This window comes from Lamprocystis purpurea DSM 4197 (assembly GCF_000379525.1).
GTDB classification, from domain to species: Bacteria; Pseudomonadota; Gammaproteobacteria; order Chromatiales; family Chromatiaceae; genus Thiodictyon; species Thiodictyon purpureum.
Genome location: NZ_KB902503.1, coordinates 1 through 57,671 on the forward strand (window position 1 = coordinate 1; position 57,671 = coordinate 57,671).

46 protein-coding genes and 1 tRNA gene (1 of these 47 running past the window's edge) are annotated in these 57,671 nt (G+C 63.2%); 22 read left to right on the forward strand and 25 right to left on the reverse strand.

The window, feature by feature from the left end:
* Positions 1–3: 3 nt before the first annotated feature.
* Positions 4–222, reverse strand: coding sequence for a gas vesicle structural protein GvpA (gene gvpA / locus A39O_RS0116495; protein ID WP_020503491.1), 219 nt, complete (start codon positions 220–222; stop codon positions 4–6).
* 514 nt (positions 223–736) lie between these two features.
* Here gvpA and A39O_RS0116500 point away from each other — a divergent pair.
* A complete protein-coding gene (locus A39O_RS0116500; protein ID WP_020505773.1) occupies positions 737–2,116 on the forward strand; it encodes an NAD(P)/FAD-dependent oxidoreductase in 1,380 nt (459 codons plus the stop codon).
* 86 nt (positions 2,117–2,202) lie between these two features.
* Here A39O_RS0116500 and A39O_RS0116505 read toward each other — a convergent pair whose 3' ends face one another.
* Positions 2,203–3,267 carry a L,D-transpeptidase family protein gene (locus A39O_RS0116505; RefSeq protein WP_020505774.1) on the reverse strand — a complete coding sequence of 355 codons (1,065 nt, stop codon included), beginning with the start codon at positions 3,265–3,267 and terminating at the stop codon, positions 2,203–2,205.
* 561 nt (positions 3,268–3,828) lie between these two features.
* Here A39O_RS0116505 and A39O_RS0116510 point away from each other — a divergent pair.
* From A39O_RS0116510 to A39O_RS0116560, 11 genes are all read left to right on the forward strand, one after another.
* Positions 3,829–5,733 (forward strand): molybdopterin oxidoreductase family protein, encoded by a 1,905-nt coding sequence (locus A39O_RS0116510; RefSeq protein WP_040528005.1) that lies wholly within the window; start codon positions 3,829–3,831, stop codon positions 5,731–5,733.
* Between the two features lie 23 nt (positions 5,734–5,756).
* Positions 5,757–6,812, forward strand: a complete 1,056-nt coding sequence (locus tag A39O_RS0116515) for a 4Fe-4S dicluster domain-containing protein (protein WP_020505776.1) — start codon at positions 5,757–5,759, stop codon at positions 6,810–6,812.
* A 9-nt stretch (positions 6,813–6,821) separates the two neighbouring features.
* Positions 6,822–7,694 carry an FAD/NAD(P)-binding protein gene (locus A39O_RS0116520; RefSeq protein ID WP_020505777.1) on the forward strand — a complete coding sequence of 291 codons (873 nt, stop codon included), beginning with the start codon at positions 6,822–6,824 and terminating at the stop codon, positions 7,692–7,694.
* A gap of 17 nt (positions 7,695–7,711) precedes the next feature.
* Complete coding sequence (locus A39O_RS0116525; RefSeq protein WP_211211612.1) at positions 7,712–8,320, forward strand: hydrogenase maturation protease; 609 nt, start codon at positions 7,712–7,714, stop codon at positions 8,318–8,320.
* A gap of 3 nt (positions 8,321–8,323) precedes the next feature.
* Complete coding sequence (locus A39O_RS0116530; protein WP_020505779.1) at positions 8,324–10,207, forward strand: proton-conducting transporter transmembrane domain-containing protein; 1,884 nt, start codon at positions 8,324–8,326, stop codon at positions 10,205–10,207.
* A 6-nt stretch (positions 10,208–10,213) separates the two neighbouring features.
* On the forward strand, positions 10,214–11,887 hold the full coding sequence (locus A39O_RS0116535; RefSeq protein ID WP_020505780.1) for a hydrogenase large subunit: 1,674 nt from the start codon (positions 10,214–10,216) through the stop codon (positions 11,885–11,887).
* Between the two features lie 2 nt (positions 11,888–11,889).
* Positions 11,890–12,807: a respiratory chain complex I subunit 1 family protein gene (locus A39O_RS0116540; RefSeq protein WP_020505781.1), complete on the forward strand. Its 918-nt coding sequence runs from the start codon at positions 11,890–11,892 to the stop codon at positions 12,805–12,807.
* Positions 12,808–13,017: 210 nt separating this feature from the next.
* Positions 13,018–13,554 (forward strand): 4Fe-4S binding protein, encoded by a 537-nt coding sequence (locus tag A39O_RS33825; protein WP_020505782.1) that lies wholly within the window; start codon positions 13,018–13,020, stop codon positions 13,552–13,554.
* A 199-nt stretch (positions 13,555–13,753) separates the two neighbouring features.
* Entirely contained in the window at positions 13,754–14,281 is a 528-nt protein-coding gene (locus tag A39O_RS33830) for an NADH-quinone oxidoreductase subunit B family protein (RefSeq protein WP_040528007.1), read from the forward strand.
* A gap of 30 nt (positions 14,282–14,311) precedes the next feature.
* On the forward strand, positions 14,312–14,713 hold the full coding sequence (locus tag A39O_RS0116555) for a response regulator (RefSeq protein ID WP_020505784.1): 402 nt from the start codon (positions 14,312–14,314) through the stop codon (positions 14,711–14,713).
* A 3-nt stretch (positions 14,714–14,716) separates the two neighbouring features.
* Positions 14,717–15,778, forward strand: coding sequence for a hybrid sensor histidine kinase/response regulator (locus tag A39O_RS0116560; RefSeq protein ID WP_020505785.1), 1,062 nt, complete (start codon positions 14,717–14,719; stop codon positions 15,776–15,778).
* Between the two features lie 146 nt (positions 15,779–15,924).
* On the opposite strand, the gene A39O_RS33835 is transcribed toward A39O_RS0116560, so the two are convergent.
* The 3 genes from A39O_RS33835 to A39O_RS0116575 form a co-directional block, all read right to left on the reverse strand.
* A complete protein-coding gene (locus tag A39O_RS33835; protein WP_020505786.1) occupies positions 15,925–16,875 on the reverse strand; it encodes an ATP-binding protein in 951 nt (316 codons plus the stop codon).
* A 140-nt stretch (positions 16,876–17,015) separates the two neighbouring features.
* A tRNA-Leu gene (locus tag A39O_RS0116570) sits at positions 17,016–17,102 on the reverse strand.
* A gap of 82 nt (positions 17,103–17,184) precedes the next feature.
* Positions 17,185–17,961 carry a Uma2 family endonuclease gene (locus A39O_RS0116575; RefSeq protein ID WP_026199473.1) on the reverse strand — a complete coding sequence of 259 codons (777 nt, stop codon included), beginning with the start codon at positions 17,959–17,961 and terminating at the stop codon, positions 17,185–17,187.
* 263 nt (positions 17,962–18,224) lie between these two features.
* Between A39O_RS0116575 and A39O_RS0116585 the strand changes: the two genes are divergently transcribed.
* Positions 18,225–18,794 (forward strand): plasmid pRiA4b ORF-3 family protein, encoded by a 570-nt coding sequence (locus tag A39O_RS0116585; protein WP_026199474.1) that lies wholly within the window; start codon positions 18,225–18,227, stop codon positions 18,792–18,794.
* Between the two features lie 123 nt (positions 18,795–18,917).
* Here A39O_RS0116585 and apbC read toward each other — a convergent pair whose 3' ends face one another.
* The gene (gene apbC / locus A39O_RS0116590) at positions 18,918–20,009 is read right to left on the reverse strand and encodes an iron-sulfur cluster carrier protein ApbC (RefSeq protein ID WP_020505789.1); all 1,092 of its coding nucleotides are present in this window, start codon (positions 20,007–20,009) and stop codon (positions 18,918–18,920) included.
* 454 nt (positions 20,010–20,463) lie between these two features.
* Between apbC and metG the strand changes: the two genes are divergently transcribed.
* The gene (gene metG / locus A39O_RS0116595; RefSeq protein WP_020505790.1) at positions 20,464–22,527 is read left to right on the forward strand and encodes a methionine--tRNA ligase; all 2,064 of its coding nucleotides are present in this window, start codon (positions 20,464–20,466) and stop codon (positions 22,525–22,527) included.
* Between the two features lie 211 nt (positions 22,528–22,738).
* Here metG and A39O_RS0116600 read toward each other — a convergent pair whose 3' ends face one another.
* From A39O_RS0116600 to ovoA, 9 genes are all read right to left on the reverse strand, one after another.
* Complete coding sequence (locus A39O_RS0116600) at positions 22,739–23,341, reverse strand: CARDB domain-containing protein (RefSeq protein WP_407635645.1); 603 nt, start codon at positions 23,339–23,341, stop codon at positions 22,739–22,741.
* The gene (locus A39O_RS42700; protein WP_020505792.1) at positions 23,230–23,787 is read right to left on the reverse strand and encodes a hypothetical protein; all 558 of its coding nucleotides are present in this window, start codon (positions 23,785–23,787) and stop codon (positions 23,230–23,232) included. Before A39O_RS42700 ends, A39O_RS0116600 begins: the two co-directional genes overlap by 112 nt.
* A gap of 197 nt (positions 23,788–23,984) precedes the next feature.
* The gene (locus A39O_RS0116610; RefSeq protein WP_020505793.1) at positions 23,985–25,541 is read right to left on the reverse strand and encodes an ATP-binding protein; all 1,557 of its coding nucleotides are present in this window, start codon (positions 25,539–25,541) and stop codon (positions 23,985–23,987) included.
* Positions 25,542–25,905: 364 nt separating this feature from the next.
* Positions 25,906–28,062, reverse strand: a complete 2,157-nt coding sequence (locus tag A39O_RS36715; RefSeq protein WP_020505794.1) for an RCC1 domain-containing protein — start codon at positions 28,060–28,062, stop codon at positions 25,906–25,908.
* Between the two features lie 131 nt (positions 28,063–28,193).
* Positions 28,194–29,636: an FtsW/RodA/SpoVE family cell cycle protein gene (locus A39O_RS0116620; protein WP_020505795.1), complete on the reverse strand. Its 1,443-nt coding sequence runs from the start codon at positions 29,634–29,636 to the stop codon at positions 28,194–28,196.
* Positions 29,633–31,240 (reverse strand): peptidoglycan D,D-transpeptidase FtsI family protein, encoded by a 1,608-nt coding sequence (locus A39O_RS0116625; protein ID WP_020505796.1) that lies wholly within the window; start codon positions 31,238–31,240, stop codon positions 29,633–29,635. The genes A39O_RS0116620 and A39O_RS0116625 overlap by 4 nt, the downstream gene beginning before the upstream one ends.
* Positions 31,241–31,625: 385 nt before the next feature.
* Positions 31,626–34,445 carry an ATP-binding protein gene (locus tag A39O_RS36720; protein ID WP_051088831.1) on the reverse strand — a complete coding sequence of 940 codons (2,820 nt, stop codon included), beginning with the start codon at positions 34,443–34,445 and terminating at the stop codon, positions 31,626–31,628.
* 4 nt (positions 34,446–34,449) lie between these two features.
* Complete coding sequence (locus A39O_RS0116635; protein WP_020505797.1) at positions 34,450–35,622, reverse strand: MalY/PatB family protein; 1,173 nt, start codon at positions 35,620–35,622, stop codon at positions 34,450–34,452.
* Positions 35,609–37,756: a 5-histidylcysteine sulfoxide synthase gene (gene ovoA / locus A39O_RS0116640; RefSeq protein ID WP_020505798.1), complete on the reverse strand. Its 2,148-nt coding sequence runs from the start codon at positions 37,754–37,756 to the stop codon at positions 35,609–35,611. The genes A39O_RS0116635 and ovoA overlap by 14 nt, the downstream gene beginning before the upstream one ends.
* Before the next feature lie 689 nt (positions 37,757–38,445).
* On the opposite strand from ovoA, the gene cysD reads away from it, so the two are divergent.
* The 4 genes from cysD (at position 38,446) to A39O_RS33855 (ending at position 43,916) form a co-directional block, all read left to right on the forward strand.
* The gene (cysD, locus tag A39O_RS0116645) at positions 38,446–39,330 is read left to right on the forward strand and encodes a sulfate adenylyltransferase subunit CysD (protein WP_020505799.1); all 885 of its coding nucleotides are present in this window, start codon (positions 38,446–38,448) and stop codon (positions 39,328–39,330) included.
* Complete coding sequence (gene cysN, locus A39O_RS0116650; RefSeq protein ID WP_020505800.1) at positions 39,330–41,204, forward strand: sulfate adenylyltransferase subunit CysN; 1,875 nt, start codon at positions 39,330–39,332, stop codon at positions 41,202–41,204. Before cysD ends, cysN begins: the two co-directional genes overlap by 1 nt.
* 745 nt (positions 41,205–41,949) lie before the next feature.
* Entirely contained in the window at positions 41,950–43,536 is a 1,587-nt protein-coding gene (locus A39O_RS33850; protein WP_020505802.1) for a flavin monoamine oxidase family protein, read from the forward strand.
* Positions 43,533–43,916: a c-type cytochrome gene (locus tag A39O_RS33855; RefSeq protein WP_020505803.1), complete on the forward strand. Its 384-nt coding sequence runs from the start codon at positions 43,533–43,535 to the stop codon at positions 43,914–43,916. Before A39O_RS33850 ends, A39O_RS33855 begins: the two co-directional genes overlap by 4 nt.
* Before the next feature lie 53 nt (positions 43,917–43,969).
* Here the strand turns inward: A39O_RS33855 and A39O_RS0116670 are convergent, their stop codons facing one another.
* Complete coding sequence (locus tag A39O_RS0116670) at positions 43,970–44,377, reverse strand: PIN domain-containing protein (protein WP_020505804.1); 408 nt, start codon at positions 44,375–44,377, stop codon at positions 43,970–43,972.
* A 2-nt stretch (positions 44,378–44,379) separates the two neighbouring features.
* Positions 44,380–44,610, reverse strand: a complete 231-nt coding sequence (locus tag A39O_RS0116675; RefSeq protein ID WP_020505805.1) for a type II toxin-antitoxin system Phd/YefM family antitoxin — start codon at positions 44,608–44,610, stop codon at positions 44,380–44,382.
* 561 nt (positions 44,611–45,171) lie between these two features.
* Between A39O_RS0116675 and A39O_RS33860 the strand changes: the two genes are divergently transcribed.
* Complete coding sequence (locus tag A39O_RS33860) at positions 45,172–45,813, forward strand: ATP-binding protein (protein WP_020505806.1); 642 nt, start codon at positions 45,172–45,174, stop codon at positions 45,811–45,813.
* Positions 45,814–46,453: 640 nt separating this feature from the next.
* On the opposite strand, the gene A39O_RS0116685 is transcribed toward A39O_RS33860, so the two are convergent.
* The 5 genes from A39O_RS0116685 to A39O_RS0116700 all read right to left on the reverse strand — a co-directional run bounded on the left by A39O_RS0116685 (position 46,454) and on the right by A39O_RS0116700 (position 51,520).
* On the reverse strand, positions 46,454–46,807 hold the full coding sequence (locus A39O_RS0116685; protein ID WP_020505807.1) for a DUF5615 family PIN-like protein: 354 nt from the start codon (positions 46,805–46,807) through the stop codon (positions 46,454–46,456).
* Positions 46,791–47,288 (reverse strand): hypothetical protein, encoded by a 498-nt coding sequence (locus A39O_RS42215; RefSeq protein WP_020505808.1) that lies wholly within the window; start codon positions 47,286–47,288, stop codon positions 46,791–46,793. The genes A39O_RS0116685 and A39O_RS42215 overlap by 17 nt, the downstream gene beginning before the upstream one ends.
* Positions 47,289–47,383: 95 nt before the next feature.
* Complete coding sequence (locus tag A39O_RS43600; RefSeq protein ID WP_407635646.1) at positions 47,384–47,470, reverse strand: hypothetical protein; 87 nt, start codon at positions 47,468–47,470, stop codon at positions 47,384–47,386.
* A gap of 671 nt (positions 47,471–48,141) precedes the next feature.
* Positions 48,142–49,269 (reverse strand): Rpn family recombination-promoting nuclease/putative transposase, encoded by a 1,128-nt coding sequence (locus A39O_RS0116695; RefSeq protein WP_083924722.1) that lies wholly within the window; start codon positions 49,267–49,269, stop codon positions 48,142–48,144.
* 301 nt (positions 49,270–49,570) lie between these two features.
* Positions 49,571–51,520: a tetratricopeptide repeat protein gene (locus A39O_RS0116700; protein ID WP_157640203.1), complete on the reverse strand. Its 1,950-nt coding sequence runs from the start codon at positions 51,518–51,520 to the stop codon at positions 49,571–49,573.
* 399 nt (positions 51,521–51,919) lie between these two features.
* On the opposite strand from A39O_RS0116700, the gene A39O_RS0116705 reads away from it, so the two are divergent.
* The 3 genes from A39O_RS0116705 to A39O_RS0116715 are packed head-to-tail and all read left to right on the forward strand — an operon-like array spanning position 51,920 to position 54,933.
* Positions 51,920–52,834: a glycosyltransferase family 2 protein gene (locus A39O_RS0116705; protein ID WP_040528026.1), complete on the forward strand. Its 915-nt coding sequence runs from the start codon at positions 51,920–51,922 to the stop codon at positions 52,832–52,834.
* On the forward strand, positions 52,812–54,098 hold the full coding sequence (locus A39O_RS0116710; protein WP_157640205.1) for a lipopolysaccharide biosynthesis protein: 1,287 nt from the start codon (positions 52,812–52,814) through the stop codon (positions 54,096–54,098). Before A39O_RS0116705 ends, A39O_RS0116710 begins: the two co-directional genes overlap by 23 nt.
* On the forward strand, positions 54,088–54,933 hold the full coding sequence (locus A39O_RS0116715; RefSeq protein WP_169338454.1) for a hypothetical protein: 846 nt from the start codon (positions 54,088–54,090) through the stop codon (positions 54,931–54,933). Before A39O_RS0116710 ends, A39O_RS0116715 begins: the two co-directional genes overlap by 11 nt.
* Positions 54,934–54,956: 23 nt before the next feature.
* On the opposite strand, the gene A39O_RS38635 is transcribed toward A39O_RS0116715, so the two are convergent.
* From A39O_RS38635 to A39O_RS38640, 3 genes are all read right to left on the reverse strand, one after another.
* Positions 54,957–55,832 carry a GDP-mannose 4,6-dehydratase gene (locus A39O_RS38635; protein WP_083924723.1) on the reverse strand — a complete coding sequence of 292 codons (876 nt, stop codon included), beginning with the start codon at positions 55,830–55,832 and terminating at the stop codon, positions 54,957–54,959.
* Positions 55,833–55,907: 75 nt separating this feature from the next.
* On the reverse strand, positions 55,908–57,179 hold the full coding sequence (locus A39O_RS0116725) for a class I SAM-dependent methyltransferase (protein ID WP_026199478.1): 1,272 nt from the start codon (positions 57,177–57,179) through the stop codon (positions 55,908–55,910).
* 113 nt (positions 57,180–57,292) lie between these two features.
* Positions 57,293–57,671 carry the 3' portion of a glycosyltransferase family 2 protein gene (locus A39O_RS38640; RefSeq protein ID WP_083924724.1) on the reverse strand. 647 nt of this gene lie beyond the right edge of the window, so only the last 379 of its 1,026 coding nucleotides appear in the window; its start codon lies beyond the right edge, outside the window — the gene reads right to left on this strand; the stop codon is at positions 57,293–57,295.

Here is a 57,671-nt window from a genome sequence, read left to right on the forward strand (position 1 = left end):
CGATCAGGCCGGAGCGGCTGCCGGAGCGGTGAGGCCGATGGCCTCGGCATACTTCAGGTAGGTCTCGACCGACGCGATGACCACACGGGCTTCAACGGCGAGCAGCTCGATACCGACCAGGGAGACCTTCAACCACGCATCGATCACGATGCCCTTGTCGAGGATGCGGTCAACAACTTCGGCCAGGCTGGATGAATCAGTGGAGTTGGCGACTTTTGCCATGTTCGTAGACCTCTGAACGTCGAAAAATTTGCACTAAACGTGCGCTGTTAGCGACCGTGGTGGATCCGGCGGTACTACGCGCGTCCATTCGCACCGGACCTTGCCGCTCAAGTCGACCCTGGCCCGCGGATACTGCTGACGGGTCTCCGGCGCTTTGGTTTGGCATCCTGCCAGTGTGGTCGCTTGTGACTTATAAAGCATCGATCGTGCCAAGCTCGGCGCAAGCCGGGCGCGATCGATGGCATATAAATAAAACAGAGGGTTGAGCAAAATTCTCTGGATCCGGGCGCCAGCGCCTGACCGCGTTGGCGGGTCATACCATGGAGTGTTTTCCATAGCCATGGTCGCCGTTCCTGCTTTATTCCCTAGACCTCGGTCTTTTCTCAGAGGGATCCCGCACGCGACTTGCCGGCGGACCTTGTCAAATGGTCGCGACCTGGATGGCTCGGTCGTACTTACCAAGGGCGCTGTTGAGGTCTATGCTGCGCCTTAAGCAATAACCCGGTTCCCGCCCATGACCCACAGTGTGCAGCAGGTCGACGTCGTCATCATCGGGGCCGGACCGGCGGGACTGTTCGCCGGCCTGACGCTTGCCCCCCATCTTCAAGTCCTGATGATCGACCGCAAAGATCGGCCCGGCGGCGCCGGCGGGGCCACCGACGGCAAGCTCAATCTCTCACCGCACATCGGGCTGGATCTCGCGGAACTGCGGCTCACGGAGGCCGCCGTGCAGGAGCGAATCGAGGTGGTGGACCGGGTCTTCCTGGATCATGGCGCAGACCCGACACTCTATGGTGTAGACCAGGCCCGCATCCAGTGGTGGCTGGACCGGGTGTCCTGGGTGCGTCGACGCACCCCCAAGGGCGAGTGGGATATCACCCTGGTTCCAGTGCGCCAGCGCCACATGGGCACCGACTTCGCCCATCGGGTGACGGCGGCCCTGGCCGAGACGATCCGCAGCCGCGGCGGCACCCTGCTGCTGGAGACCGAGGTTCTCAGTCTGGAACAGGCCCCGGACGGGGGCTTCCTGATCGAGACCTCCCGCGGGAGGGTGCGCTCGAACGTCCTGCTGGCCGCCCCGGGGCGTGAAGGCGCCCATTGGTTCCGCGAGAAAGCCCGGGCGCTGGGGGTCAACACCGGCTATGGAGCCATCGACATCGGCTGCCGGGTGGAGGTGGCCGCGGCCGTCTATGATGAGATCACCGCGGTCCTCTACGACCCCAAGTTCGTTTTCGTCACGCCCACCCACCAGGATCGTACCCGCACCTTCTGCACCAACCCCGGCGGGCGGGTGCGGGTCGAGAAGCATCGGGAGTTCCGCCTGGTCAACGGCGATGCACTGCGGGCCAGCAAGACCGCCACCACCAACTTCGCCCTGCTCAACACGGTCACCATGACCGAACCCCTCCAGGACACCGCCGCCATGGGCCAACAGGTGGCCCGCTTCGCCAACTTCTGGGGCGGCGGCGACAGCCTCATCTGCCAGCGCTGGGGCGACCTGATGGCCGGGCGCCGCTCCACGCGGGACACCTTCGACGCACCCGAGCGCGGGTTCGACAAGCTGCTCCCGACCCTGCCGCCTGGTCCCGGGGTGACCCCGGGCGACATCTCCTTCGCCTACCCTGGGCGGATCGTGCGCAATCTCCAGGAAAGCCTGGAACTGCTCGCGCGTGTCATCCCCGGGGTCGCCCATCCTTCCACCGTGATCTATGTGCCCGAGATCAAGTTCTATGATGTCCGCTACCCCACCAGCTTGGCGCTGGAGACCAGTGTCCCCGGGCTCTTCGTTGCGGGCGACGGTGCCGGCAAGTCGCGCGGCATCGTCGGAGCCGCGGTGAACGGCCTGATGGCGGCGGAGGGCATCCTGGCCCGCGTCGGCAAGGGCGCAGCTTAAGGTGCAGTCCGGATCACTTCGTACCCGCACAACATACCGGAGGCCGAGGCTTTAGCCGGACGGGGCGCCGCCGCCCGCTAAAGCGTCTAGCCTGCACCCCCTTGCACGTCAGCCCAGGGAGGGATGCGTGGTACACGCGGTGCTCGGGCCAGCGTCTCGTCGATGTTGGGGCTGTCAGGGCTAATGGCGACCGGAAGCCCCCGGGCCGCCCGCGCGACCTCCTGTGCCTTCTGCCAGTCGACCACGTCGGGTGACTCCTTGATCTTGGTCTGAACGGCCTTCTCCATCGGTTTGAGACTTCCCTTCCAGCGCTGCGACTCTTCGGCCAGCGGCGGGTGGGCCTCAAGGTACAAGGTGCCGTCGCGCCACCCCGCCAGATAGGGTTGATTCACGATGCGAACCGGGGTACCCACCGGCACGTCGGGAAACAACCGGGCGATATCTTCGGGGTAGAGCTGAATGCAGCCGTGGCTGACGCGCATGCCAATTCCGAACGGCTTATTGGTGCCGTGAATCAGGTAGCTCGGGCGACTCAGGCGCATTGCATAGGCGCCCAGCGGATTGTCAGGTCCGGCTCGCACCACGGCTGGAAGACGATCGCCGCGGGCCGCGTGCTCCTTGTGGATCGAGGCCGGTACGCGCCACACCGGGTTCTCAATTTTCTGCGCGACCCGCAAAGACCCTTGGGGGGTCCGCCAGCCTTCGCGACCGATACCGATCGGATGCGTAATCACGACCTGTGGTTCTCCCTCCTTACGTGGCGGATAGTAGAAGAGCCGTTGCGAGGCGAGATTCACGACCAACCCTTGGCGCGGCGCATCGGGAAGCACAAATTTGGTTGGCAGGACGACCCGCGTACCCTGGCCGGGCAACCAAGGATCGACATCAGGATTTGCGGCGACGATTTCGTTGTGTCCCAGACCGTAACGGCGGGCGAAGTCGGGCAAGGTATCTTCCTTGTGCGCGAAGACGACTTGGACGGCTCCGACGAGTTCAGTGTCCTCTGATGGAAGAACAAAGCGGTCGGTGCGCAGCGGCGCTTGTGCCCAAAAGTCCGAGCCGATCAGGCTGGCGCATCCGGACAGGATGCTCGTCGCGCACAGGATCAGGACGCCGAGCAGTGGGGTGAGGGGGCGGTGCGCAGATTTCATGGCATCAAGACGTCTCGTCGCATACCCGTGCCGCAGAGTTCCATTCAGGACAGGGGGATAAGGGGATCGGAATCACCGAAACGCGGTCCAGCCGCGTTAACTTAACGGACGGATCAGGTCAGCCGGCTAGGGCATGGCAGCCCAAGCATATGCGAGAGGATGGTAAATGAATCAAGCAAAATTTGGATTCCTAGCAGCCTGTCGGGTTTTATGCAGTCATCGATTGAAGTAAACTGATAGTTAAGTTTTCGTAAACGGTAATACTACCAATAGGTTACGTGTTAAGTCCGACAAGCTGCCAGGTAGCTGCCGCCACGGATCGGTTGGCGCGACCCCTCGATCATCTGCCGGCCGAAGCGCCTTCGACCATGCCAAGCGCGTCCAGCGCTGTTGCCCGGCCGCCGCTCCGTTTCCCGATCGCACCTTGGGGTTGCAAACACGGCCGTCCACCATCCCGCTTGAGCTGATCCACTATCCGAATCAACCTGGAGGGCGGGGTCGCGAGTCCCCGCCGTCCTTCCCGAACTCTTGCCCCATGAAACGAAAGGCTCGTGGCCCTCTATGAATTACCAGGCGTGCGTGTGCAATCTCTGTGGTACCGGGTGTGGACAATTTCTCAAGACCGACGGCAAGCGGGTCCTGGGCGTCGCCCCGATCGTCAGCCACCCGGTCAGCAAGGGCAAGCTGTGTGTCCGCGGCTGGCATGCCAACGAGCTGCTCAACACCAATGAGCGGATCACCACACCCCTCATCCGCGAGAACGGCCGGTTGCGCGAGGCGAGCCTGGACGAGGCGTTGTCGCTGGTGGTGCGGCGCCTGGGCGAATGCAACGGCGCGGCCGACGAGATTGGCCTGCTGGCCTCCGCGCGCTCGTCCAACGAGGACGGCTTCGCCCTGCGCAGGCTGGCCCGCGAGGTCTTCAAGACGCACCTCCTCGGCGTCGGGGCGGAGGCCGGGCACCGCAACAGCATGGACAGTCTGAGCCACGCCTTCGGCTACCCTGGTGCGGTGGGCGACCTCACCCGGATCGACAAGGCCGATTACATCCTCATCGTCGGCACCGACATCGCGCGCCAGAACCCGATCATCGGCGGCAACCTCCATGCCGCACAACGACGCGGCGCGCGGCTGGTGAGTCTGAGTAGCTCCAGGACGCAGATGGCCAAGCTGTCGACCAAGCACTTCCAGCAACAGCCGGGCACCAAGGCCCTGGTGCTGAACGCGCTGGCCAAGGCCCTGCACGCCCTGCGCACGGTCAACCATGCGCGCCATGCCGACATCGACCGCTTGGCCGGCTACACTCAGTATGTCAATGCGCTGCGTACCATCTCATCGGTGGCGCTGGAAAAGGCCAGCGGCATTCGCTACGAGGAGATCGAGGAGGAGGCGCAGATTCTCGACGCCGCGCGCTCGGTGGTCATCCTGTTCCCGTCCGGGATTTCCGGACTCGACAAGCGGACCATCGAGGCCATCTGCAACCTGGCCGTGCTCACCGACCGGATGGACGACGCGCAGTCCGCCCTGATCCCGGTGGCCGGCATCAGCAACCTGCAAGGCAGCTTCGACATGGGCCTTTCGGGCGAATCCGGCCACAGCGTGTTCGGCAGCCTGGCCGATCCCGACTCCCCGCTGCGCGCCCTGTTCGTCGTCGATCACGACGACGGCATCATCCGCAACCGCGAACGCATCGCGGCGCTGGAGTTGGTTGTCTATTGCGGGGCCTTCCGGAATCCATTCATGGATCTGGCCGACGTGGTCTTCCCGCTGACCGCCTACAACGAGTCCGACGGCACCTACACCTGTGCCGACCGCCGCGTGCAGCTGACCCGCAAGAACACCGACACCCCCGGCGCCGGCCTGCCGGGCTGGCGTCTCTATCAGGCCATCGCCGAACAGGCCGGGCACACCTGGGGCTGGCGCGACGCGGCCGAGGTCTTTCTGGCGATCGCCGACACCATCCCCTCTTACCACGACCTCACCCACCATCGACTGGCGAAGGGGTTCGGCATCCACTGGGACATCACCGCTTTCGCGGCGGCGGGCCAGATGAAGTTCCACGAGGTCCAGATCGACTACCCGAAGTCGCCGACCTGCGAGGAGTTCCCCTTCGCGCTCATGGTCGGCAAGGGCCGGCACTTCTGGCACCAGAACAACCTGATGCGTAAAACCCTGATTCCACGCCGTGAGTACGACCAGACCCTGCTGCTCTATCCGCAGGGCTATGTGGAGATTTGCCCGGACGACGCGCAAAAGCTCAAGGTCAAGGACAAGTGGCTGGTGCATTTGACCTCGAGCACCGGAACCAGCATGAAGATCGCGGTCAAGGTCTCCCCGGATGTGCAGCCCGGGACGGCCTACATCCCCTATTTCATCAAGAACATGATCTCGGATTTCCTGATCCGGTACGACAACGCCTTTGCCGCGGGTGAGGAAAGCATCATCCCGGTGCGGATCGAAGAGAAGTAAGCGCAGAGGTCGAGGCCATTGCCATGTATTTCCTGACGACGCAAGACATCAACGACCTCGCGCGGGAATTGCAGAAAACGCACGCGGTCTATGGACCGCAAGTGAACGCCCAGACCGGACAGGTCTTTTTCGATCTGCTGGCGGAGTCCGACCTCCCCGATCTCGAGGCGGCGATTCCGTCCATGCCGGTCAAGGAGATTCTGTTTCCGCAGATGGAGCGCATCCTCAAGTACAGCTACGACACCCAGGCGCAAAGCGTCACCCTGGAAAAGCAGTATGGTGAAAAGCTCAAGGTGCTCTTTGGTCTGCGTCCGTGCGACCTCGCCGGCATCCAATGTCTCGACCGCTTTTTCCTTGGGCAGGAGTTCGTCGATGACGTCTATCTCGCGCATCGCCGCCAGAGCATCCTGATCACCAACACCTGTACGCGCCCCTGGGACCAATGTTTCTGCGTGTGCACCCACACGGGTCCGGCGGCCGACGAGGGTTTCGACCTCGATTTGACCCGGCTGGACGACGGTTATCTGGTGCAGGTAGGGAGCGAAAAGGGTCAGGCGTTGGCCGACACCCACGGCTGGGCGACGGCCGAGCGCCGGCGCCTGGCCGAGAAAGCGGCCGTGGTCGACCGCTGCGTCGAACGCTTCCCGGACCAGGCCAAGGACAACAAGGCCTGGATCTCGCGCGCCATGAACCGCATCACCACCGGCTTCGTGAAACACGAAATCTGGGAATACATCGGCCAGCAGTGCTTCGAATGCGGCGCCTGCTCCTTCGTCTGCCCCTCCTGCAGTTGCTTCAACATCGAGGACGTCACGCTCTGCGGCGACAGTTGCGAGCGTCTGCGCACCCGCGATTCCTGCTCCTTCTCAGGCTATACCCGCATGGCCGGCGACCACAATCCGCGCGCTCCGGTGGAAGATCGTCGCAATAAGCGCTTCTTCTGCAAGCTCTCCTACACCCAATCGAAGAAATACCTGCGCCCCGGCTGCGTCGGCTGCGGCCGTTGTCAGTTGGTCTGTCCAGGCGATATCGGCCTGCCCAATGTCGTCCAGTATATCCGTCGCGAAACCACTGAATAGGTTTCACCCATGACCCACTCACAGCATCATTCCGAGGCGTGCCGGGACACCGGCCGCTGCCCAATCGTCACTTTTCCTGAAGTCGTCAACATCGATGAGATCAAGGACGAGGCGCCGGAGGTCAAGACCTTCTATCTGTCCTTTCTCAACCCGGAGGTCGCGCCGTATTTCCGCATCAAGTCGGGCCAGTTCATCATGTGCACGGTCTTCGGCGCCGGGGAATTCGCCGTCTCGCTGCCGCCCAGCCCGGAGCACGACCGGCTCCACATCACCGTGCGCTCGGTCGGCAAGGTGACCGATGCCCTGCACGCGCTGCGCCCCGGCGATAAGCTTGGCGTGCGCGGCCCATTCGGCAACGGGTTTCCCTTCGCGACCATCAAGGGAAAGAATATCGTCTATGTGGCCGGCGGCATCGGCCTGATTCCGCTGCGCAGTTCCATCGTGCATGCCTTGCAGCATCGCCAGGACTTCGGGCGGATCATCCTGCTCTACGGCGCCCGCAGCGCGGGCGATCTGCTTTACCAGGCCGACATCGAGGAATGGAAGAAAATCGACGGTTTTGAATCATTCATCACCATCGACCGTCCCGAACCCGGCTGGCAAGGCCAGGTCGGCTATGTCCCCAATCTCATCGAAAAGGCCAAGGTGCCGGTCGAGGACACCGTCGCCTTCGTGTGCGGTCCGCCGGTCATGTTCAACGCCGTCATTGCCCAACTGCTCAAGCGCGGCATGAGCGAGGACGACATCATCTCCACCCTGGAGCGGCAGATGAAATGCGGTATCGGCAAATGCCAGCACTGCGCTATCGGCCGGACCCTGGTGTGCACCGACGGACCGGTCTACACCTATCACCAGATCAAGACCCTGGGCGAGGTCATATGACCCAATTCGCACAGGTATTGCGGCAAATCCTCGCGCAGCCGACGTGCATCGTCGGTGTCGGCAACCCGTTGCGCAATGACGACGCCGTCGGTGCCCTGATCGCCGAGCGTCTCGCGCCGGTGATGTCCGCCGCCGGACGCCACACGGTGATCAATGCCGAGGACGTCATCGAGAACTACTGCTTCAGCATCGCCGACAGCGCCGTGCGCAACGTCCTGGTCATCGACGCCATCGTGGGCGGCGGCGCCGAACCCGGCTCAGTGGTGTTGGGCCGGTTGGAGGACCTGGAAGCGGCCGACGGCGGCTATTCGACGCATAAACTTGCCTTAGCCGCCACCGGCGGCGTGCTCCGACACCACGGCAAGGACGTCTGGCTGCTCGGTATCGCCGCCGCTAATACGGATTACGGAACAGCCGTCAGCCAGGACGTTATGGCCGCCGCTGAAGCGGTCATCGACCTGATCCGGCGCACGTACCCTCGCGACACCGCTGGGTACCCTCGTGACACCGCTGGGTACCCTCGTGACACCGCTCCTGCGGTGTCACGCCAGTGTCTGGCGCTCCGCGCCCCGCGTTCCGCCGTGATCACGGCCGATCGGGTCGGCGCGCACAGCAAGGAGTTTTAAATAATGGCTTTGACAATCTACCAAGGTTTGTTTGCAGGACTCCTGCTGCTCCTGGCCGCGGCGGTCATCACCCCGCTGTTCGCCGGCCGGCGGAAGCTCGCCGGAGCGCTGAATTTCGCTTTCTGTCTGGCGGCCGGTGTTGTGTTCGCACTGGTCAGTGTCGAGGTATTGAGCGGCGGCGGGCCAAGCGACCCCTTTGTCCTGCAACTGGGGGGGCTCTCCATTCCCTTCCTGATCGACGGATTCTCGGCACTCTTTCTCGGGCTCATCGCCCTGATGTCGACCCTGACCGCCTTCTACTGCATCGGCTATATGGAGATGGAACACTACCGCCACTATGGCCTGCGCGGTTTTCTGTTCAATTACCAGATCTTCGTTGCCGGCATGGTCGGCATCGTCACGGTGGACGATCTGACCATCGGCTTCACCATCGCCTGGCAGATGATGACAGTGGCGTCGTATTTTCTGATCCGTTTCGATCATCAGGATCAGGCCATCACGCGCAGCGCCACCAAGTACCTGCTGCTGATGGAGCTGGCCTGGCTCGCCGTCATTGCCGCCGCGGTCCTGATCCCGCACGCCGGACTGGGCACGCCGCTGCACGCCCTCACCGAGGGTCTGGGCAGCGCCGAACCCGGCCTGCGCGCCCTGATCTACGGCCTGCTGCTGTTTGGTTTCGGCATGAAGGTCGGGATGTTTCCGCTTGGTCAGCTTTGGCTGCCGGACGCGCACTCTTCGGCGCCGTCGCCGATCAGCGCCATGCTGTCCGGGGTGATGATCAAGACCGGCGTTTACGGCATCGTCCGCACCCTGTTTTGGATGGTGCCGCCCGAGATGCCGGGCGCGCAGGCCCGCCAGCTCGGCTTGATCCTCGCCTGCTTCGGTGTGGTGACACTCTTCATCGGCACGGTGCAGGCGCTCAAGCAGAACGACGCCAAGCGCCTGCTCGCCTACTCGTCGATCGGCCAGATGGGCTATATCCTGCTGGGGATCGGCACCGCGCATTGGTTTATGCTGAGCGGCAATCCGCTGCTCCAGTCGCTGGCGGTGCTGGCGCTGATCGGTGTGCTGTACCACACGACCAACCATGCGCTGTTCAAAGGCCTGCTGTTCCTGAGCACCGGCAGTGTCCAGTACGCCACCGGCACCAAGGACCTCGACCAGTTGGGTGGTCTGCTCAAGCTGATGCCGATCACCGCCCTGGTCGCCGCGATTGCCTGCGTCTCCATTGCCGGCATTCCCGCTTTCAGCGGCTTCGCGAGCAAGTGGGCCATCATCGCCAGTGGGTTGCTCGGCGGTAAGACCGCCGGCATCATCGTGCTGTTCGGCGTCATCGCCTTGATGACCAGCACCATCACGCTGGCGCTGACCGTGAAGTTTTACGGCATGATCTTCACCGCCTCCGGTATTGAATGGAGCCGCAAGGGCGGGGTGCGCGAGGTCGGTGTGCTCATGCTGTTGCCCATGTCCCTGATCGGGGCGCTCTGTCTGGTCCAGGGCTTCTTCCCCGGCTTTTTCATTGAACTCTTCATTCGGATCTTCGCGATGTCCGAGGGTTCCCTGGTTCAGGCGCTCTTTGCCGATCCGGCGACGGCGGTGTCGCTCACGCAGTCCTGGGCCGGTGTCGGCTTCAGGCTCGCCCCGGATGGCCTCCCCGTCGCCGTCGTCATGCCGCTGGCGCTGCTCGCCATGCTTGGTGTCGCCGGCCTGTTCGCCGCCTGGCTGAGGCGGGCCGGTGGTGCCGAACAGCGGCAGGCGCCGGTCTGGCTCTGCGGTTACCAGACCAGCAACAGCGCTAACAGCTACACCAGCAGTCACATCTTCGCCGCCTTCAAGAAATTCATGTGGTGGACCGGCGGCAATGTGCCACGCGCCACCAAGGTTTAATTTAAGATGAGAAAAGAGCTTGAAGCGCAATTTGCCGTGCAACTGCACGACGCGGTGGTCTGCGTCGAAAAGACCGACCAGCGCACCATCTTCATCGATGTGAAGCGCGAGGCGATCCGCCGGGCGGCGCGCATCGTCACCGACGCCGGCGGCCGTTACATGTGCGGCGTCGGCTACGACAACATCGCGCGGGATGGCACGCTCGGCATGGTCCATACGTTCTCGATGGACCAGAATGACTATTTCATCTGTATCCGCACCAAGGTGTCTGCCATCGACCCGGTGATGGAGTCGATCACGCCCGACCTGCCGTCTGCCGGCTGGTCCGAGCGCGAATTCATGGACATGCTGGGCATGCAGTTCACCAATCACCCCAAGCCCAAGCGGCTGGTGCTGGCCGACGACTGGCCCGCGGGCATCTACCCGCTGCGCAAGGAGGTTCCTTACGATCTGGTGCCGCCCGGTGCCGAGGACGTCGCCTATCAGCTCGACGAGGCGCCGCCCGGCACCCGGGTCGTCCCCATCGGCCCTTTCCATCCCAGCCTGCACGAGCCCGAGCACTTCGCTGTCTATGTCGATGGCGAGACCATCAAGGGCTGCGACTATCGCGGCTTCATGACCCATCGCGGCATCGAAAAGCTTTGCCAGACCCAGGTCAGTTACAACGAGGTGCCCTTCATCGCCGAGCGCATCTGCGGCATCTGCGGTTCGGTGCATGCCACGGCCTTCTCGCAGGCGGTCGAATCGGCCGGCGGCATCAAGATCCCCCGGCGCGCCGAATACATCCGCACCCTGATGCTGGAGATCGAGCGGATTCACTCGCACCTGCTGTGGCTGGGAGTCGCCGGCCACCTGATCGGCTTCGATACGGTCTTCATGCAGGCCTGGCGGGTGCGTGAACAACTGATGTGGCTGTGCGAGCGCCTCACCGGCAACCGCAAGACCTACGGCATGGTGCTGATCGGCGGCGTGCGCCGTGACATCACCTCGGCGATCGCCGACGACATCCGCGCGGTGGTCAAGAAGATCGAGGAGGAGTTACGGGTGATTCACCGGGCGATCGAAAAGGACAGCTCGATCCACAAGCGCACCAAGGGCGTGGGCACCATTACCAAGGAAGAGGCCATCGCCTGGGGGCTGATCGGACCGGTTGCGCGCGCGCGCGGGGTCGATGTGGATGCCCGTCGCGACCATCCCTACGCCGCCTATAACGACATGAAGTTCGACGTTCCGGTGCTCACCGACTGCGACGTCTGGTCGACCCTGGTTGTACGGGTACTGGAGACTTATGAGGCGATCCGCATCATCCACCAGGTGCTGGATAAGATGCCGTCCGGGGAGATTTTTGTCGAACTGAAGGACAAGATCCCGGCGCTGCGGCACGCCATTACCACGGTGGAGGCGCCGCGCGGCGAATCGACGCACTATGTCATCACCGGCGAGGACAACCGTCCGGACCGCTGGCGCGTGCGGGCGCCGACCTATACGAACCTACAGGCCGTACCGCTGATGCTGCTCAATGAGCAGTTCGGTGACTTCCCCATCATCATGGGCAGTATCGACCCCTGTTTCTCCTGCACCGACCGGGTGGCCGTGATCGATCTACAATCAGGCAAGGCCCGTTCCATGACCCGGCGCGAACTCGAATTTCTGTCGCGCGAACAACTGCACAGGCCCTGACCATGAATCCGACGACCCAAACCGCCTGGCTGCTGGTCGGGACCAACCTGCTGCTGTTCCTGGCGCTGGCGCCGCTCTTCGACGGGATCGTCCGGCGCGTCGCGGCAAGGGTGCAGAACCGTCAGGGGCCGCCCCTGTGGCAACCCCTCTATGATCTCCTGAAACTGCTCGGCAAGGAGAATATTGATGCGGTCGGCATCCTGCCGTTCCGTCTGGCGCCGCTGGTCGCGTTTGCCTCCATCCTGTGCGTGGTGATGATTCTGCCGGTTGCCGGGCGCGCGACCGCGCTGACGCCCTACGCCGATACCCTGTCACTGATCTACCTGCTCACCCTGGGCGGCGTCGCCGTGCTGGTCGGCGCCTTTGCGGGCAAGAACATCTTTGCGCTGATCGGCGCGAGCCGGGAAATGACGACCATGATCATGGTCGAGCCCATCCTCTTCATGATCCTGCTGCTGGGCGTCATCAAGACCGGCAGCCTGGAGCTGACGACAGTGCTCTACGGCACTCCGGCGGGCGATTACGGGTGGTCCGGCCTGATCATGATCGTCATTGCGCTCTTCGCCCTGCAGGCCTTCGTCGGGCGGCAACCGTTCGATATCGCCGAGGCCGAGCAGGAGTTGCTCGGCGGTCCTTTCATTGAATACAGCGGCCCCAATTACGCCCTGTTCAAGTACTACATGATGATCAAGCAGATGTTCTATGCCTATCTGCCGATCGCCGTGTTCGTGCCGCTCCTGCATTCGGGGCTGTTGGTGGTCGACCTGATCGCGCAGATGCTCCTGACCGCGTTGGTATTCCTGCTCATCGGACTGCTCGCCGCCACCCATCCGCGCTATCGGATCGATCAGGCGCTCAACTATTTTGCCGGGCTCTTCGTGCTCGCGCTGGGCGCGGTCGCCGGCGCCCTCTTTGGCTGATGCTCCGGTAAATCACGAGTCAAGAACAGGTTAAACACAAACACAGTCGTTGTCGTTGTCGTAATCGTAATCGTAATCGGAGAGGCGATGCAATTTGGGGTGCGAGAGAATCCGGATAACCTCGATTACGACAACGACAACGGTGCGAAAAATATTCCCTAATGGACTTGTTTAACTTATTAAAGAACCGTGCCTGACGAGACCAAACCTATGTGGATTACCAGTAAAATCAAACAAATCCTGATGGTCATGAAGCCCGGGATCGTCACCCTGGATTACCCGCGGCAGCCGGCCCCGGCGCCCACGACTTTCCGTGGTCAGCCCGTCTGGGACCATCACAAATGTCTCGGCTGCGGCGGCTGCGCCAATCACTGTCCGGCCCGTTGCATCCTGACCCGCGACGTCTGCCAGGAGTTGCGTGTCATGCTCTATGACGGGTCGCGCTGCACCTACTGCGGCCGCTGCGCGGACGTCTGTCCGGAAGACGCGATCACGATGAGCAACAACTTCCAGACCGCGTGCGATGACAAGAACGACATCACCACCCGGCTGGAGTTATTTATGCTGACCTGTCAGCGCTGCGGCCGCTGCTACGAGATGGAAAAGACCAATGTGATCGATCGAATGGAGTTGCGAGGTTTCCGTTATGACAATCTGGAGCGCCGCGCCCTGATCCGCCGGACGACGGACACCTTCTCGCCGGAGACGCTGGCCGCCACCGAGCAGTATCAAAGGCCCAGCCGCTAAACCGCGCCCAGCGCGGTATGCGATGTTCTCGGATTGGCTCGGCCCCGGCAGACTCGACAATTGATGGAGTTGGCGCGGTTTATCGTTTTGAAGAGCATCAATTTTAAACCGCGTCTCCACCGAGGTTGGTTAAATCCCCAAGGCTGAACACACAATGAAAATTACGCATTTCGCACCGGACGCGGTTTAGGAGCCAACCATGCTAAGAAACCTGTGCAAACGGATGTTCAAGCGGTCGGTCTGGGTTTATCACTGCAACACCGGCGCCTGCAACGGCTGTGATATCGAGATCCTCAACATCCTGACGCCCTATTACGATGTCGAACGGTTCGGGATCAAGCTGGTCGCCTCCCCGCGTCATGCCGACGCCATGCTGATCTCAGGCGCCGTCACCCGGCCGACGCTGCCGCTCGTGAAGCGCGCCTACGAGGCCATTCCGTCGCCTAAGCTGGTCTTTGCCATCGGCTCCTGCGCCAGCGGCGGCGGTGCCTGGTTCGACAGCTACAACGTCACCGGCGGCGTGGACAAGGTACTGCCGGTCAATTACTACATCCCCGGCTGTCCCTCGCGCCCCGAGGCGATCCTGTTCGGGGTCGCACTCGCGCTGGGCCTGGTCGAGAAGGAGGCCGCCCCGATCGAGCTCAAGCAGGTGGAGTTTCCGATCGACATGTATGAGCGCAACGAGGCCTGGAAAAAGCGCAATGACATTTACGAACTGCTGAAGTAGCGGCCAAGCGTGACCCGGAGTCCCCATCCAATGGAAAAAAAGATACTGCTGGTTGACGATGACAAAGACCTCCTGCGCGATCTGGAGGTAGTCCTCACCGCACATGGTTATCAGGTGCAGCAGGCCCATTCCGCGACCGCGGGCCTGCGGGCCGCGCTCGCTTACCGCCCGGACGTCATCATTCTCGATGTGATGATGGAAAAAGACACCGCCGGATTCGAATTCGTGTACCAGTTGCGCAGCGAGCGCGAAGCCTCACGCTATAAAGAGATCCGGGATACGCCGGTCATCTTCCTGACCGCGATCCATCAGGTCACCAACTTTCGCTTCTCGCTCAACGAGCAGGCGAGCTTCCTGCCGCCGACGCATGCGATGCTGACCAAGCCGGTACAGATCGAGGTGCTGCTGGCCAAATTGAATGAATTGTACTGATGCATGGCCGACCCGATTCACCTCCTGCTGCTCGATCACGATCTCAGCATCCGCCGGCGTTACGCGTCGATCCTGGAGGAGGAGGGCTGCGTGTGCGAGTTCGCGCTTAGCGGTCAGGAGGCGCTGTGGCGTCTGGGCCAGCCGGGCATCGATGGTGTCATCGCCGATTCCACGGCCCCCGGAATGGCGGCCCTGGACCTGGCCGGCGCGCCCGGCCAGTCCCCCTGCCTGCTGCTCTTCTCCCTGACGCCGGAAAACGAGAGGCACCGGGAGCCGTGTCGCCCCGCCAGTTGTCTGTGGCTGCGTCAGCCGGTCATCGACAAGCAATTGCGCATCGCCTTGGGCATGATCTTCGACACCGCGGATAAGATCACGGATCGGCCGCATCTCGACGAGGCGGCGATTCTGGCGCATGAGTTCAGAAGCCCGCTGGCCAGCCTGCGGACGACGGCGGAAACGCTGCGCAAGGGCTATTACGGCGAACTGTCGGCGTCCCAGCAAACCGCGGTGGAAAGCATCGAACGTAACAGCGGCTATCTGCAGGACACCATCAACTGCGTCGGCCACATGTACCAGCTTGAAAACAAGCCCATCACCGGTGTGAAAGAGGTCGTCGACCTGCTGTCCGAGGTGGTCGAGCCGATCATCGCCCGGCCCGAATATCGCGACAACCGCAAAGGCATGCGCCTGACCCTGCACGCCCCCGAACCCTTGCGGGTCGTCGGGAATTGGGGGCTCTTGCGCATCGTGCTCAAGAACCTGATCAACAATGCCATCAAGTACGGCCACCGGGACACGGACATTCAGATCAGGGTCGAGCAGTCCGGCCGCCAGGCCATGATGTGTGTCCGCAACGAGGGCATCGGCATTCCCGCCGCCGACCTGGGACGGCTGTTCCAGCGCTTCGGCCGGCTGCGGCTGCCGGGCAGCGAGGGCATCAAGGGCTCCGGTCTCGGCCTCTATCTGTGCCGCCGGATCGTCGAATTGTTTGGCGGATCGATCGTCGTGCAGTCGGAGCCAGGGCAGTACGCCGAGTTTAGGGTGTTCCTGGATCGGGCGCGATAAGAGGGCGCTTCCGTTAACCCAAGTTTAACTCCTCGGATTTTCGGAAATCGCCCGAGCCGGTCGACCTCGCGTCTGCGCGGCCCTGGTCCGGTTAAAGCCTCGACCTCCAGTGTGGGAATGCCGTCCGGTCGCGCTCAGAGGACGGCTTACGTGCGGTTCGCCCCGTCCTTCCACAGGCGAACGATGAAGCGTTCGCCGTCTTCGATCAGGTCGGCTTCGGTGCCGTTGTGCTCGCGCATGCCGCGGATGATTTTGCGTGGGACGCCGAGTCCGGTAGCCTCGATCAGACGATAGTCGCGCAGGATTTCTTTGATGAGTTCATTGCGCGAGGCACGGTACCCGGCGCGCATCTTGTCGATGGTCACGGTGTTCGGCAACCGGCCGGGGGAGATGACTTCCAGGCGGTCGGCATAGAGCGCCAGTTCGATGTCGATGACGGTGATGCTGTAGTCGCGGTGGGCGACGGCATTGACCAGCGCCTCGCGGACGGCGTCCAGCGGATAGTCCCAGCGTTCGCGGCGGGTGCCGCCCGGGTCGATCCAGGCACAGACGTCGGTGTTGCGGCGGACGAAATCGAGCGCTTCGGCGATGAGGCCGGTCTCGACCGCGCCGTCGGCCGCGGAGAAATCGCGCGGCATCCGCAGATGACCAGCGCCGGCCGCGTCCGTGGTCGCGGGGAACAGGGAGACGATGGGTCCGCGCAGGGTGCGTGGTCCGGCTTTGGTGTCGTAGTCCCGGTCGGTGCTGTTGTAGGCGACGGCGGTGATGCCGGATTGCGGCAGGTAGCGCTTGGGCTGGGCGCCGAACAACAGCAGTCCGCCCACGCTCGGTATCACCCGGCCGCGGTCTTCGACCATCAATTCGGTATTGATCAGCAAGCGCAGCCAACCGTCGCGATCCTTCGGCTCGGGGTAGTCCTGTTGCCGTACGTCACGGAAATAGTTGATCAGGCGCCGCTGGTCCAGGGCCTCGAAGTCGGCGCCGGGGATCGGTTTGCGATCGTATTGCAGGCGCCCCGACTGCATGTACAGCCTGGCTTCTTCGTCGTCAGAGTTCTCGCCGTTGCGGATGAGTTCGGTCAGTTCGCTGCGGTTCATGCTGTCGTTCAACGCTGCGTTGGGGGACGCGTCGCGGCACCTAACGGGTTTTTTAGCGGCGGTGTCCCATGAGTGTCCCGCGGGGTGCGTCAGCAACAAAAAAGGGGTTAGGCATCTGCGCCTAACCCCTTGTCTTTTCTTGGTACCGAGGGCCGGAATCGAACCGGCATGGGGTCACCCCCGTCAGATTTTGAGTCTGATGCGTCTACCAGTTTCGCCACCCCGGCAGAACCGCGAATTATACGCGCCGACCGGCGGGTCTGCCAGCGGCTTTTCAAACGACGTCTCGGCGCCGGATGGTTTCTCGGCCTAGGGCTCCAGGTCGGCTTGCCGCGCCTGCTGTTGCTCTTGCTCCGGGGGCCAATCGGCGAGCACGAATCCGGCATAGACCGGGTCGTCGTGCAGCGCCTCGGGGGCGGGCCGGGCGATCAGGTCGCGCAGCCGAAATTGCAGCCCCGGCAGCACGCGCGAGCGGATTACCCCGTCTTGCGGTGCGATCGGGACATAGACCCCGGCAGTCGTGCGGGTGAAAAAGGCCTGGCGCTCGGGTTCGCGGTGCAGGATGTAATACTCGGACACGCCCGCGGCGGCGTATTCGGCCTGCTTGGTCACCGTTTCGTGCGTAATCCCGCTGCGCTCTTGGTCGGACAGGGCCTCGACGCAGAGGTCGTAGACGCCATGATAGGAGGTATCCAGTGGCAACAAGGGTTGGGGGTTGTCGTTGCGCACCACCCCGATCTGCGGTCTGCGGATGACGGTGCCGTCCGGTAGCGGCAGGCGGAAGCCCATCCCCGGGGCGGCCATCCAGCCGATCGGCTGCGTCCGCAGGAAGAGCCGCAGCAGATCCCTGAGCCAGTTGCAGACCAGAAAGGTCTTGTCGTCGGACGCCGGTTCTTCTTCCAGTCGGCCGTTATGCCACTCGTAACGGAGGTCCGGCTTTCGGTAATACTGGATCCAATAGGTGTGTTCCGAGACCATCAGGGCGTCGGCGGATCGCGGTTCGCCCCACAATTCAGGCCGGTCGGCGAGCGACTGCGCGGTTGGCGGGCAGGGCGAGGCCTCGAGGGGCGTGGTGATTGGGCTCATGGCGATGGGGTCCCCCAAGGTGTGGTGGCTTGCTGGAAGATGAGGCGATTTCGGTCAGGTCCGGTACCACTTGTTTCGTCTTTTCGCCCGCCTTCCTCGTCGCGTCGACAGTCACATTGGTCGGGTGCAGTTCATCGTGCCGGCGGCCGGCGACCACCCCGCGGCAATCGACATCGGTAAGGACCGTTCCGTCCACCCGGCCTTGTAGGGTAAACTAGAGACTGATGAGGAGCTAAGTCTACATGGTGGAGCGGGTAAGAATCATGACGAAGAAAATCCGAAAAATCTATCAACTAAAGATCACCCTCAACGGTGCAAAGCCGCCGATTTGGCGACGAATACTGATCGCTGATTCGGTGTCGCTGCCGCGCTGTCATGACGTAATACAAATCGTCATGGGATGGTCGGACTGTCACTTGCATCAGTTTGTATCCGATGGGAAATGCTACGGAGCGCCCCTCCCTGATTTGGATTTGGATTCTATGGAGATGCTGAACGAGCAACGCTATCAGCTCAATCAACTCCTGAAGAGCGAGAAGGAATCGATTCTCTATGAATATGATTTCGGAGATTCCTGGGAGCATAAAATCACCCTTGAGAAAATTCTGCCTTTTGACCCCGAGATATTCTTGCCAACATGCATCAAAGGGAAGGGGGCCTGTCCGCCGGAAGATGTTGGGGGGATTTGGGGTTACTACAATTTTCTCGAAGCCATCGCCGATCCAGCGCATGAGGAACATGAAGAATACAACGAATGGATCGGTGGCGAATTCGATCCTGTCGCTTTTGACATTGATGAAATCAACGCCATGCTGGCTGAGCATTTTCGATAAGACAGATTAAACCGAGTGCCAAGATAGCCCGGTACGCTGGAGCCGGTCTTCCCGCTCGGCGGGTTCGGCGGCCCGGCCCGAACCCATCGGCCAATGCGGGCGGCCGGCGCCGCCCGCAGGGGATCAGTTGTTTTGAATGACGATCCGCGGGAACTTGGCCGCATAGTCCTTGGCCTGGAGCGACAGTTTGGCTGCGGTCTTGCGGGCGATCTCGCGGTAGATCTGGGTGGCGCGGCACTCGGGCTGGGCGACGACGGTCGGCTTGCCGCTGTCGGTTTCCACGCGGATGTGGATGTCGAGTGGCAGGGAGCCCAGCAAGTCGATGCCGTATTGCTCGGACATGTTCTGACCGCCGCCGGAGCCGAAGATATGCTCCTCGTGGCCGCACTTGGAGCAGATGTGGATGCTCATGTTCTCGACGATGCCCAGCACCGGCACCTCGACTTTCTGGAACATCTTGAGCCCCTTGCGGGCGTCCAGCAGGGCGATGTCCTGGGGCGTGGTGACGATGATCGCGCCCGAGACCGGTACTTTTTGCGCCAGGGTCAACTGAGTGTCGCCGGTGCCCGGCGGCAGGTCGATGACGAGATAATCCAGATCGGACCAGTTGGTGTCGTTCAGGAGTTGCTCCAGGGCCTGGGTGACCATGGGGCCGCGCCAGATCATCGGTGTTTCCTCGTCGATCAGGAAGCCGATGGACATGGCCTGGAGGTGGTAGCTGTTCATCGGCTCCAGGCTCTTGCCGTCCTTGGACTCGGGCTTGCCGGTGATGCCGAGCATGCGCGGCTGGGACGGGCCGTAGATGTCGGCATCGAGGATGCCGACTTTGGCGCCCTCGGCGGAGAGGGCGAGCGCCAGGTTGACCGCGGTGGTGGACTTGCCCACACCGCCCTTGCCGGAGGCGACGGCGATGATGTTCTTGACGTTGTCGATCGGCTTGAGCGATTTCTGGACCGAGTGGGCCTTGATCTCCCAACTGACATCCACCGTGGCCGCGGTGACGCCGGGGACGGCCATGATCCGTTCCTCGATCCCGTCGGCCAAAGACCGCTGGATGCCCTTGGCGGGGAAGCCCAGAACGACCTTGACCTTGACCTGACCACCCTCGATCTCGATCGCCTTGACCGTGCCGGCCGCGATCAGATCGCGCTTCAGGTGGGGCTCGACATAGCCCTTGATTGCCGTCTCGATCAGTTCTTTCGTGACTTCAGCCATTGATTCTGCTCCGCTGTACTGCTTCGTGTCGGCGCGGGCCGACACCTTAGGTATTCGTTTGGGGATGGTTCGGGGTGTGGGCGGGTGGGGCACCGGAACGCCGGTCGCCGCTCAGACTTGTTGGCGGAAGTCTGTCCACCGCCGGTGGTTATCAAGGGTAGCACGGTTGGTCGCCCGGCCCCGGCTCGTGAGATACTTGCCGGCAGTTGCAAATTTGGGTGGCCGCGAGGCTGATGGTGGATGCGCTACGCTTATCCACCCTACGAAACCGGCCCTGCCGTAGGGTGGATAAGGCGCGCTGCTCGGTGTCCGGGACCCGGCACGGCGGTCGCGCGCGCCGCATCCACCTGATGTCGGCGCAGGCGGCTACTACTGGTTTCCCCGTGCGTTTATTTGCGACTCAATTTCCTATCTTGATTGATGCATGTCGCTTGCGACTTACCCCTGGACTCCCATGACTGATCCCCGTCACATCCTGATCACCAGCGCGCTGCCCTACGCCAACGGCCCGATCCATATCGGCCACCTGGTGGAGTACATCCAGACCGACATTTGGGCGCGCTTCCAGCGGATGCGCGGTCACCAGTGCTGGTACTGCTGCGCCGACGATGCCCACGGCACCCCCATCATGCTCAAGGCGCGGGAGGAGGGGATCACCCCCGAGGCGCTGATCGAGCGGGTGGCGCGGGAGCATCAGGCGGACTTCGCCGCCTTCCGCATCGCCTTCGACAACTACCACTCCACCCATTCCGACGAGAACCGGCACTACGCCACGCTGATCTACGAGCGCAATCGCGATGCCGGCCATATCGCGCGGCGCACCATCACCCAGGCCTTCGACCCGGTGGAGCAGATGTTCCTGCCCGACCGCTTCATCAAAGGCGAGTGTCCCAAGTGCGGTGCCCCCGATCAGTACGGCGACAACTGCGAGGCCTGTGGGGCCAGCTATTCGCCCAACGAGCTGAAGAACCCGCGCTCGGCCGTCTCAGGCGCGGTGCCGGAGCAGCGCGAGTCCGAGCATTTCTTCTTCAAGCTCGGCGATTTCGAGGCGATGCTCAAGGCCTGGACCAGCAGCGGCAGCGTCCAGAAGGAGGTGGCCAACAAGCTCGGCGAGTGGTTCGAGGCCGGCCTGCAGGAGTGGGACATCTCGCGTGATGCGCCTTATTTCGGCTTCGCCATCCCCGACCATCCGGACAAATTCTTCTATGTCTGGCTGGATGCGCCCATCGGCTACATGGCGAGTTTCCGCAACCTCTGCGACCGCACGCCGGGACTGGAATTCGACGATTACTGGGCCAAGGATTCGACCGCCGAGCTCTATCACTTCATCGGCAAGGACATCATTTATTTCCATGCCCTGTTCTGGCCGGCGATGCTCCATGGGGCCGGGTTCCGCACGCCGAGTGCCGTCTTCGCCCACGGATTCCTCACCGTCGACGGCGCCAAGATGTCCAAATCGCGCGGCACCTTCATCAAGGCGCGCACCTATCTGGACCATCTCAATCCGGAGTATCTGCGCTATTACTTCGCCGCCAAACTGGGCCCCGGAGTCGACGACATCGATCTCAACCTGGAGGACTTCCAGTTCCGGGTGAACGCCGACCTGGTGGGCAAGGTGGTCAACATCGCCAGCCGCTCGGCCGGGTTCATCGCCAAGGGATTCGGCGGACGCCTGTCCGCGGCGCTGCCGGACCCGGCGCTGTTCGCCGCCTTCACCGCCGCCGGGGAGTCGATCGCGAGCGCCTACGAGGCCCGCGAATACAGCCGCGCGGTGCGTGAGATTATGGCCCTGGCCGACCGCGCCAACCAGTACATCGACGAACAGGCGCCCTGGGTGGTGGCCAAGCAGCCCGGTCGGGAGGCCGAGCTGCAGGGCATCTGTACCATGGGGCTCAACCTGTTCCGCCTGCTGATCGGCTGGCTCAAGCCCATCCTGCCCGGCACCGCCGCGGATTCAGAGGCCTTCCTGCAGGTGGCGCCCCTCACCTGGGCGGACCTGCAGGCGCCCCTGCTCGACCATGAGATCGCCCAGTTCAAGCCATTGATGACACGGGTCGATCCGGTGCAGATCGCGGCCCTGCTGGCAGCCTCCAAGGAAGACCTGACACACAAGGCGGTGGCCGCCGCCGACCAGGGCGAGATCCTGGTGCGCACCGATACCAGTCCGCACCTGCTCCGCGACCCCATCGCCGCGACAATCGACTTCGACACCTTTGCCAAGGTGGACCTGCGCGTGGCCCGCATCGTCGCCGCCGACTTGGTGGAGGGCGCGGACAAGCTGCTGGCGCTCACGCTCGATCTGGACGGCGAGACCCGACAGGTCTTCGCCGGCATCCGCGCCGCCTATGACCCGGCCGATCTGGTCGGTCGGCTGACCGTCATGGTCGCCAACCTGGCCCCGCGCAAGATGCGCTTCGGCGTCTCGGAGGGCATGGTGCTGGCGGCCGGCTCCGGCGGGGCGGACATTTTCATTCTGAGTCCGGATGAGGGTGCCGCGCCGGGGATGAAGGTCAAGTAGGGACTGATCTGTGGGTGTGATCAGAACTGATGCGGCCGGGCTTCTCGGTAGGATGGGCAGAGCGAGAGCGATGCCCATCCTCAAGCGTTGCGGTGGCCGGATGGGCATCGCTCTCGCTTTGCCCATCCTACGCGCTAAAAGTCGCGCAGCGACCCTGTGGGAGCGGCGTCCCGCCGCGATTGGGCCGGGCGCGTTGCCGTGGCCTCAGCATTCACCGCGGTGCCGCATCGCGGCTGGCCGGAGACGCGCCATCCCCAGGCCCAGAGGCGGCAGTCGGTCTGGCGGCCGACGGTGCGTACCGCCAACTGTCGGTGCGACTGAAGTCGCACCGACATTTCAGGTTGCCCGAGTTGGTCTCATCGGGTTCCGTGGTCCGACACTGGCTGTCGATGAAGGTCCGCAGGGTCTTGTACCCGGCGATGCCGGCCGGCAGGCGGATCGACACCGTCTGTTTGGCGCTGGCCGCCAGGTTCGCCAGGTTGATCTCAGCGTCCCCTGGGGCATCGCAGCTTTGGGTCTGGGGCTGGTTGGTCCAGACGCGCAGCAGCCCAGGGTTGCCGGCCTGGGTGCCCCGATTCTTGACGGTGATCGCGGCATTGAAGGTTCCGCCGGTGAGCGGGGCGCTCGGGTTCAGGGTGACGTTGGTAACGGTGAAGTCGGCGTCGGAGGGCAGACCTCCGAACCCGATAACCGGCACTGGACTCAGGTGATGCGTGGTGGTGCCGTCGCCGAGCTGGCCGTGGCCGTTGGATCCCCAGGCCCAGAGGCTGCCGTCGGTCTTGATAGCCAGGCTATGCCAGAAGCCAGCAGCCAGCCGCCAGCCGCCAGCCGCTGCATCTCCGGAGTGTCGGCCGCGGCAAGGCTCACCGTCCAGGGCGAGCCGAGCAGGGCATCCAACCCGGCGGCATCGACCCGCAGCGTCAGGCTGTCTGAACCGGCGGCTCGCTCGACCGTGTCATAGGAACCGGCGGGCAGCGCGAACAGCAGGTCCTGCGCCGTCTGCTCCAGGTCATCCTCCACGACGGGCGCCGCCGCTGTCTGCTCCGATGCGTGCAGGTCGACCCGCACGGTCACCCAGCCCGCGGCGGCCACCTGCGCGCGCAGGGCAGCGGCATGGGTCGCCGCCGCGTCGCCGGCCGCCGTCAGCCCGGCCGCGGCCTGGCCCAGGGCCAGGCTCAGGGTCAGTAGCAAACACGATAGAACCAGCACCGCGCGTTGGCCGCGCGGCCCCGGATGGCGTTGAAGTAATTCGAAAATCATGTGGATTTCTTTTTCGTGAGAATGGTTTAACCGGTGCAGGCGGACGGTAGCATGGACCCGCATTCGTGTTCAATCGCCACTGGACAGAAAGGGCCGGACCAACGAACGGGGTGCCGTCGGTCATGCGGCCGTGCCGTCGGGTGCGGTAGATACGAACCGCACCAATCCGATGGTGGGTGGGAACAGGTTTCCGGACCTCACCGAAAACCCGACAACGTCTCGACCTCGAACCCGACCACCCCGCGCTCTTCGCGGCTGAATTCGATGCCGATCAGATGGATCGGTTGGCCAAGCGCGCGGTATTGCGCTGCATAGTCCCGGTCCTTGAGCTGTTGCAGCGCCCGCCCCGCGGGTTCGAGTTCGACCACCTTGAACTCGAACAGCCAAATCCGGTCATTGAACTTCAGCGTCAGATCGACCCGCCCCTGGCGGCTGGCGTCCTCCGCCGTCAAGTCCAGGCCCAGCGCGGCCAGATGGCTGTAGAACACGCTGGCGTAATAGCCCTCGTAACGCGCGATGGGATTGCCGGTATGCCAGTGATAGGGGATCGCGGCGAACAGGCTGTCGAGGTGGGTGTGCAAGCCGGGGAAATCCGCCGCCGCCAGCAGATCGTAGAGCCGACTCGTCAGCTCGCTGGCGCGTCCCGGCTGGCCGATCAGTGCTTTGATCAGGCTATCGTTCAGCGCGCTCTCGACTTCCAGATTGGGATAACCCAGGGTGTATTCGAGTCGGGCACCGATCCGCCGCGCGCCGGTGAAGGTGAGATAACCGGTCTGCCACAGCAGCGCCTCGGTGGCCAGATGATCCACGTCGAAGGCCGACAGCAGCGCTTCGTCCGCGCGCAGGCGCGCGAGGCCTGGGGTAAAAAATCCGCGCTGCAGAAGGAGATCCACCAGAAAAGTCGGCGTGCCGGTCTCGAACCACCAGGTGCGAAACGCGCGCTTCTGGAACAGCAGCAAGAGATCGAAGGGGTTGTAGACCGCCTCCCCGGTCCAGTTGTAGCCGTTGTACCAGCGTCGGATGTCATCCCGGTCCAGGCCCTCCAGTTCAGGCGCGAAGACGGTGTCGACATCCTGCTCGGTATAGCCGCAGAGTGCCGAATAGGCGGCGTCCACGGTGAGATCGTTCAGGTTATTCAGCCCCGAGAAGATGCTCACCTTGCTGAACTTGCTCACCCCGGTGATGAACACAAAGCGGACATGCGCGTCGTTATCCTTGATGACGGAATACAGATCGCGCAGCCCGTCGCGCGCGGCGCGCGCGGTGGCGGGATCGGTGAGATTGTCGAGGATCGGCTTGTCGTATTCGTCGACCAGCACCACCGCCCGCCGGCCGGTCGCGGCATGGGCCAGCCGCAGCAGCTCCGCGAAGCAGGCGCCGCTCCCGGTTTCGGTGCAGCGCACCCCCAGCGCCTCCTGATTGATGCGCAGTTGTTCCCCGATCTTATGGTCCAGCTCCGCGCGGCTGCGCACGAGACCGCCGCCGAAGCTGATCCGGATGACCGGATAGCGGGTGGCCCAGTCCCAGTGCGGATGGATCAGCAGTCCCCGGAACAGCGCTTCGTTACCGGCGAAGAGTTCCCCCAGGGTATCGAGCAGCAGCGACTTGCCGAAGCGGCGTGGGCGTGACAGGAAGTAGTGCGTGCCCTCGTTGGTCAACTGCCGGATGAAGCCGGTCTTATCGACATAGTAATGATCATCCGCGCGGATCTTGGCGAACGTCTGGATGCCGATCGGCAGTCTGCGGCGGTGCATGGCGGGCCTCGGAAGCGGGGACGCGAGTCGTCGGGATTCAGGGTAATGGGTTTGCGGCAGCCTGTCATGACCGCACTGGAGGTCGAGGCTTTAGCCGGACGAGGGCTGCCGAGACGCGAGGTCGACCGGCTAAAGCCTCGACCTCCGGTCTTGTTGTGGTCGGAACGATGATCAAGGGCTTCGTGGGGATCATCAACCGAACTCGATTACGACAACGACAACGATCGAGACACGAAAAGCGTTCAATGATAGGCTTGTTTAACTTATTAGTGCGCTATTCCTAAGCCGACCTACAGGGCGGGTGTCGGTGCGACTTAAGTCGCACCGACATCCAAGGTTGCCCGAGCGACCGTCGGATGGCGATTCAGGGCACAACGGTATAGGGCTTCACCCGTTGGTTGTTGGCGTCGTAAGCCTCTGTGCTGACGCAGGTGTGATCGATGAAGGCGCGCAGTGACTTGGCGGCGGCGGTCCCGGCGGGGAGGCCGTCCAGCGTCAGGGTGCGGGTGGCCCCGGCGGCGAGGGGGCCGACGGCGACCGCGGCGTCGCCCACGGCGCCGCAGGCGGGGACGTCCGGCTGATCGACCCAGAGGGCGAGCGTGCCGGCGTCGCCGGGCGCGGTGCCGCGGTTCTTCACCGTCACGGCCGCGCTGAAGGTCCTGCCGGCGGCGGGGCGGTTGGGCGTCAGGTCGATGGCGGTGACCGCGAAGTCGGCGATCGGCTGGTCGAAGACCCGGTAGCCCTTGCCGGACTGGTTGTTGGCCTCATCGGGTTCTGCGGTCAGGCACTCGCTGTCGATGAAGGTCCGCAGGGTCTTGTACCCGGCGGTGCCGGCCGGCAGGCTGATCCGTACCGTCTGATTGGCGCCCGCGGGCAGGTCCGCCAGGTTGATTTCAGTGTCCCCTGGGGCATTGCAGCTTTGGGTCTGGGGTTGGTTGGTCCAGACGCGCAGCCGTCCTGGGTTTCCCGCCTGGGTGCCCCGATTCTTGACGGTGATCGAGGCATTGAAGGTCCCGCCGGCGAGTGGGGCGCTCGGGTTCAGGCTGACGTTGGTGACGGTGAAGTCGGCGTCGGAGGTCGTGGGCGGCCCCTCGAACCCGACAACCGGCACCGGAGTCGGGCTGTCCGTGGTGCTGCCGTCGCCGAGTTCGCCGTAGATGTTCCATCCCCAGGCCCAGAGGCTGCCGGTGGTCTTGATGGCCAGAGTGTCATAATTGCCCGCGGACACGGCCGCGACTCCGGTCAAGACCTGGACCGGTGTATAGCGCCAGGTGGTGGTGCCGTCGCCGATTTCACCGAAAAAGTTAGACCCCCAGGCCCAGAGGCTGCCGTCGGTCTTGAGGGCCAGGGCGTGAGAACTGCCGGCGGACACGGCCGCGACCCCGGTCATGACCTGGACCGGCGTCAAGCGATTGGCGGTGGTACCGTCGCCGAGCCAGCCTTGGTCCAACCCCCAGGCCCAGAGGCTGCCATCGGTCTTGAGGGCCAGAGAGAATCCATCTCCGGCGGACATGGCCGCGACACCGGTCAGAACCTGGACCGGCGTATAACGGTTAGTGGTGGTGTCGTCGCCGAGCGCACCGGTGCTGTTGTCTCCCCAGGCCCAGAGACTGCCGTCGGTCTTGATGACCAGGGTGTGCCAACCGCCGGCGGACACGGCCGCGACCCCGGTCATGACCTGGATCGGCGTATGACGATCCGTAGTGGTGCCGTCGCCGAGTTGGCCGTAGATGTTCCATCCCCAGGCCCAGAGACTGCCGTCGGTCTTGACGGCCAGGGTGTGCCAACCGCCGGCTGACATGGCAGTGACCCCGGTCAGGATTTGGATCGGCGTGTGACGACTGGCAGTGGTGCCGTCGCCGAGCTGTCCAAGAAAGTTCCAACCCCAGGCGGCGAGGCTGCCGTCGGTCTTGAGGGCCAGGGTGTGAAAAGCGCCGGCCGCCACGGCCGCGACCCCGGTCAGGACCTGGATCGGCGTCACGCGATCAGCGGTGGTGCCGTCGCCGAGCTGGCCGCTGTTGTTGAGTCCCCAGGCCCAGAGGCTGTCGTCGGTCTTGATGACCAGACTGTGATACCAGCCGGCGGCCAGCCGCTGCATCTCCGCAGTGTCGGCCGCGGCAACGGTCGCCGCCCAGGGCGAGCCCAGCAGCGCATCCAGCCCGGCGGGATCCACCCGCAGCGTCAGGCGGGCTGAACCGGCGGTTCGCTGCACCCCATCATAAGACCCGGCCGGCAAGGCGAACAGCAGGTCCTGGACCGTCTGCTCCAGGTCATCCTCCACGACGGGCGCCGCCGCGGCTTGCTCCGATGCGCGCAGGTCGACCCGCACGGTCACCCACCCCGCGGCGGCCACCTGCGCGCGTAGCGCTGCGGCATTGGTCGCCGCCGCGTCGTCGGGCGCCGTGAGCCCGGCCGCGGCCTGGCCCAGGACCAGACTCAGGGTCAGAAGCAAACCGACGAGAACCAGCGGCGCGCGTTGGCCGCGCGGCCCCGAATGGCGTCGAAACAGGTCAGTAAGCATTTGTATTTCCATCTATTAGGGAGGATTGAAGCAGGAGCGCGCGAACCCTAGCATGGTTGCGCGTTCGTGTTCAACCGCCACCGGACGGATGGTGCTTAGGTTCAGGGCGTTGCCGCCCGGCCAGTGTGTCATCACGGCGTCTTGGCCGCAGCGGGCCGCCGCCGCGGTCGCGCGGGTCGATCGACCGGCCGCGGTGCCGGGACGGGCGCCGACGGCGTTGCGTCGGCCGCCGGGGCGCGCTTGACCGTCCGTGCCGGCCGCCGGCCGGCGCCCGGTGGTCCGTCGGAGATCGCGAGTAGGAGGCCGACCGCGGTGAAGGTGGTCAGCAGACTGGCGCCGCCGTGGCTGATGAAGGGCAGGGTGATGCCGGTCAGCGGGATGGCCTTGGTGACGCCGCCGAGATTGAGCAGGGTCTGCACGGCCAGCACCGTGGTCAACCCGGCGGCGAGCAGTCGGCCGAAATCGGTCCGCGCCTGGCCGGCGATCATGATGCCGCGTTGCACCAGAATCAGAAAGAACAGGGCGACCAGCACGCAGCCCAGAAAACCCAGTTCTTCACCGATCACCGCGTAGATGAAGTCCGAACGGGCGATGGGCGTGTATTCGGGGCTGCCGTTGCCGAAGCCCTCGCCCCACAGACCGCCCGCGTACATGCCCGAGAGTCCCTGCAGGATCTGCCAGCCGTCGCCGGTCGGGTCCTGGAAGGGGTCCAGCCAGGCCTCGACCCGGCGCTGACCATGGGCGAAGAACGTCAGCAGCAGGGCACCCGATCCGACGGCGGCCAGCAGACCGTAGCCGAAATAGCCGACACGCCCGGTGGCCCGCACCAGCACGACGAGCAGGGTGACGCTCAGGATCACGATCATTCCCAAGTCCCGCTGCAGCGCCAGGAGTCCCACGAGCAGCACCCAGAAGACGAGCAGCGGCCACAGAGCGCGCAGGGGCGGAAGCAGCGGGAAACGGGGATGCCAACGGGCGAGGGCGCGCGCGTGCCGTTCCAAATAGGCGGCCAGACCCAGGATCACCGTGACCTTGAGGACCTCGGTCGGGGTGGTGAAGCCCAGGGCGTAGACGGCGCCGCGAAAGCGGGTGCCGGTCACGAGCAGTACCACCAGCAGGACCAGCGACACACCGGCCCACAGCCACAGACCCTTGGCCAGCCACCGGTAGCGTCCGTTGGCGCCGGCCGCGGCGGTGATCAGCAGGGCGGCGAACCCGGCGGGAATCAGATAGAGCTCAGGATCGCCCGCACCCAGGGTGCCGGCGAAGGCGCCCATGCGGTACTGCGCGAGCAGACCAAAGCCGGCGAGACAGGCGACCACGGCAGTCAATACCTGATCGCCGCGGAACTGCAGCAGCACCAGGGCAAGGTGCAGTCCGATCAGGCTCAAACCATAGATCAGGAGCGGCAGCACGGCCGACGCGGTCAACTGCCGGCCGGCCGCGTGCTCCGAACCCAGTACCAGCACGAAGCCCAGGGCGATGCATCCCAGGCAGGAGAGCAAGAGTTCGCGCTCGCCCTGGCGCAGGTCCCAGGTCGCGGCGAGCCCGGCGGGCGAAGCGGCAGCGTTCATCGGGCGTTCTCCAGTTCCATCGCCTTCAGGAGCAGGTCGCGGGCGATGGGTGCCGCCGCGCTCGAACCATAGCCGCCGTGTTCCACCAGCACCGCCACCGCCAGGGTGGGCGCCGCGGCCGGCGCGAAGCCGATGAACCAGCTATGGGCCGCGCCGCGGGGGTTCTGGGCGGTGCCGGTCTTGCCGGCGATAGCCAGTTGCGGTCCGTCGATGCCGCGACCGGTCCCCGTGGTGACCACCTTGCGCAGTATCTGGGCCAGCCGCGCCGCGGTCTCTTCCGTCATGTATTGGCCCAAAGGCGCGGGCGGCTCCTGGGCCAGCAGGCGCGGACGCATCGCCAGGCCCCGGTTGGCGACCGCCGCGGCGATGGTCGCCAGATGACCGGGCGTGGCGAGCACCCGGCCCTGACCGATGGAGGCCTGCGCCAGGCCGTACAGATCGTTGCGGGCAAAGCGCGGCAGGCGGCCGGTGCTCAGATTGCCGTAGCGGTCGGTTCCCGGATAGAGCCGCACCTGCCGGTCGAACTGAAAGCGCTCACCGGCGCCGGCGAAACTGTCATGCCCCAGGCGCACCCCGAGCTGGGCGAAAAAGACGTTGGATGACTCCACCAGCGCCGTCGTCAGGTTCAGATTGCCGTGCCCGGCCCAGGTCCGTCCGGCCTTGGCCGCGGTGTAATAGTCATGGTCGCGGATCGGCGGGTAGCGGCTCGAGGTGGTGTAACCGCCCGCCGGGCAATGCAGGGTGCCGTTGAAGCCGGACTCGATGGCAGCGGCGGCCAGCACGACTTTGAACACCGACCCCGGCGGATAGAGCCCCTGGGTTGCGCGGTTCAGCAAGGGCGTCCCGGCCGCCGGTCCGGAGAATAAGCCGGGCGACAAGCGGTTGGGATCGAAGGCCGGATTGTTCGCCAACACCAGCAGCGCGCCGTCCGCGGGGCGCAGCAGCACGACCGCGCCGTGCCGACTGCCCAACTGTTGCAGCGCCAGGAGTTGCAGTTCGGCATCCAGGGTCAGTTCCAGGTCCTGACCGCGCGGGCGTTTGTCCTTGGTCAGCAACTGGCGCCCCAGTTCGCCCCAGGAGGCCAGGATCTCCGGTGTGGCCCCGTTGAGCTGCGCATTGGCCGCGGCCTCGGCGCCGATCGCCCCGAACCGGGGGTCGCTGTAGCCGACCGTGTGGGCGAAGGCCCGGCCAAAAGGATAGACCCGGTAGACCCGGCCGTCGCGTTCCTGGCTTTCGGCCAGCACCTGACCGTGGCGGTCGAGGATGCGTCCGCGCTGGATCCGGTGGGCCGGATTGAACTCGCGGCGGTCATGAGACTGCATGAAGGCGACGAACGCGGGCCGAAAGAGCCCGGTGAGATGCCAGCTCGCCTGATAGAGCAGCACCCCCAGAAAGGCCGCGGCCACGCCCGCCATCGGCAGCGCGCCGAACAGTTGCAGCGTCTGGCCTGGTCGCGACTTGGCACCGGCGAGCCGCGTCCAGATCCGCCACAGGATGATCACGGCAGCGGCGAAGAACGCCAGGTGCAGGATGATCCGTAGCGCCGGCCAGGCGGCGGAATCGACGAGCGCGCCGAACAGTTGCAGAGGGGTCGAGACAGTCACCCTGGAAGGTTCGATCCTAAACGTGGAAGGTGGCAAGGCCGCGCATTATAGCCTTCGTACCTGATGTCCAGACAGACGCTTGGTGTAGGGGGGGTTGAAACCCGCCCCTAGCAGCCTGTCGGACTTTAGGCGATTTCCGAATAAGACGCTATCAAGAATCAAGCTCCGTAGGAGCCCGCTTGCGGGCGACGTGACCTGCCGGAATCGCGTCATTGTGCCCCCNCCCGNCNCCCNCAAGCGGGCTCCTACGGGTTGGATTTTTCGCGGAAATCACCTTAACGTTAGATTGTGGTGCAACAAAAAGCCTTTATGTTGACTCATGCCCTTATCCTAGGGGCTAAGTCCGACAGGCTGCTAGGTCCGGTGATCACGTCCGAATGCGATATCACCCAGGCGTCTGCGGCCCGGTAGCGGCAGGCGGTCCGGAGCGCACAGGGTCCAGCAAATCCAGCAGGGTAGCGGCCTCGACCGGTTTGACCAGGTGGCCGTCGAACCCGGCCGCCCGGGAGTCATTGCGGTCCTGTTCCTGCCCCCGGCCGGTCACGGCGTAGATAGCGATGTGACGGCCCCAGGGGGACGCGCGGATGCGTCGGCAGGCGTCGTGGCCGTCGAGCTTGGGCATTCCCAGGTCGAGCAGGATGACGTCCGGATGGTAGTGCTGCGCCGCCGCGACGGCTTCCACACCATCATAGGCGGTCTCGACCGCATGGCCGGCGAGCCGCAGCAGCATGGCAAGCGAGTCGGCGCTGTCACGATTGTCGTCCACGACGAGGATGCGGCGCGCCTGGTCCCCGTGGTCGTAGCCACGCCCGGTTGGCGCCGTCGGGTCGGCGGTTGCCTCGGCGATGACGGGTAGCCGTACGCTGAACGTGCTCCCCATGTCACGTCCCTCGCTCTGGACTTCGAGCTGACCGCCGTGCAGTTCCACCAGGCTGCGGGCCAGCGCCAAACCGATACCAAGCCCGCCCTGGGACCGATCCGGGAAGGCCCCGACCTGGGAGAACATATCGAACAAACCCGGCAGGTTCTCGGGCGGGATACCGATGCCGGTGTCCGTCACCCTGACGATGACCTGGGCGCCTTCGCGCGCGGCCGTCACCGTGATGGTGCCCGCGGGCGCGGTATACTTGGCCGCGTTGTTGAGCAGGTTGGAGAAGACCTGCGCGAGGCGTACCGGGTCGGCGTCGAGCAGGATCGGGAACGGGGGCAACGACAGCACGAGGCGGTGGCGGGCGGACTCGATGTGTGGTCGTGACGTATCGACGGCTTGCTCCATCACCGCCGCCAGGGCGACGCGCTCCCGGCGCAGTTCCAGTTTGCCGCGGCTGATCCGACTGACGTCCATGAGGTCGTCGATGAGCCGCACCATATGACCGACCTGGCGCGCGATCATGTCGCGCGCGGCCTGGAGATCCGCCGCGGGCGCGTGCGTGAAGCTCAGGATCTCGACTGCATTGCGGATCGGTGCCAGGGGGTTGCGCAGCTCGTGTGCCAGGGTCGCCAGGAACTCGTCCTTGCGCCGATCGGCCTCGCGCAGGGCCAGTTCGGCAAATTTGCGCTCGGTGATGCTCAGGTGCGTGACCACGGCCCCGCCGTCCGGTCCGAGCGGTACCGCGGTGAGCACGAACCAGCGTTGCTGCGATGGGCTGTGACAGGGATACTCCATCACGCACCGCGGCAGCGTGCCGTTCAGCACGCCCTCGATCTCCACCAGTGTCCGCGCGATATCGGGGTCATCCGCCACGCCCGGGCGCCGGTAGACGGCCAGATAATCGGCGCCGACGGCCACCGTCGGGGAGCCCTCGGCACCGTTGGCCGTCGCGAAGTCCATCCAGGCCTGGTTGACGGCGACGATGCGGCCCTGGCGGTCCAGAACGGCGATGTGCGCGGGCAGGGCCTGCAGGGTCTTGCGGTTCAGCTCCTCGGCAAGTTTGCGGTCGTGGATGTCGATCGCGGTGCCGATCCACTGCAGGATTTGTCCGCGGTCGTCGCGCAGCGCGACGGCGCGGCTCAGGTGCCAGCGGTAGTGTCCGTCGGCCGCCCGTCGGAAGGGGATTTCCTCGTTCCAGGTGCCGCTCGCGGCGGCCTGCCGCCAGGCCTGCGTGATCGCCGGACGGTGGTCGGGGTCGATCGCCTGGGTCCAGCCCAGCCCCCCGGACTGCTCCGCGGTCAGTCCGGTATAGTCGACCCAACACTGGTTGACATAGGTGCAAGTGCCGACGGCGTCGCTGATCCACACGAATTGAGGGGACACTTCGGTCAGCACGCGGTAATGGCGCTCGCCCTCCGCGCGCGCTGCTTCCGCCCGCTGCCGCCGGCATTCCGCCGAGTCCAGCGAGTGGGCGCTGCGCCACACGACGACCGTGAGCACGAGCCCGCTGGCTAGGACCACCAAGGCCAGACCGAACGGGCCGCTATACCAGCCCGCGTGTTCGCCGGCGCGCCCCAACCATCCCAGTACCGGCATGATCAGCAGGACCGTCGGCAACAGCCGGCGGATCAGGACACCGCCCGCCGTATCCCCGGCGACCAGCGCCATCCATCCCCGGTCCGGCCGCGCACAAAGGATGCCAACGCCAAGGACGAGGAATCCCGCGGCAGTATGCACGGCAACAAACGCATAAGGTGCGACTTCGTGCAAGCTCCCGACGCCGTACAGATAGCCGAGCAGCGCGACATACGCGACGGCCAGCACCGGGAGGACCAACACCTCGGTGGGCCGGCGGCCGGGGCGCCCGCCGCTGTTCAGGGTCGACAAGGCCAATCCCGCCAAGAGGAAACAGAACGCGGTCGCGGGCGACATGCGCAGCGCAGACGGCTCACTGTCCGTCCCCGGTGCTGCGCTGAACAGGAGGTTGTCGAACCCGAAGTCCCACCCGCCCAACCACTGCGTCAGGTTGAGCAGGCCGAGCAGTGCGACGCCGCCGGCACACGCCAGGCCGGCGCCGTGTCGGCGCCCGCCGGGCGGGGCGGTCCGCAACCACCAAAGCGCCAGGCCCGCGAACAGAAACCCCAAGGCGGTATTGGGCTTCATGGGGGCCCAGTGGGGCAGCACGTTCGTGAGTGCAAGGATCCGCAGTTGCCACCCGAGCAGGACGGACGCGCCCAAAGCGGCCGTGACCGCCGCGGCGACGGCCGATCCCGCCCTCAGCGATGACATCCGCCCCGCATTGGCCGACACGAGGCCGGCAAGGGTGACGTTCATAGCGTTACCCCAAGGCCGCGGCAAGCTGCTCCAACGCCTGCTGGATGACCGCCCGCGGGGCGCCCAGGTTGAGCCGCATGTGTCCGCTGCCGCCGGTGCCGAACAGGGTTCCCGGACTCAGGCCCAGGCCGGCGCGCTGGATGAAGAAAGCGTGCAGCGCGGCATCGTCCAGGCTCAGGCCCCGGCAGTCGAGCCACAGGAGATAGGTGCCCTCGGGTCGGATTGCGGTGATGCCGGGCAGTCGGGCGGCGATGAAGTCCAGCGCCAGATCGCGATTGCCCGCGAGATAGCCGAGCAGGGCGTCGAGCCAGGGGCCGCCTTCACGGTAGGCGGCGGTGAAGCCGGCGACGCTGAACGGGTTGCTGGCGCTGACATGAAAGGTGTCGAACACGTGGCGCAGGGTGCGGCGCTGGATCGGGTCGGGGCAGATGAGCACGGAGAGTCCGAGACCAGGGATGTTGAAGGTCTTGCTCGGCGCCGCGGCGGTGATGACGGAGGCGGGATCCTCCGCGAGTCGCGCCAGGGGGTGATGGACCTCGCCCGGAAAGCACAGGTCGTGATGGATCTCATCCGACAGGACCACCATGCGGTGGCGGCGGGTGATCTCCAGCAGGGCGGTCAGCTCGTCCGTGCGCCAGACCCGTCCGACCGGGTTGTGCGGCGAGCACAGGATCAGCAGGCGCGCGCCCGTGGCGGCGCAGTGTTCCAGATGATCGAGGTCAAAGGCGTAGCCCGCGGGCGTGGGACGCAGCGGGTTCTCCACCACGCGCCGGCCGTTGGCCCGGACCACCGAGAAGAAGGGCGCATAGACCGGGGGCTGGACGATCACCGCCTCGCCGGGCTCGGTCAGGGCCTGGACGACCGCGGCGAGCGAGGGCACCACCCCCGGCGCCATGATGACCCAGTCGCGCTCGATGACCCAGTGGTGCCGCTCGCGCATCCAGTCGGCCAGGGCGCTGAAGAGCGCATCCGGAAACAGCGTGTAGCCGTAGACCGGGTGCGCCGCCCGCGCGGCCAGGGCGCGGGTGACCGCCGCCGGCGCGGGCAGATCCATATCGGCAACCCACAGGGGCAGCACGCCGGGGTCACCGAACTGCGCCAGGCGCGCGTCCCACTTGACCGCGGCCGTGCCCTCCCGATCGATCGGCCGGTCGAAATCCAGTTCAGTCTTGTCCATGTGCGGGGGCATCCTCTCGCTCCGGAAGACGCTCCCAAACCGTCACCTCGGAGAGGCTGTGCTGGAATTTACGGCGGGTTTCGCGGATCACGAAGGGGACCTCCAGCGGCCCCTCGATCAACCGGAAGTGCGCGCCCAGCACCGTCTTGAGCCCGTCCAGTGTGGTCACGTTCTCCCCGTCGCGCTTGAAGCCGCCCAGCCATTCCTCTCGCGGGGTGTGCTCGGTGAGCCAGGTGTAGGGCGAGGCGATGAGCAGCAAGCCGCCGGGATTGATGCGCGCGTGACACTGGGCGAGGAAGCGAGTCGGGCTGTAGAGCCGGTCGATCAGATTGGCGGCCACGAGCAAATCATAGCCGGTAAACTGGGCCTTGAGGTTACAGGCGTCGCCCTGAACGAAGGTGACCCGATCCCGCGCCTCGGTGAGATCCAGATCCTTCAGCCAGACCTCCCGCCAGGAGACCAGTTCGCCCTCATCCACCAGCGTGTAGCGCAGTACGCCCTGATCCGCCAGTTGCGCGCCCAGGCCGATGAAGCGGGCGGAGAAATCCATGCCGGTCACCTCCTCGAAGCGGCGCGCCAGTTCGAAGGTGGTGCGGCCCGTCGCACAGCCGAGATCCAGCGCGCGGCGGGCCGGACGGTCGCCGAGACAGCGCAGCGCGATGTCGGCGAGCGCCCGCGGGAAGTTGGGTACGCCGTGATACTCGGCGCCATAGTGGAACTCGGCGTATTCGGACAGCAAGCGGTCGGTCTCGTAGTGCGAGGCCGGCGGCAGTCCGGGTGCCGCGCCGACCACAGTGCGGAAGCCGGCGTGCTGGAAAAAATGGCGGCGGAACGCATAGCGGGCCGAGTGCAGCGACTCGTTACCGCAGGAGATCCAGGACCCGCCTTTGATCAGATTGTGGCGTTCGTCGAAGGTTGGTGTGGTGAAGTCATCGTAGAGCGGATGCACCCGGAATCCGGCGAACGGGTAGATCGGGGTCTCGGTCCACTGCCATACATTGCCCGTCACGTCGCAGAACGCCCCCTGCGCAAAGCGGTCCACCGGGCAGGAGGAGGCCCAGTGATCCAGATGCAGGTTGGCGGCGGCCGGTCGATCCGCGGGGACCTCGGGGCAGCCGGCGACATCATGGAGGCGGTACCACTCGTCCTCGGTCGGCAGCCGCACCAGCGTGCCGGTCTGCTCCGCCTTCCACAGACAGAATGCCTTGGCCTCGTGATAGTTGACCTCCACCGGCCAGTTCCAGGGCATCGGGACGGTTTCCAGCATCAGGCGCAGGCGCCAGCCCGCGGGCTCCGGGACCCAGAAGGTCGGGAAGCGCGCCTGACTGAATTGACGCCAGGCCAGGCCCTCGGGAGTCCACCAACCGTCGGTCTCGTAGCCGCCGGTTTCGACGAAGGCCAGGAATTCACGGTTCGAGACCAGTGTCCGCGATGCCTCGAACGCCGGGACCTCGGCTTCATGGAGGCCGTACTCATTGTCCCAACCATAGTAGGGCGCGCTCGCCTGGTCCTTGTCGAGCCGGATCGACCCGGCGGCGACCGGCACCAGCGGATTGGCCGGTGGTTCGCCCGTCTCCCGGCAGGGTTCCCAGGCCGGGTCGGTGCGCAGGCAGTCCAGCGACTGCTGCCGGATCAACACCGAAGAGGTTTCGAGATGGATGCGTTCATGTTCGATGCCCATCAGGATCGGCCACCAGGGGCTGTCCCAATCGATCGGCAGACGCAGCGGCAGCCGCTCGATCAGGCCGATCACGGCGGTGCGGACCCGCTGGCGATAGTCGCGCACGGCCTGGACCGACGGCCAGTCGTAGTTCGACTCGTCCAGATCGTCCCAGGACATCTCGTCCACGCCCACCGCGAACATCGACTCGAAGCGCGGTTCGAGCCGCTGCTCCAGCAGGCCCGCGAGGATCAACTTGTTGATAAAAAAAGTTGCCGTGTGGCCGAAATAGAAGATCAACGGATGGCGCAGGGCGATCGGCTTGCGATAGTAGGCATCGGCCGTGGCCAGGGTGGCAAACAGCGACTCATACCGGTCGAAGGTCGCGATGAAATAGTCGCGGATCTCGCGGCGCTTGGCCACGGGATCCTCGCCGTGCAGCAGTGGGGTGCGGGGGAAGCGTTCCGTATTCATGGCGTTCTGTGTAATCTGGTTGCCGTCGGCACAGGCGGGCGCCGCCCATAGCCCGCCAATTTATGGGCTAGAGGGCAGGAATAACAGGGATGTCCGGATCGGGCGACCGCGCGGCGCCCCGAGCGTGCGTAACCGCCCTGGTCTTCGTTCCGGCCAGTCCTCGGGCGTCCCGCACTGGAGGTCGAGGGTTACCGTGAAGGTCGCGCAGCGACCCCGTGGGAGCGGCGTCCCGCCGCGATGGGGCCGAGGGTTACTGTGAAGGTCGCGCAGCGACCCCGTGGGAGCGGCGTCCCGCCGCGATGGGGCCGGGCGCGCAGCCGCAGCGTTCGCGGTCACCGCGGCACCGCATCGCGGCGGGACGCCGCTCCCACGGGGAACTTTCATCATCCGATGATCAAGGCCCGCTCGGTTTTCCGAGTCATTGCCGGATTCAGGGTGAAGTATCCGCGCTCGTAAAGGCGTCACTGCATCAACTGGTAATTCAAAGGTTAATAACTTGCTGTGATGCTAATAAGCTTTCGTCAACCACGCGCATCGACCGCAGGTTTCGAATCCGCACGTGCCGGCCCTTGTGCAGTGCAGCAACCGGACCCATAATCATCCGAGCTCGATGAGTCAAAGACGCTGACCATCACTGTTTGCCTGTTTCCGAAACGATCCACCCGGCTTCTTCAACCGCGGACAGACCCATGCTCACCCTTGAAGCAGAATCCATAGAAATCATCCGCGAGGCCGTGGCGACGGCCCGCAATCCCGTCATGATGTACTCCATCGGCAAAGACTCCTCGGTCATGCTGCACCTGGCACGCAAGGCCTTCTACCCCGCGCCGCCGCCGTTCCCGCTGCTGCATGTCGATACCGGCTGGAAGTTTGCCGAGATGTACCTGCACCGCACCCGCATGGTGGAGGAGAGCGGGATGAAGCTCATCACCCATACGAACCCGGAGGGGGTCGCGGCGGGGGTCAATCCATTCACCCACGGCAGCAACTACCATACCGATGTCATGAAAACCCAGGCGCTCAAGCAAGCCCTGAATGCCCTGGGCAGTGATGTGGTTTTCGGCGGTGCCCGGCGCGACGAGGAAAAGAGCCGCGCCAAAGAACGTGTTTTCTCATTCCGCGCGGCGGGTCATCGCTGGGATCCCAAAGCCCAGCGTCCGGAGCTGTGGAATCTCTATAACACCCACGTCAAGTCGGACGAGACGATCCGGGTCTTTCCAATCAGTAACTGGACCGAGCTCGACATCTGGCAATACATTCACGCCGAGGGCATTCCGATCGTCCCGCTCTATCTGGCGGCGGAGCGGCCGGTGGTGCAGCGCGATGGTCAATGGATCATGGTCGATGACGACCGTTACCCCTTTGCACCGGGTGAACAGGCGGTGATGAAGCGCGTGCGCTTCCGCACCCTTGGCTGCTGGCCGTTGACGGCCGCCGTCGAGAGCGATGCCGATACGCTGGAGGCGGTGATCGCCGAGACCTTCAATGCCCGTAGTTCGGAGCGTCAAGGCCGGTTGATCGATGCCGATACCCCCGGATCGATGGAGAAGAAGAAGCAAGAGGGCTATTTCTGATGAACGACCTGCACGCCCGTGACATCGTTTCCTTCCTGGAAGAGCAACGCAACAAGCAAACCCTGCGCTTCATCACCTGCGGCAGCGTGGATGACGGCAAGAGTACCCTGATCGGCCGTCTGCTGTTCGAAAGCAAGAGCATTTTCGACGACCAACTGGAGGCGCTCGAGAGCGACTCGCGCCAGTACGGCACCCAAGGTGAGAAGACCGACTTGGCGCTCTTGGTCGACGGCCTGCAGGCCGAGCGCGAGCAGGGCATCACCATCGATGTCGCCTACCGGTTCTTCGCGACCGACCGCCGCCGCTTTATCGTTGCCGATACGCCCGGTCACGAGCAATACACCCGCAACATGGCGACCGGCGCCTCCACGGCGGAATTGGCGGTCATCCTGATCGACGCGCGCAAGGGCGTGCTCACGCAAACCCGCCGTCACAGCCGCATCGCCGCCATGATGGGGATTCGTCACATCGTGTTGGCGGTCAATAAAATGGATCTGGTCGGTTTCGATGAGGCCGTCTACAACGGGATCATCGCCGACTACCAGGCCTTTGCCGTCGATTTCGGGTTCCTCAGCACCCAGGCCATTCCGCTGTCGGGTCTGGACGGGGACAATGTGCTGCACCGCAGTGCACAGACGCCCTGGTATAGCGGCCCCAGCCTCATGGAATATCTCGACACGGTCGATGTCAGCGATACCAGCGAGCGCGCGGCCTTCCGGATGCCGGTCCAGTGGGTGAACCGGCCCAATCTCGACTTCCGGGGCTTCTGTGGTCGGATCGCCGAGGGCACCCTGCATCCGGGCGATGCGGTGCGCGTGTTGCCGTCCGGCGTGCAAACGCGGGTGAAGGCGATTCTGGCGGGTTTCGACGCGGTCGAGACCGCCCATCCGGGCGACGCGGTGACCGTCACTCTGACGGAAGAGGTCGACGCCAGCCGCGGCGATGTGCTGGTGGCCGCCGCCGCGCCCCCGGAAGTGGCGGACCAGTTCGAGGCCAAGCTGCTGTGGATGGTCGAGCACGCCATGACGCCGGGCCGGCAGTACCTGATGAAAATCGCCTGTAAGGAGGTGACGGCCACCATCACCGCGATCAAGTATCGGGAGGACGTGAATACCGGTGCGCACCTCGCGGCCAAGTCGCTGGGACTCAACGAGATCGCGGTCGTCAACCTGTCCACCGGCGCACCCCTGGTGTTCGAGCCCTACGGCGTCAACCGGGTGATGGGCGGCTTCATCCTGATCGACAAGCTCACCTTCGAGACCGTCGGCGCCGGGATGATCGATTTCGCGCTGCGTCGCGCCAGCACCATTCACTGGCAGATGCTGGAGATCAATAAGTCCGAACGGGCCGCGCAGAAGCACCAGGCGTCGCGCTGCATCTGGTTCACCGGGCTGTCGGGTTCCGGCAAATCAACCATCGCCAACCTGCTGGAAAAACGACTGCACGCCGAGGGTAAGCACACCTATGTGCTCGATGGCGAGAACGTCCGTCACGGCCTGAACCGCGACCTGGGCTTCACCGAGGCCGACCGGGTCGAGAACGTCCGGCGCGTGGCCGAGGTGGCGCGGCTGATGGCCGATGCCGGCTTGATCGTGCTGGTCAGCTTCATCTCGCCTTACACCAGCGAGCGCCGCATGGCACGCGACCTGTTCGAGCCGGGTGAGTTCGTCGAGGTCTTCGTCGATACCCCGGTCGAGGAATGCGAGCGGCGCGATGCCAAGGGCCTGTACGCCCGCGCACGTCAGGGCGGCCTGGAGAACTTTACCGGTATCGACAGCCCCTATGAGCGTCCGCAGGCGCCCGAGGTCCACCTGCGGACCCCGGAGATGTCCCCCGAGGACTGTGTCGAGGCGGTGCTGCGCGCGCTGGCTTGAAAGGGCGTCGGGCGGGTTTTAGGTGATTTCCGGAACACCGGATACCGCCAACCATCGGCTCGGATGTCGATGCGACTTCAGTCGCACCTACGGTATCGAAATTGTCGGAAATCGCCTAGCAGCCTGTCGGACTTTAGGCGATTTCCGAATAAGACGCTANCAAGAATCAAGCTCCGTAGGAGCCCGCTTGCGGGCGNCGTGACCTGCCGGAATCGCGTCATTGTGCCCCACCCGTCGCCCGCAAGCGGGCTCCTACGGGTTGGATGCGTCATTGTGCCCCCACCCGTCGCCCGCACGCGGGCTCCTACGGGTTGGATTTTTCGCGGAAATCACCTTACGTTAGATTGTGGAGCAACAAAAAAACCTTTATGTTGACTCATACCCTAATCCTAGGGGCTAAGTCCGACAGGCTGCTAGGTCGCCCCTACAGCCCCCAGCAGATCTTGCTGCACCCGCAGGTTTCGGCCGAACGCGGCGCCGCCGCCCGCTAAAGCATCGACCTCCGGTCGCGTCGCCCCGGTCACCGCGCCCACCGGACGGAAAGCCGCATCCGACCGGATTCAGTCGAGGCGGCCTTAATCGTCGATGCCGAGCAGCGCGATCTCACCAACAACGACAGAACGTCAAGGCTCGAGGTGCGTTTCAGCGACGGCCGTCAAGGTTATTGACGCGCCGTTCCGCTAGCTTGAGATCGGACACAAGCACCGGCGCAATCGTGCCCGGCTCGAATGCCGCGAGAGACCACATGAAGACCGCTCCGACCGATGACACCGATCTTTCCCGCCGCCGCCTGCTGCTGGCTGGCGCCCTGCTCGCGGCGGGCGCGCACTGGCCGGCCATGGCGGGGCCGACCGGGTCCGATGCGACGGCCGGCGCCGTTCTGCCGGCGGGCAGTGCGCAGGGTCAGGATGTACTGGTGTTGGGCGCCGGCATCGCGGGGCTGGTCACCGCCTATGAACTGCACCAGGCCGGGTGCCGCGTGCGGGTGCTGGAGGCGCGCGAGCGGGTGGGCGGGCGCTGCTGGACGCTGCGCGGGGGAGACCGCTTCACCGAGATGGGCGGGGCCGAGCAGGAGTGCCGGTTCGCGCCGGGCGATTATCTCAATCCGGCTGCCAACCGCATCCTCACCAGTCATCGAGGCGTTCTCGCCTATGCCCGGAGTCTGGGCGTGCCGCTGGAACTTTACGCCAGCGGCCCCCAGGGCCAGAACTGGCTGCTGCGCCGCAAGCCCGGCCATCCGCTCTCCGGTCAGCGGATCCGGTTCCGCGAGCTGGACCGGGACGAGATCGGTTATTCGATGCAGCGTCTGGTGGAACTGCTGGAGTCAGGCAGGGATGCCGCGGCGGGCGCGGCCGAAGATCAGGCCCTGGCCGCCTGGGCGCGCCGCTTCGGTCTGCTGGACGCGTCCGGGCGCTATGTCGGCGGCCCGGCCCGCGGCTATCAGGTCCCGCCGGGAGCGGTAGACGCCCCCGGTGTGTTGTCGAAGCCCTTTCCGGCCGAGGACGTGTGGTCCTACGGACGACTGGCCGAGGCCCCAGGGTGGATCAACAGTGCCAAGTATCCCACGCCGGTCCTCACGGTGACGGGCGGCATCGACCACCTGGCGTCGGCCCTGGCCGGACAACTCCCGGCGGGGACCATCCGCTTGGGTGCGGAGGTGGTCCGGGTGCGCCAGGACAGCGGCGGGGTTTCGGTGCGCTGGCGGGACACGCGCTCCGGCGAGGTGCACGAGGCGCATGCCGCGCGGCTCGTCTGCACCATCCCCTTCATCGTGCTGTCGGGGATCGATAGCGACTTCGATCCGGCCGTCCGGGGGATCATCGCGCGCCTGGGCTATGAGCCGGCGCTGAAGGTCGGTTTCGGCTTCCGCCGCCGTTTCTGGGAGCAGGACGAGCAGATTTTCGGCGGCTATTCGTACGTCGATGACCCGGAACTCTTCGTCGCCTACCCGAGCGTCCGGCTGGGCTCGGCGACCGGGGTTCTGACCAACTACTATGGGGTACGGGGTGCGCTGGCGTTGGCTGCACTGAAACCCCAAGAACGGCATCGGGCCGCCCTGGCGGACTTGCAGTCGCTGCATCCGGGCGCCGCGGCGGAGTTGGACTCGGCCGTTTCGGTCGCCTGGCCGCGCATCCCCTTCAGTGCCGGCTGTTTCGGTGCCTGGACCGACAATGCCCGGGCACGCGACTTGCCGCGGGTGGCCGGCGGTGACCGGCGGGTCATCTTCGCCGGGGAACACGTAAGCCAGATTCCGGCCTGGATGGAGGGGGCCGTCCAATCGGCCCATGCCGGGCTGAAGCTCCTGCAACAGCAATGGGCGGTGCAGTCATGAAATCCCGCAGCACGCTATCTGTCCTGGCGCTTGTCGCGCTGCTGCCGGTCGGCGCCGGCCGGGCGGACGAACCCGCCGCCCTCTACGCGGACCTGTGCGCGGCCTGCCACGGGCAGGGCACCGCGCCCTTGAGCGGCAGCCCCTATCCCGCGCTGTTCGGCAACCCCCAGGTGGCCGCCGCCGGCCCCGTCTATGTCGCCCTCAAGGCGTTGCACGGAACCGGCAACATGTATCCCCTGTGTGCCCTGGCGAGCGACGCCGAGATTGCCGCCATCGCCAACCACCTGGCCGCCGCCAACGGCAACCAGTCGCCGCCGCTGGCCCCCGAGGCCATCGCCGCGCTGCGGCCCGCCGCGGGCGACTGTCCGATTCTGCATTGACAACGGCGTGAGCGAACTGCGAAATCGCATGCGGTCGTCCCGATAATGCCGCCTTAAGGCGCGGTGTCGAGCCAGTTTTCGACATGGAGACCCAAGACGCGGTTGAATTCGGCTTCGTTGTCAGTGACGACGACCGCGCCCAACGCAAGACCCTGTGCGGCGATCCAGTAATCGTTGGCGCCGATTGGGGTACCCTTTCGCTCCAAGTCGGCGCGGATGGTGGCGTAATGTCGGCTGACCTGGGCATCGATCGGTATCAACGCAATCTTTGCCACAACGCCCGTCAAGCGGGCGGCATTCTTTTCGCGGTATGCACTTTTTTCAACACCGAGTTCGAGTTCGGCGAGCACTACGGGAGAAAGCGCCAAGTCGCTCAGTGCGGTGTGCTCAAGTTTGTAGCGAACGCTGGCGACGCCTTTCATGGCGGCGATGAAGATGTTGGTGTCGATCAGGTAGCGCATCCTTATAGGGGCTCGACGGGTTCGGGCGGTCGATCCGCCGACATGACCAGGTCGATGTCGTCTTGGTCGGCCCAGAGGGCCCGGAATGCGTCGGCTGCCACGCACGGGGAGTCCGGCACAAGCCGGGCGACGACCCGGCCACGGCGCAGGATAGCAACCGTTTCGCCGGCTTCGACCGCCGCCAATAACGCGGAGAATTTCGCCTTTGCTTCTACGACCTGCACGCTGCGCATGATGAAATCCCAGAGATGACTACATGGTCATAATAGTGCGTCGAGGCGGTTAGTGCAAGGTTCAATCGTCCCCGTGGGAGCGGCCTCCGGCCGCGATGGGGCCGCGCGGGATCGCGACCATCGGCGTTCACCGCGACTCCCCATCGCCGCCGCGTTTCGCTGATCTGTTGACCCTGATCGAGCAAATCCAAAACCGGGCCACCAGCAATTCCAAATTTGGGTGGCCGCCGCCAACAGCGTGTCGGCAGCGAGGCCGATGGTGGATGCGCTGCGCTTATCCACCCTACGAAACCGGCTCCGTTGTAGGGTGGATAAGGCGCGCCGCTCGGTGTCGGGGACCCGGCACGGCGGTCGCGCGCGCCGCATCCACCAGAGGTCGCGTGGTGCCGCCCAAATTTGGAATTGCTGCCGGGCCACGGCCCTGGAGATTCGGGAATCCTTGCTGCGTTACTATGTCCTACTGGATTTCCGGTGGGCGTCGGTTTGCGCCCCACGGGCTAAACGACGAACGACGGCGCTCCGCCAAGCCCGGTCTTGTCGGGGTAGATCGGAGAAATTGCTATGGCTCCAGAAGACTTATTACGACTGATCGAGCAAGGTGAAAACTCGGGCGTCGAATTTAAACGGGACGCGCTGCGACCAGAGCAACTGGCGCGGGAAGTTGTTGCCTTTGCCAATTTCCAAGGAGGACGGCTGCTGATTGGTGTCGAGGACTCCGGAACCGGCCAGATGTTTCGGGCACAACCCGGCCTGATCGAAGTGTTTATGGAGCGCGCGCAGCCCTTCTTATCGGAGGAAACCGCCGAACTGGTAGAAAATCTGCGTCGCGAGCGGCGCTGGTTCTATCCGCCCGAAGCGGTTCGGGAGTGTCTGCTCAATGCCGTCGCGCATCGCGACTGGACGCGTCCCGCTGAAATCGAAGTCGTGCGTTACGGCAACCGTCTGACCGTGACCAGCCCCGGTGCGTTGCAGAACGCGATGACCATCGTCAAAATGTTGGCTGGCCAGCGCTCCGCGCGGAATCCGATCATCGTTGAGGTTTTGCGCGACTATGGCTACGTGGACGCCCGCGGCATGGGCGTTCGGCGAAAGATCGTTCCGCTGGTTCATGCTTACACGGGTGATCAAGCCATCTTCGAGGCAACGGACGATTTCTTACGGATCACGTTGCCCGCAAAGCGGTTCCACGCGGATTGCCAATGAGCACAACCGGCGATGCGCTGGATTGGGCTTTGATCGTAATCCCGGCCGGCGGCGTGCGTAGTCAGGGCTTCCAGCCCTGAGGGTGTCAGGCCAGGATGGCCTGACGACGCACCCGGCGAGCCCAAGTGGCCGGAATCTTGATCGAGGCCCGCGATTGCGCCTACGGGAGATCGTCAGCGGACCGGGCGGGCCAGCGCAGTCCCCTGACCCTGCGCCCTAGCAGCCTGTCGGACTTAGCCCCTAGGATAAGGGCATGAGTCAACATAAAGGCTTTTTGTTGCTCCACAATCTAACATAAGGTGATTGCCGCGAGAAATCCAACCTGTAGGAGCCCGCTTGCGGGCGACGGGTGGGGGCACAATGACGCGATTCCGGCAGGTCACGTCGCCCGCAAGCGGGCTCCTACGAGCTTGATTCTTGATAGCGTCTTATTCGGAAGTCGCCTAAAGTCCGACAGGCTGCTAGACGACGCCCCCCGCCTGTGACTCAGACCACCAGGAGTCCAAGGCTTCAGCCTTGGTCAGGGTTCGCCAGGGCTGAAACCTTGGACTCCCGAGCGGGGTTGGCAGCGACCCCATCGCCACCGGGAGACCGTAATCGGACGACGGATGCGGCAGCTATTCGCGCGTTCAAGACCTGATCATCCGCGCCATTGATTCAAGCAGATGAAGGCGCCCAACAGCGGTGCCCCGACCTGTTGCAGAGTGTCGATCGCGTGAGCAATCTCGCTGTAACTCATGTCTTTGCGAGGGTCGTGCTCGTGGTACACCGCTAGTATCCCCGCATGGTTTGAGTCTGCATCGTGTAGTCGCTTGAAGTCCGAACAGTTGCGTGTGAGCAGCACGCGCTCGGCGTGTTTGGCTAGGCTCAATACGGTGGCATCGGGTTCCCCACGCTGCCCCAGTTGACCGATGGTCGCTACGTCATGTCCGGCATCTAATAATCGTTGAATCAGCGCCTTGGCCTCGCTGTCCTCGTCAAGCAGCAGCTTCACAGGTTCTCCCAAGCTCGGCTAACTGGTGCCGTTCCTCGTCTGCCTCGGCTGCAATCAGCTCGGTGTTGTCAGTGCAATAGGTGATGATCTCTTCGATAGCCTCTAACGGTAAATCCCAATTTTCCGCAGCCTCGGTCGCGGTCATTTCATTGGCCAGCAGATCCCGCCAGACCTGTGAGGCCAGCAAGCGCCGTCCTTTTACCCACAACTGCCTTCGCCAACTATGCATGCGGGGCGTCAGCCATGTCCACCTGCCGCTTGGCGACTCGAGCTCCGGCAAAATCACACGCACAAGGTTCGAGGGATTCTCTCCCAGATAGAGATGCTGTCCCTGTGCCAGTGATTCGGCAAGATAGAGCATGACCCGGCTGCTTCTCAGCAGGGCGTCTTTGGTTGAAGGCGCGTCAAGCACCTGCCGCAACCGTCCCAGCATGGCATCCTGATCCGTTGTGATCTCAAAGTTTGCGCGCTTGGTTTTCATGACTGTACCTCATGTATGAAAACGTCATGAGTTCATCGTACTCATATTGGGGGTCTTTGAAAATGCTGACTTGGCGCTTGGGTATCAATCATCGTTCAGGTCGGCGGCGCTCGGTCCGCACCGTGGACCGTATGTCCGGCATTGTCCCAGCGACGCATGAGAACACGCCTGTTCGCATCCATCCATTGGTAACGATACTCCAGGGTCTGGTGAATCTCACCATGGAAAAAAAGTCTTCCGATACCTCCAGAAAACCACCATTCGTCAGTGTGATTCCGGCACGAAAATATCCGTGGTCGCTGATGATGCGTTCGGACACGACCAAGACCTGTCCGACAACTGCAGAACCAGCCAGTCGGGCCTTCAGTTTTTCCAGGTGGCGCGCGGGCGATGTGGCTTTGATCGTAATCCCGGCCAGCGGCGTGCGTAGTCAGAGCTCTTAACCCTGAGGGTGTCAGGCCAGGATGGCCTGACGACGCACCCGGCGAGCCCAAGTGGCCGGAATCGTGATCGAGGCCCCTATTACGCCCTACGGGAGAGCGTCATCTGACTGGGCGGGCCAGCGCCGTCCACTGACCGTGAGCCCGATACGACACCCCCTGCACGCGACCAAAACCACCAGGAGTCCAAGGCTTCAGCCTTGGCGCCCCCAGACCAAGACTGAAGCCTTGGACTCCCTTCCCGGTCACGCCAGCGATGGAGTAAGCGGATGCCGCTTAGGTGATTTCCGGAACACCGGAGACCACCCACCGTCGGCTCGGATGTCGATGCGACTTCAGTCGCACCGACTCGGACGCAAGTGCGACTGAAGTCGCACCTACACTCACCGGTATCCAAATTGTCGGAAATCGCCTTAACTCGCGGGCGTGCCTGTGTCCACCGGCGGGTCGCCGAGCAGACCTTCAAGCGTCTCGGCCTGGAGAAAACCATTTAGCCAGGCATCCAGTTGGTCAATGGTTGCCCCGGCAAGGCGCGCGCCCGCCCATGAGGGGAGGGGACCAAAGCGGGCGGTCAGCACGCTTTGCAGCGCTTCGGTCTTGCCTTCCCGCTTACCTTCCAGTTTGCCTTCCCGCTGACCTTCCAGCTTACCTTCCAGCTTACCTTCCCGCTGACCTTCCAGCTTGCCTTCCCGCTTGCCTTCCAGCAACCCCTCCCGCTTCCACTTCTGTGTCCACTCGTCAACCCGTTCGGCCAGCATGGTCTCGACCTCCGTTAAATCGTGCAGTTCCGGCAGATTCTCGCCCGGCATCAGCCGCCGCAGCAANACCCGCGCNAACCAGACNGTNAGGGCNCGCCGCAGGCTGGCGTGGCGCGGGTCGCGCAAGCGGGCGGTCAGCCGCTGCAGGATCGGGCGCACCGCCGCGGGGCCGTCGGCCGCCAGCACTTCCAGTCGCACCAACTCGGCCGCGACACTGGTCGCCTGCGCCAGCGTCGCTTTCTCAACGCGGCCCTCGTCGATCAGATAATAGCGCTGCTGGGGCCGGTAGCGGCCCAGCGCAGTGGGCAGCGGCACGATCAGGTCCGCGATGTCGCGCGCCGCCGTCCAGCGCCCGCTGCCGTTATAGAGCACCAGCGGAAACACCGGTGGCAGCAGTTCACCCGGCGCCACCGCCTCGTGTTTGATCAGGTCCTGATACAGCAAGCCGGTGTACACCATCACCCGCACCGCCATCCAGGGGTCGACCTGGCTTTGGAACTCGATCAGCAGGTACACATAAAGCCAGTCCCCCGCCACCCGCACCCGCCAGATGATGTCATCCTCGCGGTCACGCAGGTCGTCGGTCACATAACTGCCGCCCCGTTTCTCCAAGGTGGAAAAGTCGATGAGCGCCAGCCAGTCCTCCTGCACGAAGTCCCGCAGCAGACCCTCGACCATCTCGGGGTGGGAGAACAGGTGTTTGTAGGAGCCGTCCTGCGGCGCCCGCGCGGAGGAACGGGCGCGGGACCGGGCACGACGACGCTGACGGGAGGGTCGAGGCATGACGATGGGTGCACAGGCCGGTAAAAGCAGCGGATGTGCGCCAGTCTCTCATGGCCCGCCAGTTCGAACAATGTGTGCGCCGACGGCTCAGCAGTTCCGCATTTGAGTGGCCGCCGCCAACAGCGTGCCCGCCGCAAGGCTGATGGTGGATGCGCTACGCTTATCCACCCTACAAAACCGGCTCCGCTGTAGGGTGGATAAGGCGCGCCGCTCGGTGTCAGGGACCCGGCCCAGCGGTCGCGCGCGCCGCATCCACCAGGGGTCGCGCGATGCCGCTCAAATCTGGAATTGCTGGGTGCGGCTACGGGCCGGTCGGCCGATCGTCTGTGATCTTAGCAGCGCCCCGTGTCCGCACTTCGTCCGGCGCCTCACCCAGCCGGCTCTCAACCTCGTTAAACCGCGCATCCAGGTCCAATCGCCCCGGCGCCCCGATCGCTCGCGCACGGTCATACAGCGCACGAGCCATGTCGACCTCGCCATCATCCAGCCGCCAAGTCGCCGCCAGGAGTAACGGCAGCGGATTCACCGGAAACGCGGAGAAGGCAGCTTCCAGCGCGCCGATCGCACCCGCGTTGTCGCCTTGGGCATGACGCAGATGCCCGACATACATCAGGAGTTTCTGCCGGCTGGACGGCAACATGGCCGGCACCGCCGCCGCGTCTTGCGTCAGTGCCAGCAGTGCGGGCTCCGGCATGCGACAACCCTGATCCAGGGCCAGATTGACCAGCGTGATCAGGGCGGTCGTGTCATAGTCGCTCAGCACCACGCCCAATTGCGCGTGGGCCGCGGCGATGCGCTCCGGCCCGATCCGGCCGGTCTCAAGACAGTCCAGATAGCCCTCCTGCAAGCGCGGACCGGCGCCCTGGGCGTTGGCGAGCAGCCCGTGGGCGGCGTCGAACTGTCCGCGCTCCGTCAGCACCTGCGCCAGTTCGGCCCGCGCCCGGAGCGACGGCCAAGGCCCGGCCAGCGCGGTGGCGTAAATCTGTTCCGCATCCCCCCAAACCCAGGAGCGGGCGAAACTCAAACTGAACAGGGCCAGCAGCGCCAGCGCCGCGATCAGCGGGCGGAAGCGCGCGAGGGCTCCGGTCGGCGACCCGATCAGGTCCGCCGCCGCCAGGATCAACCCCAGGCTCGGCAGGTAGTTGCGATGCTCGAAGGCCAGTTCCAGCGGAATCAGCGTCGATTCCAGTAGATGGCCGGCAAAGAAGAACAGGATACCGAAAGCCGCCAAGGGCCGCCGCCGCAGTAATCCCAGCCCGAGTCCGAACAAGCCGAGCAAGAACAGGGCGGACCAGAGGGTCGTCGGCGGTTGCAGCCAGCCGGTCGAATAGGGCAGCCCATCGTAGAAGAACGGCATCGCCCCCAGGCGCGGCAGCAGGATTTGGCCGACATAGAGCGTGACCACCCGCGCCTGGGTCAGCAAGCGTTCGTCCATGTCGAACGCCCGTCCGATAGAAGCGCCGTGCGTGGTCAACAGCCACAGGGCCGCCCCCAGCGCCAAGAAAACTGTCAACCCGAAATAACCAAACAACAGACGCCGGGTTGGCGTGTTTCCGCGCAGTCGGAACAGGGACAATTCCAGGGCTCCGAGCAGCACCGGCAGCAAGACGCCATTCTCTTTGGCGAGCACCGCCAAGAGCGGGAGCACCAGCAACGGCAACAGCCACGCCGTCGGACTCGCGGGTCGCCCGGATGCTATCTCCCGCAGACGCAGTCGGGCATAGAGCAGCAGCGCCCATACGCAGAACAAGGCGGAGAGAATCGTCATGCGCTGGACCACATAGGCCACCGTGCTCACCTGAAGCGGGTGCAGCGTCCACGCCAGGGCCACGACCAGCGCGAACAGGCCGGAGGCGCCAGGCGGGTAGCGGGTGCGCGCCAGCAACCGCACGAACAGCCAGATCAGGGACGCGGTGACCAGATGCAGGATCAGGTTGACTGCCTTGAAGCCGAACGGAGCGGACGAAGCCAGGGCATTGCCGGCCAGGGTCGCCATCGCCAGGGGGCGGCCAACTCCAAAGGAATCAAGGAATAGATACTCCTTCCAGTGAGCCCCAACCAATTCCGCGAGACCGCCCGCCTGGATGGCCAGAATGCTGTCTTGCAGCCTTACGTCGTCAAGCACCCAGGGTCCGGAGAGGGCGGGCCAGGAGGCGAGCAGACCAAGCAGCCAGATTGCCGTCAGAGACGTCAAGGGGTGTTCCGCCCACATGGTCCCTACACGACAATGCTCACCTTGAGTCGACGACATCTGAAACTCCTACGTTGCCGGGATGGTGACCCATGTGCATCATAGCCAGAAATCGTCGGCGCGGGTCGCTGCGCGGCTGGCTTCTTACAGGCCAGTCCCGTCTGCGTACCGCCGAGCCGAAAAACCGAACTCCGATACAACTCCCGTGCCCAGACCCTTGCATACAGGCTAAGATAGAACCTACGACGATTGGTTGAGCCTCGGGCGTCCCATTGGCGATCAGGTGCTGCTACGCGCGACGGTGCAACCCGTCACAGCACAGCATCCGACGGACCGTCACGATGGTGCGCATCCGGTCAACCCTGTTCCAGGGTCATGCCGCGTGTCGTGCTGCCGACCCGGCAGCGTCGGCGCCGGACTGCCAACGACCCGCGTTATCGCCACCATTCAGGAGCCCGCGTGTCCCACAAGATCAGCGTCATCCTCCCCTGTCGAAACGAGGCGGCGTCGCTTGAAACCCTGCTGCCGCGCATCCGCCAAGTGCTCCCCGCGGCGGAGATTCTGGTCGTGGATGACGCTTCCGCGGACGGATCGGCAGCCGTCTGTGCCGCCAACGGCGTACGCTGCATCCGCCATCCCTACCGGAAGGGCAACGGCGCGGCGATCAAGTCCGGCGCCCGCGCTGCCGTGGGTGACATCCTGATCTTCATGGATGCCGACGGCCAGCATGATCCCGCCGATATCCCCCGCCTGTTGAAACCGCTGGAGGACGGCTTCGACATGGTCGTGGGTGCTCGCCGCTCGGCCTCCCAGGCTAGTCTTGCGCGTGGGCTTGCCAACCGCGTCTACAACCGGCTGGCCAGCTACATGACCGGTCAGCCGATTCTGGACCTCACCTCCGGTTTCCGGGTCGTCCGGGCCGACCTGTTCCGGGAATTCATCTACCTGCTCCCGAACGAATTCTCCTACCCGACCACCATCACCATGGCTTTCTTTCGCGCCGGGTATCATGTCGGCTATGTCACCATTACCGCCGGCCAGCGCATCGGCAAGAGCCACATTCGCCCCCTGCAAGACGGCCTGCGCTTCCTTCTGATCATCTTCAAGATCGGCAGTCTCTACTCGCCGCTCAAGATTTTCGTGCCGGTTGCGGTGCTTTTTTTTCTCCTCGGGACCGGTTATTGGATTTATACCTACAGTCTCGCTCTCCGGCTCTCGATCATGACCATTTTTATGCTCACCACGGCGGTCATCGTATTCCTGATCGGGTTGGTCTCGGAGCAAATTACGCAACTGATGTATCGGTCGTTCACTGAGTCGGTGCCCGCACCCCGGGATCCCGAGAAAAGAGTTGGCGATAGCAGATGCGATTGACCAAGCTCCCGATCTCGTGCCAATCCGCGTCTTGCGTATAGCCTATCGTCTCGCCTGCTGGCGCCCCGGCGAATACCTACGCGCCAGTGGTGGACTGTTCGGCTGGCTGCTGTTACGCGCTGTGGGGCAAGCGGTGCTGGTCATCGCTCTGGCGCGGCTTCTGGGTGCGACAGGGTATGGGCAGTTCATCACGATCCTGGCGGTCGCGAGTTTGTTCGCACCGTTGGCCGGGTTGGGCGTGCAAGGTGTGCTGCTACGCGATGGTGCGCGCAATCCGCGAGGTCTTCCGGGCCAACTTTGCACCGCATTACGGTTGTGGTGGCTGAGCACCGCGGTATTTGGTACAATCGGGGTGGCGGCTGCGCTAGTGGTCGTGCCGCATGACGCGCAAGGCGCGGCAGTTGCCGCGCTGGTGCTGGCTGAGGTGGGCAGCAGTTCACTGATGGAGATCGTCGCGCGCTCCCAGCAGTCACAACAGCGCACCCAGCGCTTCGGCGCGATCTTGGCTGGTTTGGTATTGGCCCGCCTCACCGCATTGGTGGTCTATGCGATGCTGGCGCGGCCTGAGGTCAACGGCTGGATGTGGGCCTATGCCGTCGGTAGTCTGGCTTATACGGCCTGGCTCATACTGCGGACGCAGCGGGACCTATTATCAAGCCGTCCGCCCTGTGCGCCTTTGTGGCCGCTAGTGCGCGAGGGCTTACCTTTCGCCGTCGCTTCCCTTTCGCTACGGTTGCAGGCGGAGTTCAACAAGCCGGTACTGGCGCAACTCGGATTTGCTCTGGCCGGGAATTTCAGCGCGGCGCAGCGCGCCGTAGACATTGCCAGTCTACCACTGGTCGCGATGCAGGAGGCACTGTGGGCTCGCCTGTATGCCAGCGCGGACTACCAGCGCCGAATGCTTGTCACGGCTGCATTTCTGTTACTGTTCGCACTGCTTGGCGGTGTTGTGCTTTATTTGGTTGCGCCCCTGTTGCCGCTGCTGCTTGGTCCTGGGTTTGAGCAAACAGTTCATTTATTGCAATTGCTCGCTTTGCTGCCTATGGTTCAGTTAGTACGTAACTTTGGGGGGTTTAAAGTAATGGCTAGCGGTAACACCAGAACTCTAGGGCATGCCTATTTTATTGGCTCGGTGGTTAGCATAATTACGACTCTTGCGCTAGTGAGATATTACGGCTTGTCCGGCGCCGTAACAGCAGCATATATCAGTGAAATCGCAATTATCTTCATTCTATTCTCATGGGGTTCTAATGATGAAGTTTAGTGAAATCATCCGAACGATTAAGACGATTATAAAAAATTTTCGCGATATTGGGAAAATTCAGCAAACAGTCATTTTTTCGGAAATTGAAAGACTCCAGAAAATCTATGCAAGAGATGGCGCATCGCTGATACCCTATGGGCGCAAATCATATTCTCAAAATGACGAGGACGGGATAATTGAAGAAATATTTCGAAGGATCGGTCATGAAAATAAACGGTTTGTTGAGATAGGAATAGGTGACGGGAAAGAAAATAATACACTGGCACTCCTGTTAGCTGGTTGGAAAGGTCTATGGATAGATATGAATGCTGGTTCGATCAAGGATGTTGTTAAAAACTGGGCGGGGTTAATTGATTCAACAACTTTAACTGCAATCGCCTTTCGTGTTGATGCAGCGAATATCGATCGCATCATCGCTGATGCTGGTTTTCGCGGCGAAGTAGATTTGCTTTCAATTGATATTGACGGCAATGACGCCTACATCTTTGAAGCGATCAAGTGCATCTCTCCGAGGTGTGTCGTTATCGAGTACAACGCGAAATTTGGTCCGACGTTGGATTACTGCATTCCGTATTCCCAAGACTTCGAATACGACGGAACAGATGCTTTCGGCTCGTCCCTGAAGCATTTGCAGAATGTTTTCAGTAGGCGCGGCTACTCGCTGGTGGGCTGCAATCTTGCGGGGGTAAACGCGTTTTTTGTTAGATCAGACCTCGTGACGGATAAGTTTATTCAGCCATATACTGCGGAGGTCCACTACCAACCGCCGAGGTACCATCTTTCCGGTTATGTTTCCGGGCATCCCTCGTCATTTCGCGTGATATCAGGAATTTAGAACCCGGATTAGCGTACTGACGCTTAGTCATCGCCGGCAATCATCATCTGTGCGAGATCAGGAAATGTGACTTTAGGGCGCCACCCTAAAGTATTAATCGTGGTTGGATTGGAAACTAATCGCAAATATTCCGGAATGAATCCCTGGCGGAGCCGAACATATTCGCGCCAGTCCTTGCCGATCAGTCCAAAGCACTGTTCGAGCCAGTCTTTAATTGAATAGGTGACTCCTGAACCAATTGCAGCTTCGTAAATGTCGTCTTGTTCGATTAAGGTGAGAATAGCCTGGGCGACATCACCAGCAAATGTCCATTCTTTTTCTACATCAATGTTTCCTAGCTCGATAACTTCGCAGGAACCTTTAGAAATTCTTTGAACTGCTAGGGCTATCATTTTGCTGACGTGATCGGGCTTGCGGCGTGGGCTTTCATGATGAAAGAGATAGCCGACATAGGCGCGAATGTCAAGAGAGCGAAAATAACGAGCAGCATATGCCGATTGAATGCGAGCAACAGAATAGGCCGTGCTTGCTTGAAATTCACTTTTTTCTGAAATAACATCGCCGGTGTTCCTGAATTGAATGCCACTACCAGTTACAAACACTTTCGCATCAGGGTGGTATCTCTTGACAGCTTCAAGAACATTCAGCGCACCGGTCGATATTGTTTCGTGGTTTTCAAATAGGGCATCATGCCGCGTACTGGAATTTGCGGCAATATGAAAAACATACGCTGGGCGATGCGTTCTGATCAGCTGCTTTACTTGAGCGAAGCAGGAAACATCACCGCGTACCCAGGCGCCTGTTCGCGATACACCAATCGGCTCGATGCCCCGTAACTTGCACAAATCGTACAGGTAATGACCATCCTGCCCACCGGCACCAAAAATAATAGCTTTCATAGATGACCCTGGATCTTAACGATAATATATGCATGTTCAGAACCGAACCCGCGTTTCTTGATAAATTTCGCCCTCTTATCCAGTAAGTTGCCTTTTAATAATCTCTATTGTTGGCAAAGGGAAAATGAAGCCGATGCCTCGATCGAGCGTTTCTTTCTCCCGTGCAATAAACTCGTCTTTAAAATGCCAAGGAAGAACCAAGTAATAATCCGGATTCATTGCCCGCGAGTCAGCCTCGCTTACAATGGGAATGTCTGTCCCGAGGGTGTGTGCGCCATACTTGTCAGGATTGCGCTCTGCTGCGACATCAATAATTCTATTGTCGATGCCACACAGTTGCAAAATGGTATTTCCTTTAGTTGATGCGCCATAAATGTGAATTCGCTTCCCCTCTTTCTTTAGTTTCTTGAGCAGATATATTAATTCTTCCTTGTGTACGTTTACGCGATCCTGGAAATTCTTATAGGGTTTGTCGGTATCTAACTCAAGATCAAACTCTTCTTGATGCAGCGCCTGTACGTTCTGCGTAAATTCTTCTATCTTATAGGCATAGCTATCGACATGAGTGGCGAAGCAGCGGATGCTGCCGCCATTAATAGGGTTAAAGATCGCATTAAATATTTTCATTCCTCCCTGTTTCAAAATATACTCAATAACAGCAAGACTATAATATTCAAGGTGCTCATGGCATATGGTGTCGTAGGATGTCATTTTGAGCATCGTTGGCATATAAGACATCTCAAAAATCCAGATACCCTCTGGAGCTAGCACCTCTTTGACGCCTTTAGTAAAAGCAATCGGATCTTCTAGGTCGTAAAACATCGCGATTGAAGTAATGATGTCAAATTGCCTACTCTGTAGAAAAACCAATAACTCATTGGAGGGAAAAATATCCTGGATGACTGTGACGGGAGGCTTTATTTCTTGAGCTACGTCCGATGGGTCGACACCATATTTTTCACAGTTATTTGGATAGTAGCTCAATAATGTTCCGTCATTACAACCGAGATCGAGAACTCGTGGCGCTAATTTATTTAATATAAACAATGCTTCGTCGACAATGCCACGCAAATGTTGACGCATAGTATCGTTGGTGCCGGAGCGATACCAGTAAGCAGAATAAAGGATTTCAGGCGGGACGGTATGTTCCATCTGCAGTAAGCCGCAGGCGCGCTCGTCTTTCGTAGGATCGCAACGAAGTAATGTCGTCGGTATCTTACGCATTGGGGGCATTTCCTTGCCCGGTTTAACAAACGAGCCTTGCAGATACTGCTCACCTAAGTCGATAACCTTGGTGAGTGCGCTTGAGCCGCAGGCTCGGCAGGTTTTTCGATGAATAAGATGCATGTTGTGCCTCGTTGTGTTTTCGGCCTAGACGTTGCTGAGCACCTGAAGATCATTGCTATAAGCCGCTAATTATTGCGCTTCCTTAAAATCAGAGCGTTGCATAGTAGTGCGAGTTAGCTGCGAACGTTTGATGCCGCTTGCTTGGATTTATCGCTCCAGGCTTGAAGATCGAAAAAGGTGATGCAAAGAGTTTTGTGCAGGATCCAACGCATCCGAAACCGTGCCAACCAGTTGAGGAAAGCTATGGGTGCGATGGCGATGGCATAAAAAATCATTCTTGGCCACGGAGAAGAAACGCGGGGCTTCAGAAATTCGTGGTACTCTCTTACCGAGTAGTGTCCTTTCGCTCGATTCACAAGCAATCGGGGCAAACTGCGCCAAGGTTCGCAGGCGATTACTTGATTTTTTGCCCAATCCGGGTAGTCCGGAAACGACCAGACGAGTTTTGGCCACTGAAACATCCAAATCTCAAAGCTGCGCGCCACCCATTGC

Excerpts from the sequence above, each read along its gene's own strand:
- apbC (WP_020505789.1), bottom strand. The coding sequence starts at position 20,009 with ATGGCTGAAGTCACGAAAGAACTGATCGAGACGGCAATCAAGGGCTAT.
- A39O_RS0116540 (WP_020505781.1), top strand. The coding sequence starts at position 11,890 with ATGAATCCGACGACCCAAACCGCCTGGCTGCTGGTCGGGACCAACCTG.
- gvpA (WP_020503491.1), bottom strand. The coding sequence starts at position 222 with ATGGCAAAAGTCGCCAACTCCACTGATTCATCCAGCCTGGCCGAAGTT.
- A39O_RS42700 (WP_020505792.1), bottom strand. The coding sequence starts at position 23,787 with ATGATTTTCGAATTACTTCAACGCCATCCGGGGCCGCGCGGCCAACGC.
- A39O_RS0116560 (WP_020505785.1), top strand. The coding sequence starts at position 14,717 with ATGGCCGACCCGATTCACCTCCTGCTGCTCGATCACGATCTCAGCATC.
- A39O_RS33855 (WP_020505803.1), top strand. The coding sequence starts at position 43,533 with ATGAAATCCCGCAGCACGCTATCTGTCCTGGCGCTTGTCGCGCTGCTG.
- A39O_RS0116670 (WP_020505804.1), bottom strand. The coding sequence starts at position 44,377 with ATGCGCTACCTGATCGACACCAACATCTTCATCGCCGCCATGAAAGGC.
- metG (WP_020505790.1), top strand. The coding sequence starts at position 20,464 with ATGACTGATCCCCGTCACATCCTGATCACCAGCGCGCTGCCCTACGCC.
- A39O_RS0116675 (WP_020505805.1), bottom strand. The coding sequence starts at position 44,610 with ATGCGCAGCGTGCAGGTCGTAGAAGCAAAGGCGAAATTCTCCGCGTTA.
- A39O_RS38635 (WP_083924723.1), bottom strand. The coding sequence starts at position 55,832 with ATGAAAGCTATTATTTTTGGTGCCGGTGGGCAGGATGGTCATTACCTG.
- A39O_RS33835 (WP_020505786.1), bottom strand. The coding sequence starts at position 16,875 with ATGAACCGCAGCGAACTGACCGAACTCATCCGCAACGGCGAGAACTCT.
- A39O_RS0116515 (WP_020505776.1), top strand. The coding sequence starts at position 5,757 with ATGTATTTCCTGACGACGCAAGACATCAACGACCTCGCGCGGGAATTG.
- A39O_RS0116715 (WP_169338454.1), top strand. The coding sequence starts at position 54,088 with ATGAAGTTTAGTGAAATCATCCGAACGATTAAGACGATTATAAAAAAT.
- A39O_RS0116535 (WP_020505780.1), top strand. The coding sequence starts at position 10,214 with ATGAGAAAAGAGCTTGAAGCGCAATTTGCCGTGCAACTGCACGACGCG.
- A39O_RS0116555 (WP_020505784.1), top strand. The coding sequence starts at position 14,312 with ATGGAAAAAAAGATACTGCTGGTTGACGATGACAAAGACCTCCTGCGC.
- A39O_RS42215 (WP_020505808.1), bottom strand. The coding sequence starts at position 47,288 with ATGAAAACCAAGCGCGCAAACTTTGAGATCACAACGGATCAGGATGCC.
- A39O_RS0116725 (WP_026199478.1), bottom strand. The coding sequence starts at position 57,179 with ATGCATCTTATTCATCGAAAAACCTGCCGAGCCTGCGGCTCAAGCGCA.
- ovoA (WP_020505798.1), bottom strand. The coding sequence starts at position 37,756 with ATGAATACGGAACGCTTCCCCCGCACCCCACTGCTGCACGGCGAGGAT.
- A39O_RS0116500 (WP_020505773.1), top strand. The coding sequence starts at position 737 with ATGACCCACAGTGTGCAGCAGGTCGACGTCGTCATCATCGGGGCCGGA.
- A39O_RS0116635 (WP_020505797.1), bottom strand. The coding sequence starts at position 35,622 with ATGGACAAGACTGAACTGGATTTCGACCGGCCGATCGATCGGGAGGGC.
- A39O_RS0116575 (WP_026199473.1), bottom strand. The coding sequence starts at position 17,961 with ATGAGCCCAATCACCACGCCCCTCGAGGCCTCGCCCTGCCCGCCAACC.
- A39O_RS33830 (WP_040528007.1), top strand. The coding sequence starts at position 13,754 with ATGCTAAGAAACCTGTGCAAACGGATGTTCAAGCGGTCGGTCTGGGTT.
- cysN (WP_020505800.1), top strand. The coding sequence starts at position 39,330 with ATGAACGACCTGCACGCCCGTGACATCGTTTCCTTCCTGGAAGAGCAA.
- A39O_RS0116510 (WP_040528005.1), top strand. The coding sequence starts at position 3,829 with ATGAATTACCAGGCGTGCGTGTGCAATCTCTGTGGTACCGGGTGTGGA.
- A39O_RS36720 (WP_051088831.1), bottom strand. The coding sequence starts at position 34,445 with ATGAACGTCACCCTTGCCGGCCTCGTGTCGGCCAATGCGGGGCGGATG.
- A39O_RS33825 (WP_020505782.1), top strand. The coding sequence starts at position 13,018 with ATGTGGATTACCAGTAAAATCAAACAAATCCTGATGGTCATGAAGCCC.
- A39O_RS0116520 (WP_020505777.1), top strand. The coding sequence starts at position 6,822 with ATGACCCACTCACAGCATCATTCCGAGGCGTGCCGGGACACCGGCCGC.
- A39O_RS0116610 (WP_020505793.1), bottom strand. The coding sequence starts at position 25,541 with ATGCACCGCCGCAGACTGCCGATCGGCATCCAGACGTTCGCCAAGATC.
- A39O_RS33850 (WP_020505802.1), top strand. The coding sequence starts at position 41,950 with ATGAAGACCGCTCCGACCGATGACACCGATCTTTCCCGCCGCCGCCTG.
- A39O_RS33860 (WP_020505806.1), top strand. The coding sequence starts at position 45,172 with ATGGCTCCAGAAGACTTATTACGACTGATCGAGCAAGGTGAAAACTCG.
- cysD (WP_020505799.1), top strand. The coding sequence starts at position 38,446 with ATGCTCACCCTTGAAGCAGAATCCATAGAAATCATCCGCGAGGCCGTG.
- A39O_RS36715 (WP_020505794.1), bottom strand. The coding sequence starts at position 28,062 with ATGCTTACTGACCTGTTTCGACGCCATTCGGGGCCGCGCGGCCAACGC.
- A39O_RS0116585 (WP_026199474.1), top strand. The coding sequence starts at position 18,225 with ATGACGAAGAAAATCCGAAAAATCTATCAACTAAAGATCACCCTCAAC.
- A39O_RS0116505 (WP_020505774.1), bottom strand. The coding sequence starts at position 3,267 with ATGAAATCTGCGCACCGCCCCCTCACCCCACTGCTCGGCGTCCTGATC.
- A39O_RS0116620 (WP_020505795.1), bottom strand. The coding sequence starts at position 29,636 with ATGAACGCTGCCGCTTCGCCCGCCGGGCTCGCCGCGACCTGGGACCTG.
- A39O_RS0116530 (WP_020505779.1), top strand. The coding sequence starts at position 8,324 with ATGGCTTTGACAATCTACCAAGGTTTGTTTGCAGGACTCCTGCTGCTC.
- A39O_RS0116700 (WP_157640203.1), bottom strand. The coding sequence starts at position 51,520 with ATGTCGTCGACTCAAGGTGAGCATTGTCGTGTAGGGACCATGTGGGCG.
- A39O_RS43600 (WP_407635646.1), bottom strand. The coding sequence starts at position 47,470 with ATGGATGCGAACAGGCGTGTTCTCATGCGTCGCTGGGACAATGCCGGA.